The sequence below is a fragment of the Mycolicibacterium xanthum genome, from assembly GCF_019710635.1.
GTDB classification, from domain to species: Bacteria; Actinomycetota; Actinomycetes; order Mycobacteriales; family Mycobacteriaceae; genus Mycobacterium; species Mycobacterium xanthum.
This window is the reverse complement of record NZ_JAIFZS010000071.1, coordinates 1-41,204: the sequence shown is the minus strand read 5'-3', so window position 1 is coordinate 41,204 and position 41,204 is coordinate 1. Positions and strand designations below refer to the sequence as shown.

The following is a 41,204-nucleotide window of genomic DNA, read 5'->3' as shown; positions in this document are numbered from 1 at the left end:
CAGCACCGAGGACGTGAACGCCCAGTCCGAGTAGCGGGCCAGCCCGATGTCGATGGTCGTGCTCATGCGCGATCCGCTTCCTTCTCTGTCCTACCCGGCTCGGTGGCCTCTGTCCTACCCGGCTCGGTGGCCTCTGTCCTACCCGGCTCGGTGGCTTCGGTGGGCGAACCGGCGAGCAACCGCGCGGTCAGCTTCTCGAACTCGTCGCCCCATCCGGAGTTGTCGGTGCGGGCCAGCCCGCCGAGCTCGACGTTCACCGTACCCGCAGCGCCCGGCGCGAGTCGCAGCCAGACGCGTCGGCGCCGCACGATCAGCGACACCAGCAGGCCGGCCATCATCGCCATCGCGAACACCAGCACCCAGACCTGGGCCGGATCGTGGGACACCTGCAGGTTGACGAACGGGGTCGCGCCGTCGAATCGCACGACGGTGCCGTCCGGCAGCCGGGTGTCCTGGCCCGCCTTGAGGTTGACCCGGGCCACCTTGGTCAGCCGGCCCTGATCGATCATCCGCGGGTCCAGGCTGAACAGCGACTGCGGGCGCCCGCTGTCCAGGCCGGTGTCGCCCTGATAGATGTCGACGGCCACCGCCGGATCCTGCAGCGCGGGGAAGCGCGAGGACAACAGGGTGCCGTCCAGCTGCTCGGTCGGGGCGAACAGCCCCTGGATCGCGATCTGGTTCTCACGGCGCTCCCGCTCGTCGGGATAGGTCCCGCCCGGCGGGTCGAACCGCATCGCCCCCGAGGACAGGAAGGTGAACTGGTCTTCGGGACGCCACTGCACGGTCTGGGTGCGGGTCTGCCCGTCCGGGAACGTCACGGTGAACGTCGGTGCGTAGCCGTGGCCCTGCAGATAGACCCGGTCACCGCCGACGCGCAACGGCTCGTTGACCTTCAGCAGGTAGGGCTGCCAGGTGCCGGCGGCCAGATCGTCGCCCGCCTGGTAGTCGATGTCGGCCCGGAACGACACCGCCTGACCGTTCGGCAGATAGTCGGCCGCGAAGTCGTTGACCCGCACACACATCGGGTGCAGCGACGTTCCGTCGACGGTGTTGCCGGCCCGGAACGAGTCGAACGCGGCGGGCGAGGCCGAGCAGAACCCCGGCCCTCCGTCGGCGACGACGATGACGTTGCCCTCGTAGCCGAACAACTTGCCCGCGGCGATCGCGACCAGCAGGCCGAGGAGTGAGAAATGGAACACGATGTTGCCGAACTCGCGCAGATAGCCCTTCTCGGCTGAAATCTCGGCGACCTCGGCGACCTCGCCGTCCCAGCGGGTGACCCGGCGCCAGCCCCCCAACCCGGCGTCGGCGGCCGCGGCGACGGCGGGCACGTCGCCGCGGACCTCGGCGTCGGCGTGCTTGGGCAGCCGGCCCAGATTGCGCGGCGCCGGGACCGGGGTGGCGCGCAGGCTGCGGATGTGCTCGGCCAGTCGCGGGGTCAGGCAGCCCACCAGCGAGACGAACAGCAGGACGTAGATCGCGGTGAACCACACGCTGGAGAACACGTCGAAGGCCTGCAGCCGGTCCAGCCACGGCCCGATCGTCGGGTGCTCGGCGATGTACTCACCGACCTTGGCCTCGTTGAGGCTGCGCTGCGGCAGCAGGGCGCCGGGGATCGCGGCCAGCGCCAGCAGGAACAGCAGCACCAGCGCGGTGCCCATCGACGTGAGGGTGCGCCAGGTGTTGCGCACCAGCGCGAGCAGGGACGCCATCAGATCGGCAGCCTCACGTCGGAGACGAACGCGTCGCGCACCCAGGACACGAAGTCGTTCCACAGCCCGGTCACCAGCGCGGCACCCACCAGGATCAGCAGCACCCCGCCGAAGATCTGGATCGCCCGGGTGTGCCGGCGCAGCCAGCCCAGCCCGGACACCGCCCGCGCCGACCCGAACGCCAACAGCACGAACGGAATGCCCAGACCGAGGCAGTAGGCCAGCACCAGCACCACGCCGCGCGCCACATTGCCACCCTCGGTCGCCGACGCGACCGCGATGACCCCCGTCAGCGTCGGCCCCAGGCACGGCGTCCAGCCCAGCGCGAACACCGCCCCCAGCAGCGGGGCGCCGCCCAGCGTGGAGATCTGGCGCGGGGCGAACCGGGTGTCGCGCTGCAGCACGGGCACCAGCCCGATGAACACCAGCCCCATGAAGATCGTGATCACCCCGCCGACCCGCTGCAGCAGCAGCTGATTGGAGATCAGCGTCGTCGTCATGCCCAGCACCGCCACGGTGCCGAGGACGAACACCGTGGTGAAGCCGGCCACGAACAGCGCCGCCGCGCCGGCCACCCGCAGCCGGGCCCCGCGCACCGCCACCGGGCTCGGCGCCGCTCCACCGACGGGGGTGTCGACGCCGACCACCGCGGCCAGATAGGACAGGTAGCCGGGGACCAGCGGGACCACGCACGGCGACGCGAACGAGACCATCCCGGCCAGCACGCTGACCGCCGCCGCCAGCAGCAACGGGCCGCCGGTGGTCAGGTGGTCGAGCTGGTCGGGGGTCATTTCTCGGCTGCCAGCCGTTCGACGACCGGCTGCAGATCCTCGGCGAGCAGTTCCCGCAGGAACACCGCCGCCACCCGGTGCCGGCGGTCGAGCACCACGGTGGACGGGATCACGGTGGTCGGGTAGCGCCCGCCGAAGGCGATCATCGTGCGCATCGACGGGTCGTAGATCGACGGGAAGGTCACCCCGCGGTCGATGACGAAGTCGCGGGGGGCGTCGATGTTGTTGTCCCGCACATCGATTCCGAGGAACGCCACCCCCCGGTCGCGGGTGGCCTGATAGACCTGCTGCAGGCGGCCGATCTCGGTGCGGCACGGCCCGCACCACTGCCCCCAGACATTGATCACCACCACGTCGCCGGCGAAGTCGTCCAGCGAGATCGTCCGGTCGGTGTCCATCAGGTCGGGACCGGACAGCGGGCCGGGCCTGCCGCGGCTGTCGGGCGGGTCGTAGAAGATGTCGGTCTTGCCCCCGGGTGCGACGAACTCGAACGTGCCGCCCTGCGCGACGGCGTCGTCACCGGTGGCGCATCCGGCCACCAGCGCCGCCGCCATGACCGCTGACACGCACGCCGCCGACAGTGTGCGCAACCGGGCCGCCCACCGTGTCACTGCCCGGCCAACTCCGCATACCCCCAGCCCACGAACTCCTCGTCGTGGAAATAGAACGACGTCACCGACGCCAGGTTGCACATCCGCTTGGTCGGGAAGTGGTGCAGCGGCCGGTCGGTCATCGACCGGCGCAGCGTCTCGACCGGCAGCTGGTGGCTGACGCAGACCGCCTCGTGGCCGGCCCCGGCGGCGCGGGCGCGCAGCAGCGCGCGCCGCATCCGGGCCGCGACGTGCGAGTACGGCTCGCCCCACGACGGGACCCGCGGATTGCGCAGGTGCCACCAGTTGCGCGGATCGCGCAGCGCGCCGTCACCGGGTGAGACCTTCTGTCCCTGGAAGACGTTCTCCGACTCGATCAGTTCGTCGTCGGTGGCGACCGTCAGCCCGTGCCGCGCGGCGATCGGCGCCGCGGTCTCCTGGGCGCGGTCCAGCGGCGAGGCGACCACGTGGGTGATGTCGCGCGCGGCCAGCCAATCGGCCACCGCCTGCGCCTGCGCCCGGCCCCGGTCGGAGAGGTGGTAGTCGGGCAGCCGGCCGTAGAGGATCTTCTCCGGGTTGTGCACCTCACCGTGGCGCATCACGTGCACCACCGTCTTCTGGGCCTGGTCGGGAGCGCCGGTCATGCCGTGGCCACCGCGGCCGCGTGCGCCGCGCGCGGCAGGGCCGAATCGATGCGCTCGAAGGCCTCGTCGTCGAGTGCCGTCGAGACGAACCAGGCTTCGTAGGCGCTCGGCGGCGGGTACACGCCCGCGTCGAGCAGGCCGTGGAAGAACGCCGGGAACCGCCAGGTGTCCGTGGCCCGCGCCGAGGCGAAGTCGGTCACCGGATCGTCGGAGAAGAACACGCTGAACATGTTCCCGGCCCGCGAAATCTGATGTGCCACATTGGCTTTTGTCAACGCCTCACCGATCATTCCGGTCAGCCGGTCGGCGTTGGCGTCCAGGGTGGCATAGACGGAGTCGTCGGCGGCCCGCAGCGTGGCCAGCCCGGCGGCCATCGCGACCGGGTTCCCGGACAGCGTGCCGGCCTGGTACACCGGCCCGAGCGGGGCCAGCCGGCTCATCACCTCGGAGCGCCCGCCGAATGCGGCGGCCGGCAGCCCGCCGCTCATGACCTTGCCGAACGTGAACAGGTCGGCGTCGACCGGATCGAGGCCGTACCAGCCCGACCGGCTGACCCGGAAGCCCGTCATCACCTCGTCGACGATCAGCAGCGCGCCGTGCTCGGCGGTGATGCGCCGCAGCTCGGCGTTGAAACCGGGCAGCGGCGGCACCGTGCCCATGTTGCCCGGGCTGGCCTCGGTGATCACGCAGGCGATCTCGTCGCCGAGGCGGGCGAAGACGTCGGCCACGGCGGCCACGCTGTTGTAGGGCAGCACGATGGTGTCGGCGGCCGCGGCACCCGTCACACCCGGTGACGACGGCAACCCCAGGGTGGCGACACCCGATCCGGCGTCGGCCAGCAGCGCGTCGCTGTGGCCGTGGTAGCAGCCGGAGAACTTGACGATCTTCGCCCGTCCGGTGAACCCACGGGCCAGCCGGATCGCGCTCATGGTGGCCTCGGTGCCCGAGTTCACCAACCGCAGCAGTTCCACCGGGGCGACCCGGTCGACGATCTCGCGGGCCAGCTCGGACTCCGACGGGGTCGGCGCGCCGAAGGACAACCCGCCGGTCACGGCCGTCTGCACGGCGTCGACGACGGCCGGGTGGGCGTGGCCGAGGATCATCGGGCCCCAGGAACACACCAGGTCGACGTAGCGATTGTCGTCGGCGTCGGTGAGCCAGCAGCCCTTGGCCGATGTGATGAACCGGGGGGTGCCACCCACCGAGGAGAAGGCGCGCACCGGCGAGTTGACCCCGCCGGGGATGACGGCGCACGCGTCGGCGAACAGCTTCGCGGACAGGTCGGTACTGCTCATGCCGACCAGTGTCCCAGCCTCCGCCAACTGCTCCACTACAGGGTGTAGTGGGGTGCGCGGATCTCCGCCGAAATGGCATTCCGGCAGCGAAAGTTCGAGTGGCGACCTGCTGGAATGCCAGTTCGCCGCAGGGACGGGCGGATCAGGGTGCCGGGGTCAGCACGAACACCGGGTGATCCGCGTCATCGGGCAGTTGGCGCCAGTAACCGTCCACCACCCTGCCTGCCAATGGCCGGTAGACGGCCAGGATCGGCGCACGCCGCTCCACCGGGATCTCGGTGGCCAGGTAGGCGGTGTCACCGAGGGTGACGCACGGCTCGGCGCGCACGTTGCGCACCCAGTCAGACTCGCCGCGGGTGGACACCAGATAGCGCACACCCTCGACCTCGGGGACGACGACCGGGATCTGCTGCGGGCGCCCGCTGTTGCGCCGGGTGACGGTGAGCGTCTCGCCCACCCCGAACCACATGGCGACCGGGTTGAAGATGCGCGCGGTGAACCATGGGGGCTTGAGGTAGGCCACGCCTGCGAGTTTGATGGTTTCCATGCAGCTGCCGCAATGGCTGGCGCGCTTCAATCGCCACGTCACCAACCCGATTCAGCGCCTGTGGGCCGGATGGCTGCCGGCCATGGGCATCCTCGAGCACGTCGGCCGCAAGTCCGGCAAGCCCTACCGGACGCCACTGACCGTGTTCAGCACCCGCGACGGGGTGGCGATCCTACTCACCTACGGCCCGGACCGGGACTGGCTGAAGAACCTCACCGCGGCCGGGGGCGGCACCATGCGCAGGCACGGCAGGACGTTCGCGGTCACCGACCCGCAGATGATGACCCGCGACGAGGCGGCTCCGTCGGTGACCGGCGTGATGCGGCCGGTGTTCGCACGGTTGCCGTTCGACTACGCCGTGCTGTTGCAACGAACGTGACCCGCCGCCCCGTCGTCGTGATCACGCGTGCCAGCGCAGCACCTCACCGCGGCCCTCGGTCAGGACCGTGCCCGGCATCACCCGCAGTCGATAGGGCGTCAAGCGCAGCACCGCGAACGCCGCGGACGTCGGCCCGTCGCGCCACTGCGGGATGATGGCGGGGTCATAACCCACCGGCGCGGGACCGGTTTCGAACTTCTGCCACACCGCCGTGCGGGTTTCGTCGTCGGTGTACCACTCCACCAGGCAGTCCGCGGCGCAGGTGTCCTGGTTGGTGGTCCAGTAGCTCACCGATACGTCGGGGTGCACGGCCAGGTGGGCGCGTTTCAGGGGTGTCGGTGCGGTAGCGACCCAGCCCAGCAGGTCGGTGCCGTCCCACTCCCAGATGGGGTGCAGGATCCGCGAGCGAGGTTTGCCGTCGGCGTCGACGGTGGCCACCGACGCCCACACGATCGAGTGCGCCATGCCGACGAAGGCCGGCGCGATGGTGTCCAACGTCGTCGTGGTCACGCCTTCGGAGTCTAGGCGCGATCGTTGCCGTATTCGGGCTTCCCGTCGTCGCCGGGCCGATCGTCGAGCCCCGTCCCGGAGCCGGTCCCGTCACTGCCGGGGCGGTCCTCCGCTGCCCTTCGGGTCCCATGCCGCACCGCTGCCCGACAGTGTGATCCGCGAAACGCGTGCTCAGGCCGGGACGCTACGCAGCGCGGCGGGCAGGCTGGGCAGGAAATGGGTGCGGGCGAACGCCCGGATGTCGTCGGCGGTGTCCAACGGCTGGGCGCTGGGCAACAGCAGCACCATCGCGGCATAGCGCAGGATGCAGTCGGCGAGGTCGTCGACGGCCTCGGGTCCGATCCGCTCGGCGAAGCCGGGCGGGAAGATGATCCGCAGTGCCTCCGCCATCCGCCGGATCGCGGCCCGGTGGTGACGGCCCGCCAGTTCCAGGACCAGGCCCGGTTCGTCGGTGATCATCTGGTCGAGCACCCGGTGCCTGCGGAACTTCAGGATCGACAGCGTGAACGCCTCGACGTAGATGTTCGACTGCGGACCGGCGTTCTTCAGCTCGGCCGCGATGTCGGCGAACAGCCGGACGTTCTCCCGCTCGATGACCGCACCGACCAGTTCGTCCTTGTTGGCGAAGCGGCGGTAGATCGTCGTCCGGCTGACCCCGGCCCGACGCGCGACGTCGTCGAGGGCGACCCGGCGGAAGCCGTGCCGCTCGAACTCGACGACCGCGGCGTCGAGGATGCGCTCGGTCGCCGAGTCACCCGTCGTCGGCCGCATCAGCCGCGGGTGAAGCCCTGGACGGCGTAGCCGCTGTAGCGCAGCCGCAGCGGCAGGTGGTCCCAGACCCAGTTCACCGGGCGTGACCGCCAGAATGCGGCGAAGCGCTGGTAGCGGCGCTCCTGCCGGTCCGTCCAGGGCAGCCCGAGCAGGGTGCGCGCCCGGGGCGGCAGGCCGCCGGTGGTCAGGAACGCCGCGGCCGGGTTGAACACCGGCGCCACCAGTCGCCACGCCAGCGGATGCACGGCCTTCGGTTTCGGGAAGCCCTTGGTGACGTAGCCGACCCCGTACCTGGCGCTGGGATGGGCGACCAGGACGTCGTTCATCATGTGGTCCCAGTACTGCTCGAACTCGGCGTAGGTGGCGGGCATCGGGCGCTCGCTGACGCCGTAGCGGCGGTACCAGGTCTTGGACTCGAGGTAGACCTGCTCGCGCTCGGCGTCGGTCAGCCGCTTCACGAAGGTGTCCGCGAAGTAGAGGATCTGCTCGACGAACGTGGCGTGTGCCCAGAAGTAGGTGTCCGGGTCCAGCGCGTGGTAGCGACGCGGCTCTGCACCGCCGACGGCCGGCAGGTCGCCCTTCACGTGGTGGTGGAAGTCGCGCACCTGGGTTCCGGCCGCCGAACCAGAAGGGTCGTCCTCGGAGCCGTAGACCGTGTTGAAGATCGGTGGGATGGTGCGCCGGAGCCGCTCGGCGGTGTCGGCGAAGAACGTCGAGTGGTCGTAGACCCCCTGGCCGAGCTCGGCGAGCATGTTCTGCAGCACCGCGGGGCGCGGGCCGATCAGGTACATCCGGTTGTCGCCGAACCACCGCCAGACCAGCGACTGCGGCCCCAGCGGCAGGGCGTCCGGGGTGTTGTCAACCTGCTCGGGCTGCTGCACCAACTCAGTCATGGGGAACAGTGTTACAGATTTTGCACTTTGTACCAAGACGCCTGTTGAGCGAGTAGGCCGTGACGGTAGTCACCACACAGCCGCGTGCTACGAGGAATGTTCCCCCGCAAGCGGGAGGCGCCCCCGGTTCGCGTGCGGGAGGCGCCCCGCGTGCGCGACGGCGCGTCGGGAGCGGCGCAGGCCGCTGACCGCCAGCACCAGCAGCACCCCGGCGACGGTGGCCAACACCAGAGACAGCATCAGCAGCGGCGCGGAATACTGCATCGACATCGTCGACGGCTCGCCGTCCAGCACCGGTGCCACGACGACCTGCGAGCCCGCGGCCAGCCAGCTGAGCACACACCCGGCGGCGGCCAGCACCGCCGCTGCCAGCCCGACGATCGCCACCTTACGGGCCGGCCGGCTCACGGTTTCGGCTCCGGCGGGATCCGCTCCTCCAGCAGGTTGGTCAGCGCGGCGCGCAACTGCTGGTGCTTGCGCGCCCAGGCCTGCGCGGTGCGGTCGTTGGTCAGCCGCAGACCGATACCGGTGCGGCCGCGCGGCACCCCGGTCAGCTCGCCGAGTGCCCGCGCAGACTGCCACTTCGGCGCCTCCTTGCCGGTGGCCTCCGGATAGACCCGCACGATGTCGTCGGTGCTGGTGATCTCGGTGCCCTGGCGCAGCCGCTGGGTGGTCAGCTCGACCGAGGTGTGGATGCGGGCCGCCTTGACCTGGATCGCGAGGAACACCGTCACCAGCACGAAGAACACGCCCGGCACCACCCACTGGATGCCGTACCCCGCCGACACCTGGATCAGGGCCATCGCGATGCCCGACAGCGGACCTCCCGACACCCACCACCAGCTGGCGCCCTGCTCGTGGAACAGCACCTCGGCAGCCGACTCGGCGGGGTGCGCCTCGGTCATGACGCGCCCTGACCGGCGTACCAGTCCCGGGCCGCCGGCCGCATCATCAGGATCACGCCGGCCAGCATCGGCAGCAGGGACAACAGCATCACCGGGTTGGCCACCCCGACCAGCAGCGCGAGCAGCCCGATGAGCACTACGATCGCGGCCGCCAGCGCCACGGCGGCGCGCCGGAACCGGGCATCGCCGCGCCGGGCGCGCCCGGCCAGGAAGGCCAGCCCGGCCGCCGCGATCGCGGCGACGATGCCGCTGCCACGGTAGACCGTCAGGTAGCTGCGCACCTCGTCGTCGCCGACGGTGGCGGGGATCGCCGCCCGCGCGTACTCGTAGCTGGTGCTGGCCGACATCAGACCGCCGGCCATCATGATCACCGCCCCGCCGACGAAGCACCAGAAGGCGATGTTGACCACGCGGGGCCGGTCCGGCGGCGTGGACGATGAGGCGGTCATGGTCGGGTCAGCCTAGCGAATCAGCGGGTGAAGAATTCGTGGGCGTCCTTGCGGTGCAGCAGGTACACCCCGCCCGCGATGAGCACCGCCCCGACGATCACCGTCGCGGCGTAGGCCATCGCCGCCAGGTCCTGACGTTCGCCGGTGAACAGATTCATCACCGAGTACACCATCGAGGCGATCGCACCGCCGGTCAGCACGGTGCGCGTCCAGCGGTAGCCCTGGCGCATCAGGATCAGAAACGTCACCACCACCGCGACGACGATCGCGATGAACACCACCGAGACCACGAGCAGCAGGCCGGCCGGGCGCGGTTGCCCGGTCCACAGGTCGACGAGATAACCGGCCACCATCAGCGGCAGCGCCGTCACCCACAGCCAGAACCCGGTATCGACGTCGACCGGCCGGACCGGGGCCTGGTCCGGGTGGGTCACGACAGCCAGCGGGCCGCGTCGACGGCCCAGTACGTCAGCACGATGTCGGCGCCGGCACGCCGGATACCGGTCAGGGTCTCCAGCGCCACCGTGCGCAGATCGATCCAGCCGTTGGCGGCGGCTGCGCAGATCATCGCGTACTCGCCGGAGACCTGATAGGCGGCCACCGGCACCGGTGCGACGTCGGCGGCGGCGCGCACCACGTCGAGATAGGCCATCGCGGGCTTGACCATCACGATGTCGGCGCCTTCGGCGATGTCGAGCTCGATCTCGTGGACCGCCTCGCGGGCGTTGCCCGGTTCCTGCTGATAGGTGCGCCGGTCACCGTCGAGACTGGAGGCCACCGCCTCCCGGAACGGCCCGTAGAACCCCGACGCGAATTTCGCGGAGTAGGCCAGAATCGCGGTGTCGGTGAACCCCGCGGCGTCCAGACCATCCCGGATCGCGGCCACCTGGCCGTCCATCATGCCGCTCGGCCCAACCACATGCGCACCTGAACCCGCCTGTGCGACAGCGAGTTCGACGTACCGGAGGTTCGTCGCGTCGTTGTCGACACGGCCCGCCCCGTCCAGCACCCCGCAGTGGCCGTGGTCGGTGAACTCGTCCAGGCAGGTGTCGGCCATCAACACGGTGTCGTCGCCGAGGTCGGCGGCGAGATCGCACAGCGCGACGTTGAGGATGCCGTCGGGGTCGGTCCCGGCCGATCCGTGGACGTCCTTGTCCTCGTCACGTGGGACCCCGAACAGCATCAGGGCACCGACGCCGGCGGCGACCGCCTCGGCGGCGGCCCGGCGCAGCGACTCGCGGGTGTGCTGGTAGACACCGGGCATCGACGCGATCGGGCGCGGCTCCGATATCCCGTCGGCGACGAACATCGGCAACACCAGATGCCGCGCCTCGAGCGAGGTCTGGGCGACCAGCCGGCGCATCGCCGGTGTCGAGCGCAGCCGCCGCGGACGGTGGCGGGGGTAGGCCACTAGCGCACCTCTCCTTGTCCGCGAAACGGCATTCCGGCAGCAGAAGTTCGAGTGCGATCCTGCTGGAATGCCATTTCGGCGAGTTCCTCAGCGGCGGCGGCTCTTCTTCCGCGGCGGGGGTAGCGCGCCCTCGGCACGCAGCCGGGCGGCGTGCTCGGCCAGCGCCTCCACCAGCGGACCGACCGCGGCCACCTCGGGCTGCACGTCGACCCGCAGGCCGAATTCCGCTGCGGTCTCGGCGGTCTTGGGTCCGATGCACGCCACGATCGTGCGGGCGTGCGGCTTGCCCGCAATCCCGACCAGGTTGCGCACCGTCGAGCTCGACGTGAAGCACACCGCGTCGAACCCGCCGGTCTTGATCATCTCGCGGGTGGTCGCCGGCGGCGGTGCCGCACGCACCGTGCGGTAGGCCGTGACGTCCTCGATCTCCCAGCCACGTTCGCGCAGCCCCTCGGCCAGCGTCTCGGTGGCGATGTCGGCGCGCGGCAGCAGCACCCGGTTGACCGGATCGAAAACGTCGTCGTAGGGCGGGAACTCGTCGAGCAGACCCAGCGAGCTCTGCTCACCGGTCGGCACCAGCTCGGGGTTGATGCCGAACGCCCGCACCCGGTCCGCGGTGGCCTGCCCCACGCAGGCGATCTTCACACCGGAGAACGCCCGGGCGTCCAACCCGAACTCGTTGAACTTCTCCCACACCGCACGGACCGCGTTGGTGGAGGTGAACACCACCCACTGGAAGCGGCCGTCGACCAAACCCTTCACGGCCCTTTCCATCTGGGCCGGGCTGCGCGGCGGCTCGACCGCGATGGTCGGCACCTCGACGGGCAGCGCGCCGTGGCCGACCAGCCGGTCACTCATCTCGCCGGCCTGGTCCTTGGTGCGGGGCACCAGCACCGTCCAGCCGTACAGCGCGCGGCTCTCCCACCAGTTCAGCTTGGCGCGGTTGGCGACCGTCCTGCCGATCGTCACGACCAGCGGCCCGGCCACCGCGCCGGCGGCCAGTGCGTCGGCGCCCGCGCCCGCCAGGGTGGCCTTGTCCAGCAGACCGGCCAGCGTGGTCTCGATCGAACGCTGCTGACAGGTGGTGCCGTTGGCGGTCACGACGGTGGGCGTGGTGTCGGCCAGGCCGTACTCGATCAGGGTGCGGGCCGCCTCGGGCAGGTGCGACGCGGTGGCGTGCAGGATCAGCGGCCCGGGCGCGGCGGCCAGCGCGGCCCAGTCCACATCGGGATCGCGGACGTCGGCGACGGTGTGCGCCGACCCCAGCGGCAACCCGGCGTAGGTGGGCACCGCGGTGGTACCGGGCAGGCCGGGCACCACCTCGAAGGGCAACTGCGTCTTGGCCAGCGCGTTGACCTCGGTGATCACCGAGTCGACCGACAGCGGATCACCGGCGACCAGGCGCACCACGTCCGCACCGGCCTTGGCCTCGGCGGCCAGCGTCTTGGCCACCTCGGTGGGATCACCCAGTGCGGGACGCACATCGGGACCACCGGGGATGACCGGATCGGCCTGCTTCACGTCGTCGGCGTCGCCGGCCGTCTGGTCCACGGATTCAGGCGTCCGGGCCGCGACATCCGGCTTCTGGGCCGCGACATCCGGCAACGGCCCCGACGGCGGCGGCAGCTCGGACCCCACCAGGGCCAGCACCGCTTCGGGCACGTCGGGATCGGTGAACACCAGCGCGGCATTGGCCAGCACGGTGCGGGCACGTGTCGTCAGCAGGCCCGGATCCCCGGGCCCCGAGCCGACGAACGTGATGCGGCCTGGCTTGACCTTGCGCCCTCGCATGCTCATCTGGCGAGTCATCTATCTCTCCCGCGTTCGTCCAGCAGATCGCGCGCGCCCAGCTCGAACAGCTCCGCGGCCACCGAGAGCCCCAGCTCCCGTGCCCGCTCGGGTGTTCCGATACCGGACGCGCGGATCACGTCGGATCCGTCCAGCGTCGCCACGCAGCCGCGCAGCGACAGCTCCTCGAAGACGCGGCCGTCCTCATCGATCGACTCGACCACCTCGGCAATCGCGCCCACCGGTGCGGAACACCCCGCCTCCAGTTCGGCCAGCAGGGCTCGCTCGGCGATGACCGCGGCCCGGGTGTCGGCGTCGTCCAACTCCGCCAACAACTCCGCGAGCCCGGTGTCACCGGCACGGCACTCGACTGCCAACGCCCCCTGCGCCGGCGCCGGCAACATCTGTACCGGTTCCAGCGCCTCGGTGACAGCGTCGAGACGACCGATGCGGGCCAAACCCGCCCGGGCCACGACGACGGCATCGAGATCACCGCTGCTTACCCTGTTCAACCTGGTGTCTAGGTTGCCTCTTAGGGGGCGGATTTCCAAACCGAGACCCAGTGCTCTAAGCTGTGCTGCCCGCCGCGGGGAGGACGTCCCGATCACCGAACCGGCGGGCAACTCCCCGAGCACCAGTCCGTCGCGGGCCACCAGCGCGTCCCGGGGGTCCTCCCGCGCCGGGATCGCGGCGATGACGAAGCGGGGGTCGGCCGCGGTGGGCAGGTCCTTGTACGAGTGCACGGCCATGTCGACCGAGCCGTCGGCGATGGCCTCGCGCAGCGCGGCGGTGAACACGCCGACCCCGATGTCGGCGATCGGTGCCGACGAACGGTCCCCCGCGGTCGAGACGATGACCAGCTCGGCGTCCTGTCCGGCGGCGGCCAGCGCGTCCCGGATGACGCCGGACTGGGTGGTGGCCAGCAGGCTGCCCCGGGTGCCTATACGGATCACGTGCTGACTTTCGGCGTGGTGAGCGTCACTCGGTGGTATCGAGATCGGTTGCGACCAGCGGCAGTTCGCCGGCCGCGACGGCGTCCACCGCGTGCTGGTCGAGCTCGAACAGTTCCCTCAGGGCCTCGGCGTAGCTGTCGCCGCCAGGGGCGCTGGCCAGCTGCTTGACCCGCACCGTGGGCGCGTGCAGCAGCTTGTCGACCACCCGGCGCACGGTGTTGGCCACCTCGTCGCGGTGCGCGGCATCCAGTTCCGGCAGCCGGTTGTCCAGCCGCAGCAGTTCGGCCTCCACCACGTCGGCCGCGCGCCGGCGCAGCGCGGTGACGGTCGGGGTGACCTCGGCCATCCGCTGTCCGGCCAGGTATCGGGCGACCTCGGCGGCGACGATCGCACGCGCCGCGTCGGCGTCGGAGGAGGCCGCGCGCGCCGACGGCTCGCGCTGGATGCGCTCCATGTCGATGACGTGCACACCGGGCAGCCCGGCCACCGTGGAGTCGACGTCGCGCGGCATGCCGAGGTCGCAGATCACCAGGTTCTTCTCCTGGCCGTGCGCGAGCCCGCGGTGCACGTCGGCCAGCGACACCACCGGTCGCACCGCGCCGGTGCAGCTGACGACGACGTCGGCGTCGGTCAGCAGCGGCGGCAGGTGATCGAACGGGAACGCCTCGGCCGCGATGCCGTGGCCGCGGATGTTCTCGGCGAGTTGCTTGGCGCGGGGCAGGGTGCGGTTCACCACGTGGATGCGCTCGACACCGACCCGCAGCAGCTGCTTGGCGGTCAGGGCGCCCATAGAGCCGGCACCGATCACCACGGCCGACCGGCCGGCCAGCGAGCCCAGCCGGTTCTCGGCCATGTCCAGCGCCACCGACACCACCGAGGCACCCGCGCCGTCGATGCCGGTCTCGGAGTGCACCCGCTTGCCGACCGACAGCGCCCGCTGCGACAGCTCGTGCAGGATGCGCCCGACGGTGTGGTTGGCCTCCGCGGTCGCATACGCCCGGCGCACCTGCCCCAGCACCTGCTGTTCGCCGATCACCGCGGAATCCAGTCCGCTGGCGACGGCGAAGAGGTGCTCGACCGCGGCCTCGGCGTAACGCACGTAGGCGTACTTGGTGAGGTCCTGAAGCGACATGCCGGAGTGCTCGGAGAGCACCTGCCCGATAACCGAGAGCCCGCCGTGGAAGGCCTCGACGACGGCGTAGACCTCGACGCGGTTGCAGGTCGACAGCACCATGGCCTCGGTGACCAGCGAAGACTGCAAGATCTCGTCGACGATCTTGGCCTGGTCGGATTCGTCGGTGCTGAGCTGCTCGAGCACGGAAACCGGCGCGCTGCGGTGCGAAACCCCGAAAAGCAGGACGCTCATGGCTCCGTCACCACGCTCAGCACCTGCTCAACGGTAGTCGTTAACCAGCTGGGCCACCAAATTTGCTCAACCGTTCGTCGCCGCCAGGTCGGCCCGCAGCCGTGGCTCGTCGACCTCCCAGTAGCTGTGCTCGGCACCGTCCAACAACACCACCGGCAACCGGTCGCCGAACTCGGCGCGCAACGCCGGCTCACCCGCGGCGGCGAGCGCGTCGACGTCGGTCACCGACAGCTCGAAGCCCAGTTCGCGGGCCAGCTCCTCGAGCCGCCCGGCGGCGGCCTGGCACATCGGGCAACCCTGCCGGGTCAGCAACCGCACCTGTCGATCCACTCCGCCAGTATCGCCGGAAGGTGTCCTAGTGTTGTATCCGTGTCCGGTTCCGGAGGATCTGAAGTCGGGTTCGACGCGCAGCAGCTCGCCGGAGAGGTCAGCGCGGAGGTGGCCGCCGAAACCCTCGCGGAACACCCCGACCAACCGTCGGACCACCCGCTCCCGCCGCCCGACCTGACCGCGGCGGCGTTCTTCGACGTGGACAACACCCTGGTGCACGGCTCGTCGCTGGTGCACTTCGCCCGCGGGCTGGCGGCCCGCGAGTACTTCACCTACTCCGACCTGGCCCGGTTTGCGTTCGCGCAGGCCAAGTTCCAGCTCACCGGCCGGGAGAACAGCGACGACGTGGCCGCGGGCCGGCGTAAGGCACTGTCGTTCATCGAGGGCAGGTCGACCGCCGAGCTGATCGCACTCGGCGAGGAGATCTACGACGAGATCATCGCCGACAAGATCTGGCCGGGCACCCGGGAACTGGCCCAGATGCACCTCGACGCGGGCCAGCAGGTGTGGCTGGTCACCGCCACCCCGTACGAGCTGGCGGCCACGATCGCGCGGCGGCTGGGACTGACCGGTGCGCTGGGGACGGTGGCCGAGTCGGTGGACGGCGTGTTCACCGGGCGCCTGGTCGGCGACATCCTGCACGGCACGGGCAAGGCCCACGCGGTGCGCTCGCTGGCCATCCGGGAGGGGCTGAACCTGCGCCGCTGTACCGCGTACTCCGACAGCTTCAACGACGTCCCGATGCTGTCGCTGGTCGGCACCGCGGTCGCGATCAACCCGGACGCCGCGCTGCGCGATCTGGCCCGCGAACGCGGGTGGGAGATCCGCGACTTCCGCACCGCCCGCAAGGCCGCCCGCATCGGGGTCCCGTCGGCGCTGGCGCTGGGCGCGGTCGGGGGCGCGCTGGCCGCTGTGGTGTCCCGCCGCCACGAGAGCTGAACTGCGCGGTGCCGGGCCGCTGATAGGCTCGCCGCCACCCGAGGAGGAAAGACCGCCGGCATGAGCATCGCTGAAAACATCATCGGAACCCACTACCGGTATCCGGACTACTTCGAGGTCGACCGCGAGAAGATCCGCGAGTTCGCCCGCGCCGTCAAGGACGACCATCCCGCGCACTTCACCGAGGAGGCGGCCCACGAGTGCGGCTACGACGCCCTGATGGCGTCGCTGACGTTCGTCGCGGTGGCCGGCCGCCGGGTGCAGCTGGAGATCTTCAACCAGTTCGACGTGCCGATCAACCTGGAGCGGGTGCTGCACCGTGACCAGAAGCTGATCTTCCACCGCCCGATCCTGGCCGGCGACCGGCTGTACTTCGACTCGTACCTGGACTCGGTGATCGAGTCGCACGGCACCGTCATCAGTGAGGTGCGCGGTGAGGTGACCGACCAGAACGGCGAGCCCGTGCTGACCAGCATCGTGACGATGCTCGGCGAGGCGGCCCACCCGGACGAGGCCGACGAGGTGAGCGCGAAGATCGCCGCAGCGCGCGACGAAGCGCTCAAGAAGATGATTGCTGGGCAAAAGTAGGACGGCCGGGTCGGCCGCTAGCCCGCCGCTAGCCCAGGAACGTGTTCCGCCGGTTGGCCAGCAGCTGGTATAGCGTCTGCTGGATCGTCTCGCGCACCTGGTCGGTCAGCTCGAACGTGACCATCGGGTCCTCGGCGGCCGCCTCGTCGTAATCGCTCGTGTCGATGGGCTCGCCGAACTGGATGTGCCACTTCGACGGCAACGGCACCACACCCAGCGGCCCTGCCAGCGGGAACAGCGGGGTGACCGGGAAATAGGGCAGGCCGAACAGCCGCGCGAGCAGCTTCACGTCGGCGATCATCGGGTAGATCTCCTCGGAGCCGACGATCGAGCACGGCACGATGGGCGCCTTCGTGCGCAACGCGGCCGATACGAACCCACCGCGGCCGAAGCGTTGCAGCTTGTAGCGGTCCTTGAAGTGCTTGCCCAGGCCCTTGTAGCCCTCCGGGAACACCGCGGTCAGCTCGCCCGCCGCGAGCAGCCGGTGGGCGTCGTCGGTGCACGCCATCGTGTGTCCGGCCTTGCGGGCGGCCTGGCCCACCATGGGCAGGTCGAAGACGAGGTCGGCGGCCAGCAGCCGCAGATCGCGGTGGGCGGGATGCTTGTCGCGCACCGCGACCGTCGTCATCAGCCCGTCGAACGGCAGCACGCCTGCGTGATTGGCCACCACCAGCGCGGGACCGGTCTCGGGGAGGTTCTCGATACCGCTGACCTCGACCCGGAACCAGGATTTGAAGAACACTCTCAGCAAAGGCAGGAAGATTGCGTCGTTGAGATGCGAGTCGAACCCGAACTCGTCGACGACGTAGTCGCCGGTCATTCTCTTGCCGACGAAATCGGCGATCGCCGTGATGCGCTTGGCCAGTTCGTTGGGCGTGGCGTCGGCCTCCGGAGCGCCGAGCACCGAACCGCGTTTCTGGTCGATCTCGCGGACGACGGCGGCGATCTCCTCGGCTGTCGCCTGGCCACCGGAGTCGGTGAGCAGGGACGGATGGCGGCGCGACGCATCGACGCGCTGCGCCGCCGCCCGGCGCTGCGCCGCGCTGCGACCCGAATTCGAGTGCAGCGGAATGACCTTCGCTCTTGGCTCGCCCGCCACTTAAGCCGTCCTCTCCCCCTTCGCCCCCCGGCCAGGGTCTGGGTTACGAGTCTAGCGCCCCCAGCGCTGCGCCGCCGATACGGCGCGTACCTCCAACGAGCGTACCCAACGGGGATCGACGATCGGCTTGAGCGCACGCCCGCGCACGTAGTCGTCGAAGGCCTCGGCCGTCGTCCACTTCGGCGCGTAGTCCAGCTCGGTGCGCATCCTGGTGGTGTCCATCACCCGGCCGTAGCTGATGTAGTCGAGCTGTTCGCGATCGAATTCCGAGTTGCGGGCGGCTCGAAACAGCGAATCGACGGCCACCAACGCCGACCGTGGAACCGGCAGTGCCAGCCTGCCGGACCGGCGGATCGCCTGGCTCATCATGATCACGCCCGGGGCACCCACGTTGAAGGTCCCGGATCTGCCCGCCACGGTGGCCCGCTCGAGCACGCCCAGGGCGTCCTGTTCGTGCAACAGTTGCAGCCGCGAATCGTGGCCGATGACCGTCGGGACCACCGGACCGGCCAGATACCGGGACAGCGCCGTGTCCATCGCGGGGCCGATCATGTTGGCCAGCCGCAGGATGGTGACCGCGATGTCGGGCCTGCGCCTGCCCAGGCCGCGCGCATAGCCCTCGATGTCGATGCTGTCGCGCGCGAAGCCCTCGCCGGGCGGCCGGCGGCGGCTGCTGCTCTCGTCGAACAACATCGGGTCGCGGGCGCTGGACCCGTACACCTCCGAGGTCGACTTGAGGATGACCCGGCGCACCGAGGGGGCCTTCTGGCAGGCCGCGAACAGCTGGATCGCACCCATCACGTTGAGCTCTTTGAGGGTGGCCCGTCCGCCGGACCTAGGTGCATACGAAGCGGCGGCGGCGTGCACGACGGTGTCGACGTCGCCGTTGCGGATGACCTTGGCGATGAACGGGTTGCGGATGTCGGCGCGGACGAACTCCGCGCGTCCCATCCGGCGCAGCAGATCCTTGCTCGGCGCGATCGCGTCAACCGCGATCACATGGTTGATCAGCGGATTCTGCGCCAGGCGGGCCGTCAGATAGCCGCCGAGGAAACGGCAGGCGCCGGTGACCAGAATGACCTTCGGGTGGTCGGTTCCGCCCCTGGTGGCCGGGCCGTCGGGGTTACCCGCCGAGCGCCCACCGGACGACCCCTCCGAATCCATCCCGACAGCCTAGCGGCGGGCCGGCGGGGCTACTTGCCCAGTTTTCTGCGCTGAACCCGGGTGCGACGAAGCAGCTTGCGGTGCTTCTTCTTCGACATGCGCTTACGCCGCTTCTTGATGACAGAACCCATGAACTCCGCTACCTACTTGTCGTGAAAACCATCGGACGCCGTCCGTCCGGACGCCGGTTCGACCCGCCACCTTACCCGGGCGGCCGAGGTAAACGAAAAGCGGCGGCGGCGTGCACTCTCCCGCGTCGAAGACCGTGCGCTATCCCGCGTCGAAGTACGAACTCTCCAACATGTCGTGGACGGCCTTGGCGTGCACCCGGAACGAACGGCCCACCCGGACTGCGGGCAGTTCGCCGTTGTGCACCAGGCGGTACACGGTCATCTTGCTGACCCGCATCAGGCTCGCCACCTCGGCGACGGTCAGAAATTGAGCTCGCGGCTGCTGGCCGTCGGCCTGCCCGGTGTCACGCGCCGCTTTTCCGCCGGCAGAATCCCGTGCCGATGGCCCGTTCGTAGACGTCATCGCAACCCAATCCATCAGGCACAGGCAGTCCCAGCGGCTTCCCCACCGCTGGCACCGACCCGTGCTTACCATTGGGAGAATAGCGTGGCAGGTGGGGTTACTGCGACGGGTGTGGGCTAATCCGTCCGAAATTCCTGAACTACTCTGTTGTAATTCCTAGCTGCTCAGAACGGGTTTTTGCGGCCTCGACAGCGTTGGCGACGGCTGCCCGCAAACCGCCCCGCTCGAGTTCCCGCAGACCAGCGGCGGTCGTGCCGCCCGGCGAGGTAACGGTGGCGCGCAGTTGCGCCGGTGACGTGTCGATGGTCGCGCCCATCGCGGCACTGCCGGTCGTGGTGGCCTGGTCGAGCCGCTCGAGCAACATCGCAGCGGACCCGGCCATCGTCTGCACCACCAGGTCGGTGGCCACCGGGCGGGTCAGACCGGCTTCCACGCCGGCGTCCACCAGCGCCTCCACCATCAGGAAGAAGTAGGCCGGGCCCGAGCCCGACACCGCGGTCACGGCGTCGATCTGGGCCTCGGCGACCGTCAGGACGCCGCCGACGGCGTCGAACAGCGCCGACACCTCCTTGACGTGCTCGGGGGTGGCGAACCGGCCCGGCGCCACCGCGCTGACGCCACCGCCGACCAGCATCGGGGCGTTCGGCATGACCCGCACGACAGGTGAACCGGCCGGCAGCTTGTTCTCGTAGTAGGCGGTGGTGACGCCCGCGGCGACCGTCACGAAGACCTGCTCGGCCGAATCGGTCTCGGCGTTGGCAGCGGTCGCGGCGATGTCGTCGATGACGTTTTCGACGTCGGCGGGCTTGACCGCCACGACCACGTAGGTGGCCGAGTCGACCGCGTCGGACACCGTCGTCACCAACACCGAGTACGCCTCGGAGAGGAACTTTGCGCGGGTTGGATTCTTCTCGGCCACCACCAGGTCCTTGACCTGCCGACCGGCCCGCAGCAGCCCCGCCAACAGCGCCTCGCCGATGCTCCCGCCGCCGATGATCGCGATTCTGGCCATGCCGCACAGCATCGCACGGTGACCGGACCCGACGCCCGTCGGCGTCGGCTCAGCCGACCCCGCCCAATCGTCGGCTCAGCCTACGGGCACCAGCGCCAGCTGACGGGTCTGCACGATGATGCGTCCCTCGCAGTCCACGACGACGTGGTCCTCGTCGAACCAGTCCTGGCCGATCTGGGTGGTCGTGCACATCACCCGCAGCCAGCCGTCGGCGGGCAGGGCCCGTAGATATGCCGTCAGCTGGACCGTGGGCGCCCAGCCGTACCGGTTCACGCCGTAGGTCACCGGGGCCGACACGTCGCCGCACAGCAGCGCGAACAGCGCGTCGGGGGCCACCCCCCTGGGTCGCACCCAGTACTCGATGAGGGGCGGCCCGCCGTCGGAGCGCGGGGCGAACGTGGTCAGCGACGGGCGGATGTCGCAACCGTGCGCCAGGTGGACGATGTCGGCCATCTGATGGCCCGGCCCGATCGGCTCCAGGCCCGGCGGCGGTTCCGGTGTCATCAGCGGTATCACCGGGTTGACCGACAGCAGCGGCGGAACGTGGTGTTCGGGCACCCCGAGGGTGATCGCCGCGCGCAGGGCGGTGCGCTCGCCCTGGTTGAGTTCCACGTCGATCAGGCTGATCCTCCGGCCGCGCTTGCGCACCGTCGTGACGACCTGCATCAGGCCCGGGTCGGGTGCCCACAGGAAGCTCCCGGACACCGCGATGGGTTCCACCGCGGAGTCGGCGTCGCCGAACTCGGTGCGGGCCGCGTTGGCACACAGCGCCAGCATCGCGCCGCCGTGCACCTTGGGTCCGATGGTCCAGTGCTCGTTCAGCACCCCGTGGTAGACGCCGTCGCCGACCGGGGTCAGCGCCATGGCGTCGGTGAACAGCGTCGAGCCGGTCATCGCGACATCTTCAGCATCCTGGGCATCCTCGTCGTCCCTGGTGTCAGCGCAGCAGGTGGGCCCGGGCGAACTGCAGCGACTCCTTCAGCAGCACCTCACGCTCTGCGGCATTGCGCGCCGCCGAGGTCGTCACCTCGAGGATGACATGGCCGGTGAAGTCCCCCGCGGCCAGCATCTCGCACACCTCCACGGTGGGCTGGGTGCCCCGGCCCGGCACCAAGTGCTCGTCGGTCGAGGCCCCGCTGCCGTCGCACAGGTGCAGGTGCACCAGCCCGTCACCCATCCGGCGGGCCATCTCCACCGCGTCGGTCCCCGCCGTCGCGGTGTGCGACAGGTCCAGCGTGTAGTGCGCGTGGCCGCCGTCGAGGGGGTCGTAGGACGGCGCGAACGCCGAGATCCCCGGCCCGGGAGTGCCACCGCGCTTACGCATCCGGTCGATCGACGTCTGGCCCGCACCGAAGAACCGGTCGGCGCGGAACGGAAACATGTTCTCCACCGCGACCAGCACATCGCTGCCCGCCTCCAGTTCGGCCACCTGCGCGCTGAACCCCTCGGCGTAGCGGCGCTGCCAGCGAAACGGGGGGTGCACGACGACGGTCTGCGCGCCGAGCTGCTCGGCGGCACGGACGCTGCGGTCGAGTTTGGGGATCGGGTTGGCGCCCCACACCCGCTGCGAGATCAGCAGGCACGGCGCGTGCACGGACAGCACCGGCATCTGGTAGCGGGCCGACATCGCGGCGACGGCGTCGATGTCCTGGCTGACCGATTCGGCCCACACCATCAGCTCGACGCCGTCGTAGCCCAGCTTGGCGGCGTACTCGAACGCGGCCTCGGTCTTCAGCGGATAGACCGAGGCCGTCGACAGACCGACCTTGATGGCGGGGCGCACGTTGCTGTGTCCGGCGTGGTTCTGGCTCGTCAGCCCGATTGCAGCAGGGCCAGCGGGCCGAGCGTGACCAACGCCCCCACCGCGACCGCGATCAGCGTGCTGCCGATGTCCTCGGTCTTGCGCACCACCCGCACGCCGACGACCAGGCCGAGGATCACCAGCACCGACAGCACCAGCGCGACGATGTTGTTCCACTTCCAGAGCTGGTCGAAGGCGATGAACAGGCCCGCACCGAACACCACCGCGACGATGCTCTGCCCGATGATCCACAGACCGTGCACGAACGTCGACATCCGGCGCGGCTCGCCGAACTCGTCCTCGTCCAGATCCTTCTCGCCGGTAACGCTGTCGAGGTCGCTGTCGACGTCCAGGTCGCTGTTCAGGTCGCTGTCCGCCGGCGACGAACCCGGCCGAAGCGCGAGGTCGTCGGCCACGGTGTCGCCGCCGAACAACGGGTCGGGCGACGCGCTCAGGTAGGAGGGCAGTTGGTCGCCGGACTCCTCGACCGCGACGCTCTGCCCGTCGCCGTCGGGGAGCTCGTCGGGGTCCGCGAGCGACTCGAGCAGATCGGTGGTCTCGCCGCCGTCGTCGACGGGATCCGGGCTCATCTGCTCGGCGTCGACCGCCGCCCTCTCGCGCGACCGGCCGAAGCCGAAGCGCCGACGGGGACGGAATTCCACCGGCTCCGGCTCGGCTTCCCGCTTTTCGAGGTGGGCCGCGTAGTCGGCGACCGCGTCCGCGTAATCGTCGTCGACTTCGGTGTCCTCGGCGACTTCGGCGTCGTCGGCGACTTCGGTGTCGTCGTCGACTTCGGTGTCCCCGGCGACTTCGGTGTCCTCGGCGACGCTGGTCTGCTCCTCCGCCTCCACGACATCGGCGGTGTCCCCGGTCTCGGCCTCGGCCTCGGTCTCAGCTTCGGCCTTGGTCTCGACCTCAGCTTCGGCCTTGGTCTCGACCTCAGCTTCGACCTCGGCTTCGGGAGCGGCGGCTTCGTCCGGCTCGGCCGGCACTTCGGCGACGGGCTCCGCGTCGACGTGGTCTACCGCACCATTCGAGGACGGGACCTCCGTGGCATCCGCCTCGGCCGGCGTCTCCGGCTCGGGTTCGGCGGCCTCGGGAGGCTTGACGGGTTCGTCGGGCCGGATGATCGGGATCTCACCGGTCAGCTCGGCGACCGTGACCGCGTCGGCGTTGCCGCGGCGACGGCGACGGCGCCCGCCGACCGGGGGTGCGCCGATCGTGCCGTTCTTCGCCAGCAGCTCGGCGACCGAGATCGGCCGGGTGCTGCTGTGGTCATCTGATCCAGTCATCGCCTGTTGCCTTCGAGTTTTGCCGCTTCACCGTCCAGGATTACGCACGGACATCGGCCCTGCGGCAGATTCTCCCGCACCGGCGCCTTTGCCCGATTTGTCCACGCCGCCCCCGTTGGTCGGGCGGTCGGCGCCGCCGACCAGCGCGGTGCCGTCGGCTTCGCTGTCGAGTTTCCGCAGAATGATGCCTTCCCGCAACGCCCATGGACAGATGTCCACGCTGTCGATGTTCAGCGCCTTCATGCTCGCCTCCGCCACCAGGGCCCCGGCCACGATCTGCGGCGCCCGGTCGGCGCTCACCCCTTCCAGCTCGGCACGGTCGGACGCGGTCATCCTAGAGATGAACGCTATGAGCTGGCGCAGACCCGCAGCGGTCAGGGTTCGCTTGACCCGGGGACCCGCGCCAGAGGGCGCCGCGCCGGTGAGCCGGGCCAGCGACCGGAACGTCTTCGACGTCGCCACCGCGAGGTCCGGGCTGCCCGCCTCCGCGATCGCGGCCCCGGCCTCCGACATTTCATTGGCCAGCCAGTCGCGCAGCACCGCCACCCGGCGACGCCCCGGCGGATCATCCGGCAGCCACTCCCGGGTCATCCGGCCCGCGCCCAGCGGCAGCGACAACGCGACATCGGGCTCCTCGTCGACGCCGCTGGACAGCTCCAGCGACCCGCCGCCGATGTCGATGTTGATGATCCGGCCTGCGCTCCACCCATACCAGCGGCGCACCGCCAGAAACGTCAGCCGGGATTCGTCGACACCGCTGAGCACCTGCAACGACACCCCGGTCTCGGCCTTGACCCGGGCGAGCACCTCCTCGGAGTTCTTCGCGTCGCGCACCGCCGAGGTGGCGAACGCCATCAGCTCCGCGCATCCCGAGCTGGTCGCGATCTTGGCGAACTCGTCGAGGGTTCCGACCAGCTTGTCGGCACCCCGCCGGGTCAGCTTGCCGGAGCCGTCGATCGCCTCCGCCAGCCGCAGCGAGGCCTTGGTGGAGCTCATCGGAGTCGGGTGGCCGCCACGCCGGGCATCCACCACCAACAGATGCACGGTGTTGCTGCCCACGTCGAGCACGCCTAATCGCACCCCTCCAACTTAATGGGTCTAGCGTGAGACACCGTGACCGGATCGCGCCCTCGTGAGGTCGAACTGGATTTCGCCCGGGAATGGGTCGAGTTCTATGACCCCGACAACCCCGAACACCTGATCGCCGCGGACATGACCTGGCTGTTGTCGCGCTGGACGTGCGTGTTCGGCACGCCCGCCTGCCAGGGCACCGTCGAGGGCCGGCCCGACGACGGCTGCTGCTCGCACGGCGCGTTCCTGTCCGACGACGACGATCGCGCCAAGCTCGACGACGCGGTCAAGCAGCTGACCGCCGCGGACTGGCAGTTCCGCGACAAGGGGCTGGGCAAAAAGGGCTATCTCGAGATGGACGAGTACGACGACAAACCCAACCTGCGCACCCGGAAGTACAAGGGCGCCTGCATCTTTCTGAACCGTCCCGGGTGGCCCGGCGGAATCGGCTGCGCGCTGCACAGCAAGGCGCTGGCGATCGGGGTGGAGCCGCTGACCCTCAAGCCCGAGGTGTGCTGGCAGCTGCCGATCCGGCGCACCCAGGAATGGGTGACCCGACCCGACGGCTCGGAGATCCTCAAGACCGTGATCACCGAATACGACCGCCGCGGCTGGGGTGAAGGCGGCGCCGATCTGCACTGGTACTGCACCGGCGACCCGGCCACCCACGTCGGCGAGAAGCAGGTGTGGCAGTCCTACGCGGCCGAGTTGACCGAACTGATCGGCGACAAGGCCTACGCCGAGCTGGCGGCGATGTGCAAGCGGCGTGCCGGTCTCGGGCTGATCGCGGTCCACCCCGCCACGCGCGCCGCCGAGTGAGCCGATCCTTGTTTCTGCTCAGGCTGGTCCCACCGCGCGCCGATTTCGCGCAGGCCGATGACCGCGGCCGAGCAGCAGGCGATGGCCGGTACTGGCAGTAGCCGCCACGTCGTGGTCTACGGCCCGGCTGAGGGCTGCTGACAGGCAGGCGTGGAGATTACCCCGCGAGGGCCGGCACGTGCCGATTCCAGGTGGGGAATGCGCGCCGCAGCCGAACGGGGCCGGTGAGCTTCACATCGCCGGAGCGCAGCACGGACTGCCAGGTGCGCTCGCCGCGGTGCCAGTCGACAAACGGCAGCGACCGCGCCTCCACGATGAGATCGGCCTCACCGCCGGGGTCGGAGTAGCAGACCTCGGCGTCGTGGTGCTCGACCAGTAGCCAGTAGCGTCGGTTGCCGGGACGCTCGTCGGGGAAGGTGAACGCCACGACCACACGCCCGTCGGGCAGCGCCGAACGGTCGAGCTGCACCTGACACCAGGCCCACAGCGCGAAGCCGGGGTCGGAGCGTTCAGTGGTGACCTCCAGCCAGCGCTCGCCCCAGGTCGCGAGCCCGTTGATCACGTCGGCCAGGTCGGCGCCGGCCTCGGTGAGCCGGTAGAGGTGTCCGCGCCCGTGTGGCTTGAGCTGGGTCTCAATGACACCGGCCCGGGTGAGTTCGTCGAGCCGCTTGAGCAGCATGGAGCGTGACATCGTGGGCACGCCGCGGGCAATGGCCGAAAATGTGTCGGCACCGAACATCAGGTTGCGCACGATCAGCGGGTTCCACCGCTCCGCGAGGATCTCGGATGCCCGGGCGATCGGGCAGTACTGGCGGTAGGTGCCCATATCGCGATCATGCCACCGAGGCCGGGGCGCTCGAGTTCGAAATCCGAACTATCCCGGCCGCGGAACGGAGCCGATGATCGTGGTATGCACGCAGAACCAATCGATCGTCCAGCCGCCGCCACCGGGCAGGTGGGGACAGACGCCGCACAGACATACGAACAGTTCTTCGTTCCGGCGCTGTTCGGACAGTGGGTCGAACCGATGCTCGACGCGGTGAACCCTGCTCGGGGAGAACGCCTGCTCGACATCGGTACCGGTACGGGCGCGGTGGCCCGTGCGGCGCTGGCGCGGGTGGGAGCGGCCGGCTCGGTCATCGCTGTCGACCCGAACGACGGGATGCTCGCGATTGCCGCGCGCCTGGCTCCGAGCCTTGACGTCCGGCGGGGTGTCGCAGAGCAGCTACCGCTCGCAGACAACGAGGTCGACTGCGCCACTTGTCAATTCGCGCTGATGTTCTTCGAGGATCCCGCACTGGCGCTCGCGGAGATGGCCCGTGTCATCCGCCCCGCCGGCCGGCTGGCGGTGGCAACCTGGGTGGCAGTCGAGGAGTCACCCGGGTACGCGGCGATGGTCGACCTGCTCGGCGAGGTGCTCGGCGACTGGGCCGCCGAGGCATTGCGCGCCCCGTTCCGCATCGGCACTGCCGAACAGTTGGGCGATCTGATGCGGCCGTCGTTCCCCGACGTCGTCGTCCGGCGCCACCAGGGTCGCGCACGTTTCGCCTCGCTCGACACGTGGCTACACACCGACATTCGCGGCTGGACCCTGGCCGAACACGTCGACGACGAGCAGTTCAGCCGCTTGCGGGATCGCGCCCGGGTGAGGCTGAACCGCTTCGTCGACCACAACGGCCAGGTGAGCTTCCCGACCCCGGCACTGATCGCCACTGCGCGCGCGGCTTGAGCACCACGTCGATCGCACCCGCCTTCGGAGAGGCACGCACGTGACACCTCTCTGGCCCGGCCACGCGACGAACCGAACCGAATCAGCCCTCCAGCTTGTAGCCGAGGCCCCGCACGGTGACCAGATGCACCGGGTTGGCCGGGTCCGCCTCGATCTTGCTGCGCAACCGCTTGACGTGCACATCGAGGGTCTTGGTGTCCCCGACGTAGTCGGCGCCCCACACCCGGTCGATGAGCTGGCCGCGGGTGAGCACCCGGCCGCTGTTGCGCATCAGATACTCGAGCAGGTCGAACTCCTTGAGCGGCAGGGTGATCGGTTTACCGTTCACGCTGACCACGTGGCGCTCCACGTCCATGCGCACCGGCCCGGCCTCCAGCACGCCGTCGGCAATGGTGCCGTCGTCGTTCTCCGTGCCACGGCGCAGCACGGCCCGAATCCGGGCGATCAGCTCACGCGCGGAGTACGGCTTGGTGACGTAGTCATCCGCGCCGAGTTCGAGGCCGACGACCTTGTCGATCTCCGAGTCGCGCGCGGTCACCATGATCACCGGGACGCTGGAACGTGACCGCAGCTGTTTGCAGACGTCGGTTCCGCTCATCCCGGGCAGCATGAGATCCAGCAGCACGATGTCGGCGCCCGCGCGCTCGAACTCGGCCAGCGCCGAGGGCCCGTCGGCCACCACGGTGGCCTCGAAACCCTCCTTGCGCAGGAGAAACGCCAGGGGATCGGCCAAGGACTCCTCGTCCTCCACGATCAGCACACTGGTCATCGATGCTCTAGTCCTCTCGTTCGTCGTGTTCGTCGGGGTCATCGCTGCGGAGGTACGCAGGAATCGACAGAGTGAAGGTCGAACCCGTCCCCGGCTGGCTCCACAGCCGGATCGAGCCGTTGTGGTTGGCGGCGACGTGCTTGACGATCGCCAGCCCGAGGCCGGTTCCCCCGGTGGCCCGGGACCGGGCCTTGTCGACCCGGAAGAATCGTTCGAACACCCGTTCCTGGTCGGCCGGGGCGATGCCGATGCCGCGGTCGGTGACCGCGATCTCGATGTTGTCGCCCCGCCTGCGGCGGCTGATCGACACCGACGATCCGTTGGGCGAATATGCGATCGCATTGGAGACGAGGTTGGCCAGGGCGGTGACCAGCAGGGTCTGATCGCCGAACACCCGGAATCCGGTCGGCGCGTCGGTGGTGATCGATATGTCGGCGTTGTCGGCGGACACCTTGTGCCGAGACAGCGCCTCGGCGACGACGGTGTCGACGTCGACGGCCTCCAGGTCGGGCAGCCGCTCGGCGCCCTGCAGCCGGGACAGCTCGATCAGCTCGCCCACCATGTTCGCCAGCCGGTTGGATTCGGTGACCATCTTCTCGGCGAAGTGCCGCACCGTCTCGGGATCATCGGACGAGGCCAGCACCGCCTCGGCCAGCACCCCCAACGCTCCCACCGGCGTCTTGAGCTCGTGGCTGACGTTGGCCACGAAGTCGCGGCGGGTCGCTTCCATCCGGGCGTGTTCGGACTGGTCGTCGACGTAGACGACGGCGAAGCGGCGGTCCTCCTCGGTCAGCAGCCGCACCTGGCCGCGCACCGAAAGGCCGGACCTGCCGTGCCGGTTGCGCTTGCGCGCCGACAGGTCGAATTCGCAGTCCTCGCCGGTGGCCAGGGTGCGCTGGGCAGCCACCCAGGCGCGGTCGTCGAGCAGACGGTCGCGCACCAGGCCCAGTTCGGTGGCGCGACCATTGGTGTAGACGACGTCACGGTAGGTGTCGACCACCACGATCCCGACCGGGGATTGAGCCACGATGTGCACGAGCATCTGGGAGACCGTGATGCCCGACTGTTCGGCCAGGCGCCGCTGACGTCGTTCGCGGACCCGGGGCACGATCACCAGCCCGACGGTCAGACCGATCGACAACGCGAGCAGTCCCACGATCGCCGCGAGCAGCAGCGCCGATACGACACTCACACGAAAATCGTACAAACTCGGTGAACGTCATCCCAGCAGCGTGCGGCCATTTCGGGACAAGTCACAGACCCAAACACGGATGTTCTAGTCGGTGTTCTCCACTGTTCACTCGTTGTTCGCCCGGCGCGGGCACGGGGCTACTTCGGGCACGGGGCTACTTGGCGCCCTGGGCGGCGACCGCCGCAGCACCTGCGGCCGCGGCCTCCGGATCGAGGTAGGTGCCGCCCGGCACCGTCGGCTTGAGGTCGGCGTCCAGGTCGTAGCGCAGCGGAATCCCGGTCGGGATGTTCAGCCCGACCACGTCCTCGTCGGACATCCCGTCGAGGTACTTGACCAGCGCACGCAGCGAATTGCCGTGCGCGGCGATGATCACCGTCTTGCCCGCCTTGAGGTCGGGAACGATCGCCTCGGTGAAGTACGGCACGAACCGGGCCACGACGTCCTTGAGGCACTCCGTCAGCGGGGCGCCGCCGGCGATGTCGGCGTAGCGAGGATCGGCGTCCTGACTGAACTCGCTGCCCGGTTCGATCGGTGGCGGCGGGGTGTCGTAGCTGCGCCGCCACGCCATGAACTGCTCGTCGCCGTACTTGGCCTTGGTCTCGGCCTTGTCCAGGCCCTGCAGCGCGCCGTAGTGGCGCTCGTTGAGCCGCCAGTCCCGGTGCACCGGAATCCAGTGCCGGTCGGCCGTGTCCAGCGCGATGTTGGCGGTGTTGATGGCCCGCCGCAGCAGCGACGTGTACAGCACGTCGGGAAGGCGGTCCTGTTCCTTGATCAGCTCACCGGCGCGGGCGGCCTCGGCACGGCCCTTGTCGGTGAGGTCGACGTCGACCCAGCCGGTGAACAGGTTCAGCGCGTTCCACTCGCTCTCGCCGTGGCGGAGCAGGATCAGCGTCGCGGTATCTGCCATGTCGGCAATCCTCTCACGGGCAGGGTCAGTCGTCGTCCCGGTCGTCGCCGCGCTCGTCGGTGATCAGGTGCTCGAAGGCGCGCAGGTTCTTCAGCGACTCGCCACGGGAGATACGCCACTCCCATTCCTTCTGGATGGACGAACGAAAGCCCAACTCCAGCAACGTGTTGAAATCCGAGTCGACCGCCTCGAGCACCTGGCCGAGGATCCGGTCCACCTCATCGGCGGTGACCGATGCCAGCGCCATCCGGCCGACGAGGTAGATGTCGCCGACGTTGTCGAGCGTGTAGGCCACCCCGTAGAGCCTGCGGTTGCGTTTGAGCAGGAACCGGTAGACCCCTTCGTGGTTCTCGTCGGGTTTGCGGCAGACGAAGGCCTCCACCCGCACCGAGTGCTCGCCGATGCTCAGGATCGTGTTGGTGGTGAGCCGGCGCTCGCCGGGCAGTTCGACCACCAGACCGGGCAACCCGCCACGCGCCCCCTGATGCCGGGTGTAGGTGAGCTCGTGCTCGTCGAGGGTCTTCTCGATGACGGCCCGGACCTGCTCCGGATCGGTCACGCCCGGACTCCCCGGCGCATCGAGAACCTCCGGCCGCTACGCCGGGCGCCGGGCTGGCGCTGGCGACTGGCACGGTGCCCGGCGATCGCCCGCCCGTAGCCGGCCAGCAGCTCATCCACGGTGTGCCCCCAGGAGAAACCGGCCGCGTGCTCGGCGGCGGCGCGGGTCATGGTCGCCGGGCCGCGGCTGAACAACTCACCGATGGTGCGGGCCCAATCGGCCGGGTCATGGCCGTCGACCAGTGCGCCGCTGATCCCGTCCCGCACCGCCACGGGCAGGCCGCCCACCGCGGCCGCCACCACCGGCGTCCCGCAGGCCTGCGCCTCGACGGCGACCAGCCCGAACGACTCGGAGTAGCTCGGCACCGCGACGATGTCGGCGGCCCGGTACACCCGGACCAGGTCGTCACGGGACTGCGGGGGCAGGAACGTCACCCGGTCGGTGATACCCAGTTCGGCCGCGAGGTGAACCAGGCCGTCCGGGGTCGCCAGACCCGAGCCCGACGGGCCGCCGGCGATCACCACGTGCACGTCCGGCAACAGCGCGGTCGCGCGCAGCAGCACATCGGGTGCCTTCAGCGGTTGGATGCGCCCGACGAACGCGACGATCGACGCGGCCGGGTCGAGTCCGAGCGCGGCCCGTGCCGCCGCCTTGTCACCGGGGGTGAAGATCTGCAGATCCACCCCCGGGTGCACCACGTCGATACTCTCGGCGTCCGCCTGGTGCAGCGAAACCAGTTGCCGGGCTTCGTGTTCGGTGTTGACGATCAGGCGGTCGGCCTCGTCGACGACCTGCTGCTCGCCGATCGAGCGCATCGGCGGCTCGGGGGTGTCCCCCTCGGCCAGCGACGCGTTCTTCACCGCCGCCAGGGTGTGGGCGGTGTGCACGAGCGGCACCGCCCAGCGGTCGGCGGCCAGCCAGCCCACCTGCCCGGACAGCCAGTAGTGCGAGTGCACGATGTCGTAGTAACCCGGCTCGTGGGTCGCCTCGGCGCGCAGCACGCCGGCGGTGAACGCGCACAACTGGGTCGGCAGGTCGTTCTTGTCCAGGCCCTCGAACGGACCGGCGACCACGTTGCGGACCAGGACGCCGGGCGCCACCCGGACCACCGGTTGATCGGCCGACGAGGTGGCCCTGGTGAAGATCTCCACGTCGACACCGCGGCTCGCCAGCTCGAGAGCGGTCTGCAGCACGTAGACGTTCATGCCGCCGGCGTCCCCGGTACCCGGTTGCGCCAGCGGCGACGTGTGCACGGAGAGCACCGCAACCCGGCGCGGGAGCGGCAGGCCGGGGTGATCGGAGGCTGGAGGCACATTGTCATGTCTACACTGCGGCGTCGTCATGTCTACACTGCGGCGTCATGTCTACACCGCGGGGTCGGGGTGCCCACCGCGCGGCTCATCCAGCCGTCGACCCGTCCGGGTGGAGGCGGATGGCTCGGCCCGGACGTTAGGGTGACGTACATGACGACGCCAACAGCTGGCCGCCGCGTCGCGGTGGTCACCGGGGCCAGCGCCGGGATCGGCGAGGCGACTGCGAGAACCCTTGCCGCACAGGGCTTCCATGTGGTCTGCGTGGCGCGCCGGGAGGCTCCCATCGCGGCGCTGGCGACCGAGATCGACGGGACGGCGATCGTGGCCGACGTCACCGACAGCGCCGCGGTCGCCGCCCTGGCCGGTCGCCTGGACCGGGTCGACGTGCTGGTCAACAACGCCGGCGGCGCCCGCGGCCTGGAGTCGGTGGCCGAGGCCGACGTGGAGCACTGGCGGTGGATGTGGGAGGCCAACGTGCTGGGCACGCTGCACGTGACCCGCGCACTGCTGCCCAAGCTGATCGCCTCCGGGGACGGGCTGATCGTCACGGTCACCTCGATCGCCGCGGTGGAGATCTACGACAACGGCGCCGGCTACACCTCGGCCAAGCACGCGCAGGGGGTGCTGCACCGCACGTTGCGCAGCGAACTGCTCGGGCAGCCGGTTCGGCTCACCGAGGTGGCGCCGGGCATGGTGAAGACCGACTTCTCGCTGAACCGCTTCGACGGCGACACCGAACGCGCCGAGAAGGTCTATGCCGGCGTCACGCCCCTGGTCGCCGAGGACATCGCCGAGGTGATCGGGTTCGTCGCAAGCCGGCCCGCGCACGTGGACCTCGATCTGATCGTGGTCCGGCCGCGCGACCAGGTCAGCGGCGCCGCCGGATCGCGGTTCAACCGGCGCTAGCCGGCGGTTGACCTCCGTTGAAACTGCGCTGGCGGTGGGCGCCACTCACACTTCTGCGCCCTCAACGCAGTATCAACGGGCAGGCCGGTGCCGGCTACGGCTAGCGCCCGGGGCGACCGCTGACCGGCTGCGGCGCGTCGGTGGGCGTCGCGGGTGCAGTGCTCGGGATCCGGCCGGGAGCGGGGGGAGCCGACAGCGCCGACATCGACACCCACTCGTCCCAGGGCACCGCCCAGTCCCAGATGTCACCGTCGGCGTAGGACAACTCGATCCGGGTGCCGGTCACCTCGACCGGGTCGCCGTACATCGCACTGTGGAAGTACTGCTCGGAGTTCTCCAGGTTCAGGTTGATGCAGCCGTTGGTGACGTTGGTGTTGCCCTGAGAACCGATGCTGTTCGGGTTGCAGTGAATGAACTCACCGTTGTTGGAGATCCGCACGGCGAACCGCTCGTGCACGTTGGCGTAGCCGGCCGCGGGGTTGGTCATGTAGAAGTCTTCGTACTTCTCGGTGACGACGTGGACGCCGCTTCGGGTGACGTTGCGGTCCAGGTCGCCCTCGCCGTAGCTGCACGGGAAGTCCATGATCACGCCCTCGTCGGTGATCACCTGGATGCGGTGGCTGGAGGCCTCGGCCTTGACCACCTGGCGTCGGCCGATGCCGAAGTCCAGCGTGGAGTCCGTCGCGCCGTAAGCACCCGGGCCGAACGACACCCCATAGAGATTGGCGTCGACGTGCACCGTCGTGCCCGCCGGGAGGTACTCGCGGCTGCGCCAGTGCACGCGGGAGCCGCCGACCTCGTCGGGCAGCCACGCCCAGCCGCCCTCCACCTCGGGGGTGGTGGTCACCTTCAGTGCCTTCTCCACCCCGGCGCGGTCTTCCTCGGCGATCGCGGCGTCGAACTGCAGGATGATCGGTGCGGCGACACCGACGGTCTGCCCGTCGGCCAGCTGGAACTGGCCGTTGACCTGGGTGGCCGGGTTGACGGTGGTGAACGACCCCGCGACGGGCACGGCCTTGCCGTCGTGGCCGACCACGGTGCCGGCCCAGGTGTAGGACACGCCGTAGCCGAGCGGCTCGGAGACGGTGAAGGCTGTGCGGTCCCGGTTCAGGCTGCCCGCCACGACCGTGCCCGCCGGGTTGGTCAGCTTCACCTTCTGGAACCAGCCGTCGGTGACATCGACCCCGATCCGGCTGGTCGGCAGGACGTCGACGGCGTCATCGGCGGGCTGGAAGCGCAGTTCGGGGGGCTTGGGCGCCTCTGCGGCGTCCTCGCTCGGCGAGCTGCCGGTGGATTTCGAGCAGGCCGCCAGTGCGCCCGGTGCGACGACGCCCATCGCCAGGGCGGCCAGCACACGCCGCCTGTTCGGGAACGGCACCGGATCTGCAGGGCTCACGTGGATCCAGGGTACCTAGAGAACGCACCCGACCAGTACCGGCTCGGGTGTGAGTTCGATCCCGAACGCGGCGACGACGCCGTCGCGGACCTCCCTGGCCAGGGCGAGGACATCGGCGGTGGTGGCGGCGCCACGGTTGGTCAGGGCCAGCGCATGCTTGGTGGACAACCGCACCGGCGCGGCCACACCCGGATACCCCTTGCCGAAACCGGCCCGCTCGACGAGCCAACCGGCGGCCAGCTTCACCCCGCCGTCGGCGGGATAGTTCGGCACCGGTCCGTCGACGGCGGCGGCGAGGCGCTCGAACCGAGCCGCCGTGACCACCGGGTTGGTGAAGAACGAGCCGACGCTCCAGGTGTCATGGTCGGCCGGATCGATCACCATCCCCTTTCCCGCCCGCAACCCCAGCACCGCCGCGCGCACCCGCGCCGGGTCGACCCGCTGACCCGGCTCGGCGCCCACCGCCGCGCACAGCTCGCCGTACCGCATCGGGGCGCTCCGCCCGGCCGGGTCGAGCGCGAACTCCACCTCCAACACCACCGATGCCGAAGAGTTCTTCAAAGTGCTTGTGCGGTAACCGAACTGAAGTTCCCGCGGGGACACCCAGCGATCGTCACCGCTGCGCCGGTCCAGCAGCCTGACCCGCGCGATGGTGTCGGCCACCTCAGCGCCGTAGGCTCCGACGTTCTGCACCGGCGTCGCACCGGCCGAGCCGGGGATCCCGGACAGACACTCCAGGCCACCCAGGCCGTGGGCCAGCGACGCGGCGACGACCTCGTCCCACACGGCCCCGGCCTCGGCGCGCACGACGGCACCGTCCACGACGATCCCGGTGTTCGCGAGCCGCACCACCGTCAAACCCTCGAGGTCGTCGGCGAGCACCACGTTGGAGCCACCGGCAAGCACCAGCACCTCCGGTCCGGCGGCGGACACGGCGGCGATCACCTGCTCAGTGGTCACGCACGTGACCAGCCTTCGGGCCACCGGGCCGACACGCAGCGTGGTCAATGGCGCCAGCGGAACGTTTTCCGCGACCGCCGCGCCGCCAAGTGCCGAATCGACCACGGGCGGTAACGGTAGCGTGGTTTGCTATGCCACGTTCATTCGACATGGCCGCCGAGTACCCGAGCAGCGTCGAGCAGGTCCACAAGGCCTTCAGCGACGAAGAGTACTGGCTGGTACGACTGGGCGATTCCGGGGTTGATCACGCCACACTCGACGAGATGACCATCCACCCGGACGGCGGCATCCGGGTCAAGACCACCCAGACCGTGCGCGCACACCGGCTGCCGGGGGTCGTGACCCAGTTCCACCGCGGGGACCTGAGCTTCGTCCGGCAGGAGACCTGGACCCCGATCGCCGACGGCCGGGCCACCGCGCTGATCGTCGGCACCATTCCGGGGACCCCGGCGGGACTGACCGGCGACGCGGTGCTGACGTCGGAGCTGACCGGCGGCTCCCGACTCGCGTTCACCGCCGCCGTCGAGGTCAGGATCCCGCTCGTGGGCGGCAAGATCGAGAGCTTCATCGGCAACCAACTGGTCGGCCTGTTGATCGCCGAGCAACGCTTCACCACGGTGTGGATCACGGAAAACGGCTGATCCGGCAATAGAATCGACCACATGTCTCAGGAGCAGTTTCGCTCCTCACGTGCGCAGGAGCCCATTCGCTCCTCACGTGTGCGGCTCCAGCCACTCGGCGCGATCACCCGCGGCACCACCGGCCACAACCGGCTGCGCCGCAGCGACCGCTGGCTGACCCACTCCCCCCGGGTCCGCGCCGCACTGCAGGCGGCCACCGACCCGCTCGTCGTCGACCTCGGCTACGGCGCGCTGCCGGTCACCACGCTGGAGCTGGCCAACCGGCTGCGCCAGGTACGCCCCGACGTGCGGGTCGTCGGGTTGGAGATCGATCCCGATCGGGTGCGCAACGGACAGGCGGCAGCCACCCCGGGCGTCGAGTTCGCGCTCGGCGGCTTCGAGCTGGCCGACCACCGGCCTGTGCTGGTGCGGGCGTTCAACGTGCTGCGCCAGTATCCCGTCGAGGAGGTGCCCGCGGCCTGGGCCGCGATGCAACAGGGCTTGGCCCCCGGCGGGCTGATCGTCGACGGCACCTGCGACGAACTGGGCCGGCTGTGCTGCTGGATCCTGCTCGACCGGGCGGCCCCGCTGAGCCTCACGCTGGCATGCGACCCGTTCGCCATCGAGACGCCCTCCGACTTGGCCGTGCGGCTGCCCAAGGTGCTCATCCACCGAAACGTCGACGGCGAGCCGGTGCACCGTCTGCTGTCCGCCGCCGACCGGGCCTGGGCCCGCGCCGCCGGTCACGGCGTGTTCGGCCCCCGGGTGCGCTGGCGTGCGATGCTGGAACTGCTTGCCGCCGAGGGATTTCCGGTGACACCCCCGCGTCGCAGCCTGCGCGACGGGGTGCTCACCGTGCCCTGGTCCGTCGTCGCACCCGGCGACTGATCAGGATCACCGTCCAGGTCGCGCCGGCCACGATCACCGCCGCCACCGCGCCCAGCGCCGGCAGCGTCAGGTTCCGGTATTCGTAGTCGTAGACCACGGCCTGGAACGGATCGTCGTCCGGCGCCGGGCCGAACAGGAAATCGGACGTGATGTGTTCGGGGTCGACGATCGAGGTGGTCGTCTTGGTGAGGTAATCGCCGGAGTCGGACAGCCCCAGCAGCGTGGTGTCACCGGTGCGCCCGGCCAGCGGACCGGCGTAGTCGAGGTTCACGTACTGGTCGGCGGCGTCCCGGTCGATGCGCCGGGTCTTGTGCTCACCGAGCGTGTAGACCACCACGGTCTGCGGAGTCGACGCCTCCGCCGACATCCGCATCGGGTACATCAACTCGTCGGAGGCGAACCGCAGGGTGACCGGTGCCAGCGGCCCGTCCAGCGGCTCACCGTCGGTGGTGAGCCGCATCGCCACCACCGACCAACCCGCGCGCAGGTACGGATCCAGCCCGGCCGAGATCTCCGGACGCAGGTCATACCCGTTGCCCGACAACCACTCCCGGACACCGGCCAGGTCGCCTCCGGACAACGTGGTGGCCTCCAGCGGCCCCAGCTGAACCTGGCTCAGCACCGTCGGCGCACCCGGCACGGCGCCGATCATCACCCCCTCGCCGGACGGCGCCTCCGCGTTGGCCCACCCCCATGTCCAGCGGCGCAGTTTCTCCACCCGGGGCGCCGACAGCGCGGCGAGCTCGTCGAAGACGTCGGGGTCGGCGCCGGTGACGGTGGCAGGCGCCGGGGTCGGCACCACCAGTGCGGCGTTGTCGGCAGACGTGTCCAGGTTCAGCCGCATCACCACGGTCTCGGTGGTGCCGTCACCGGCCACCAACGCCATCTCGTCGGCGACCCGCAACGACGGGTCCGGGCTGATCAGTCCCCCGCAGGCGCACGCCGTCGCGACACCGGGTGCCACCAGCGGGGCGGCCGCCAACGCGAACACACATGCGAGCGACCACCAGCGCCTCATGCGCCGAGGTTACGTGGCCTCAGCCTCCGGCCTGGCCGGGTCGGCGGCCCCCTTACCAGCGGGCACCAACTCGGGCTCGCCCTCGAACCGGTCCGGGTCGTCGAGCGCGTCGTCGATGTCCTGGGCGACCTGGATGTCCAGGCCCTTCATGTGGGCCGACTTGGTCACCAGCGCCACCACGACATAGGCCACCAGCGATGCGGCGAACCCGATCATGGTGGGCCAGCCGTCGAACGCGGCGTCGAAGATCGAGTTCTCGAAGTACAGGATCGTGTTGTCGACGCCGAACATCGTCGGTGTCATCGCGAACAGCACCAGCCGCACCACCAGGCCGACGACGATCGCCGCCATCGCGGCCTTTCCGGTGCCGCGGCGCCACACCAGGCCGAGCACGAACGGCACGATCAGGCAGGCCAGCAGCAGGTCGAACGCCAGCGTCAACAGGATGCCGGTCTGCTGGACGTAGATCGCGAACACGATGGCGATCACCGTGACCGGGGCCATCGCGATCCGGGTGGCCTTCAGCAGCGGGTCGGCCTCACCCTCCACGTGCACGCGCCGGACCCCACCCAGGTTGCGCACCGACACCGACGCGGTGGCCAGGATCGCGCCGTTGGCGGTGCTCATCGAAGCGCCCACGATGCCGCACAGCACGACGATGGTCAGGATCAGCGGGGCATACCGGTCGAGCAACACGAACAGCACCGGTCCGTCGATCTCGCCCTCGGACAGGATCGCCTTGGAGGCCAACGCGATGAGCGCGAACGGGATACCGATCGCCGCCGCGCCGGCGGCCCCGACGAAGCACGCCCGCCGGGCGGTCTCCGGGCTCTTGGCCGCGAACACGCGCTGCATGAAGTCGATCGCGACGATGTCGCCGATACCGAGCGCGATCAGCGTCGCCCAGTTGATCGTGGCGCCCTGCGCCGGATCGGTCAGCTGACCGAAGTCGAACGGCCCCATGCCCTCGGGGATGGTGATGCCGTAGGCGACCGCCACCCAGATCAGCGTGGCGACGCCGCCGACCAGGATCATCGTCATCTGGATGATCGCCGTGTAGGCGTCGGCGATCATGCCGCCGGCACCGGTGTAGGCGACCACGATCAGGGCGATCGCGACGACACCCACCTCGTACGGGATTCCGGTGAAGTAATTGAATAGGTAGCCGCCGGCCACCAGGTTGCCGGCCACCAAGATGCAGAACGCGACGATCACCAGCACCGACGACGCGATCTCGGTGGACCGCCCGAACCGCAGCCGGTAGTAGTCGGCCAACGTGGTCAGGCCCATCCGGTTCATCGGCTTGGCGAAGAAAACGCCGGTGAACACCAGGCACAGGGCGAGACCCAGCGGCAGCGTGGCGCCCGCCCAGAAGCCGAATTCGGCGGAGAGGTCGGTATTGCCGAGCGTGGCGTTGGTATCCACCGCCTGGCCCATGAGTGCCGCGCCGACCAGCGGCAACGGGAGCATGCGACCTGCGACCAGGAAGTTGGAACTGTCCCCGCCGACCCTGCGGGCGACGAGAAAGCCGACGAACACGACGACAGCGATGCTGATGCCTACGCCGAGAAGAATCATCTGAGGAGCCTCCTGTTGGTGCGCTGGAGTCTCCCGGGCTTTTGTCCCGCCGTGGAACGGCCCGACACCAACGCCGGTCGCCTGCATCTCTCGGACCAGACCCGGCCCAGAACAGCGAGCCGGCGGAACCCTAGACGCGCCCCACATCTCGTTTATGTGGGTCCCAGACAGAAAAGACCCAGCTCGTTACGGGTCGTCGCGTGCGGTGTTAACGCGACGTTTCCTTTACCGGTGGACAGGAATTCACACCTCTACCAACAATTACCCCTCAGGAGCCGCGGCGCGGTTCCCCGGACGAGGTGCGTCGTACCCGGTCAGCGACAAGACGGCGCGTGAGGAGCACCATGCCCGAGAATCCGGATCGCCCCGACCCCGCGCTGCCCAACGCCGAGGGCGCCTGGGCCCAGCAGGCCGAGGCCCGGCTCGGTGACCGAAGGTTGCGCGAGGAGATTGACCGCGGGCTGAGCTACGGGCTGGAGGCGGCGCCCACGATCAACGACCGGAGCATCTCGACGTTCGTGCGGGGCGAGAAGCCGCATTTCGCCGGTGAGCGCGGCACCTTCCTGAAGTGCCCGTTCATCGAGGACGTCAACGAGGTCGACGACGCCGAGGTCGCGATCTTCGGCGTGCCGCTCGACGCCGGCGCCACCTACCGGCCCGGTACCCGGTTCGGCCCGCAGGGAATCCGGCGCTCCACCAACCTGTTCGGCACCTACAACTACGAGTCCGGCGTGGATCTGCGCGAGCAGCTCAACATGGTCGACATCGGCGACGTGTTCACCATCCCGGGCAACCTGGAGAAGTCGTTCGACCAGATCAGCCAGGCGATGGCACACGTCGTGCAGAAGGGCGTCATGCCCATCGTGCTCGGCGGCGACCACTCGATCGGCTTTCCCACCATCCGCGGGATGGCGCCCTACATGGACGGCAACATCGGCATCATCCACTTCGACCGCCACGTCGACACCCAGGAGACCGACCTCGACGAGCGGATGCACACCACCCCGTGGTTCCACGCCACCAACATCAAGAACGCCCCGGCGACCAATCTGGTGCAGATCGGCATCGGCGGCTGGCAGAGCCCACGCGAGGGCGTCAAGGTGGGCCGCGAGCGCAAGTCGACGGTGATCACCGTCGGCGACGTCGAGCGGGTCGGCGTGGAGAAGATCGCCGAGATCGCGCTCGAAACCGCCTGGAAGGGCGCCAAGGCGGTGTACCTGTCGTTCGACATCGACGTGATCGACGCCGGTTTCGTCCCGGGCACGGGCTGGCCGGAGCCGGGCGGGTTGCTGCCGCGCGAGGCGCTGAACCTGGTCAAGATGATCTCCGAGCCCGGCCTGGCCGGTATCGAGGTCGTCGAGTGCTCACCGCCGTACGACTGGGCCGAGCAGACCGCGCTGATGAGCTCGCGGGTCATCCTCGACAGCCTCGCGGCACAGGTCCGCGTCGGGAAGCTGGGCAACAAGGCCGCCGCCAAGAACCGGCCCGCCTGGGGTCCGTAACCGCTCCTGGATTTGTCGTACCCGGGATCTATACTCGAACATGTGTTCGATGGTTCACTTCCGGGTCCGACCGAGTTGGCCGCTGCGTCCGACGCCGAGCTGATCGACGCACTCACCGGCTGGGCCCGGGCCGCGGCCGCCGCCGAGGCCCGCAAACTGGCCGCCGCCGCCGAACTGCTCCACCGCCGCCAGGCCGAAGAAGACAACCCGCGGC

General features: G+C 69.8%; 46 protein-coding genes and 2 riboswitches. Of the genes, 9 read left to right on the top strand and 37 right to left on the bottom strand.

All coding sequences use genetic code 11. From position 1 onward, the window contains the following. Positions 1–62 precede the first annotated feature (62 nt). The 6 genes from JDV09_RS23535 to JDV09_RS23510 all read right to left on the bottom strand — a co-directional run bounded on the left by JDV09_RS23535 (position 63) and on the right by JDV09_RS23510 (position 5,555). Positions 63–1,712, bottom strand: coding sequence for a cytochrome c biogenesis protein ResB (locus JDV09_RS23535; RefSeq protein WP_221371555.1), 1,650 nt, complete (start codon positions 1,710–1,712; stop codon positions 63–65). Further along, positions 1,712–2,503 carry a cytochrome c biogenesis CcdA family protein gene (locus tag JDV09_RS23530; protein ID WP_221371554.1) on the bottom strand — a complete coding sequence of 264 codons (792 nt, stop codon included), beginning with the start codon at positions 2,501–2,503 and terminating at the stop codon, positions 1,712–1,714. Before JDV09_RS23530 ends, JDV09_RS23535 begins: the two co-directional genes overlap by 1 nt. Continuing rightward, positions 2,500–3,057, bottom strand: coding sequence for a TlpA disulfide reductase family protein (locus tag JDV09_RS23525; RefSeq protein ID WP_221371561.1), 558 nt, complete (start codon positions 3,055–3,057; stop codon positions 2,500–2,502). The genes JDV09_RS23530 and JDV09_RS23525 overlap by 4 nt, the downstream gene beginning before the upstream one ends. A gap of 53 nt (positions 3,058–3,110) precedes the next feature. Continuing rightward, complete coding sequence (locus tag JDV09_RS23520; protein ID WP_221371553.1) at positions 3,111–3,737, bottom strand: histidine phosphatase family protein; 627 nt, start codon at positions 3,735–3,737, stop codon at positions 3,111–3,113. Further along, positions 3,734–5,032, bottom strand: a complete 1,299-nt coding sequence (gene hemL / locus JDV09_RS23515; protein WP_221371552.1) for a glutamate-1-semialdehyde 2,1-aminomutase — start codon at positions 5,030–5,032, stop codon at positions 3,734–3,736. The genes JDV09_RS23520 and hemL overlap by 4 nt, the downstream gene beginning before the upstream one ends. A 142-nt stretch (positions 5,033–5,174) precedes the next feature. Then, the gene (locus tag JDV09_RS23510; RefSeq protein ID WP_221371560.1) at positions 5,175–5,555 is read right to left on the bottom strand and encodes a nitroreductase/quinone reductase family protein; all 381 of its coding nucleotides are present in this window, start codon (positions 5,553–5,555) and stop codon (positions 5,175–5,177) included. A 22-nt stretch (positions 5,556–5,577) separates the two neighbouring features. On the opposite strand from JDV09_RS23510, the gene JDV09_RS23505 reads away from it, so the two are divergent. Then, the gene (locus JDV09_RS23505; protein WP_221371551.1) at positions 5,578–5,958 is read left to right on the top strand and encodes a nitroreductase family deazaflavin-dependent oxidoreductase; all 381 of its coding nucleotides are present in this window, start codon (positions 5,578–5,580) and stop codon (positions 5,956–5,958) included. A gap of 21 nt (positions 5,959–5,979) precedes the next feature. Here the strand turns inward: JDV09_RS23505 and JDV09_RS23500 are convergent, their stop codons facing one another. The 12 genes from JDV09_RS23500 to JDV09_RS23445 form a co-directional block, all read right to left on the bottom strand. Continuing rightward, positions 5,980–6,423 (bottom strand): pyridoxamine 5'-phosphate oxidase family protein, encoded by a 444-nt coding sequence (locus JDV09_RS23500; protein ID WP_221371559.1) that lies wholly within the window; start codon positions 6,421–6,423, stop codon positions 5,980–5,982. 216 nt (positions 6,424–6,639) lie between these two features. Further along, entirely contained in the window at positions 6,640–7,239 is a 600-nt protein-coding gene (locus JDV09_RS23495) for a TetR/AcrR family transcriptional regulator (protein WP_221371550.1), read from the bottom strand. Next, positions 7,239–8,132: an oxygenase MpaB family protein gene (locus JDV09_RS23490; protein ID WP_221371549.1), complete on the bottom strand. Its 894-nt coding sequence runs from the start codon at positions 8,130–8,132 to the stop codon at positions 7,239–7,241. The genes JDV09_RS23495 and JDV09_RS23490 overlap by 1 nt, the downstream gene beginning before the upstream one ends. Before the next feature lie 87 nt (positions 8,133–8,219). After that, a complete protein-coding gene (locus JDV09_RS23485) occupies positions 8,220–8,540 on the bottom strand; it encodes a hypothetical protein (RefSeq protein ID WP_372453019.1) in 321 nt (106 codons plus the stop codon). Beyond that, positions 8,537–9,037, bottom strand: a complete 501-nt coding sequence (gene mce1N, locus JDV09_RS23480; RefSeq protein WP_221371548.1) for a transport-regulating membrane protein Mce1N — start codon at positions 9,035–9,037, stop codon at positions 8,537–8,539. The genes JDV09_RS23485 and mce1N overlap by 4 nt, the downstream gene beginning before the upstream one ends. Beyond that, the gene (locus JDV09_RS23475; RefSeq protein ID WP_221371547.1) at positions 9,034–9,486 is read right to left on the bottom strand and encodes a hypothetical protein; all 453 of its coding nucleotides are present in this window, start codon (positions 9,484–9,486) and stop codon (positions 9,034–9,036) included. Before JDV09_RS23475 ends, mce1N begins: the two co-directional genes overlap by 4 nt. A gap of 20 nt (positions 9,487–9,506) precedes the next feature. Next, positions 9,507–9,920 carry a hypothetical protein gene (locus tag JDV09_RS23470; RefSeq protein WP_221371546.1) on the bottom strand — a complete coding sequence of 138 codons (414 nt, stop codon included), beginning with the start codon at positions 9,918–9,920 and terminating at the stop codon, positions 9,507–9,509. Beyond that, positions 9,917–10,897, bottom strand: coding sequence for a porphobilinogen synthase (gene hemB, locus JDV09_RS23465; protein WP_221371545.1), 981 nt, complete (start codon positions 10,895–10,897; stop codon positions 9,917–9,919). The genes JDV09_RS23470 and hemB overlap by 4 nt, the downstream gene beginning before the upstream one ends. Before the next feature lie 87 nt (positions 10,898–10,984). After that, positions 10,985–12,706 (bottom strand): bifunctional uroporphyrinogen-III C-methyltransferase/uroporphyrinogen-III synthase, encoded by a 1,722-nt coding sequence (locus tag JDV09_RS23460; RefSeq protein WP_304620686.1) that lies wholly within the window; start codon positions 12,704–12,706, stop codon positions 10,985–10,987. Next, positions 12,703–13,638, bottom strand: a complete 936-nt coding sequence (gene hemC / locus JDV09_RS23455; protein ID WP_221371543.1) for a hydroxymethylbilane synthase — start codon at positions 13,636–13,638, stop codon at positions 12,703–12,705. Before hemC ends, JDV09_RS23460 begins: the two co-directional genes overlap by 4 nt. 25 nt (positions 13,639–13,663) lie before the next feature. Further along, the gene (locus tag JDV09_RS23450; protein WP_221371542.1) at positions 13,664–15,004 is read right to left on the bottom strand and encodes a glutamyl-tRNA reductase; all 1,341 of its coding nucleotides are present in this window, start codon (positions 15,002–15,004) and stop codon (positions 13,664–13,666) included. Positions 15,005–15,070: 66 nt separating this feature from the next. Further along, positions 15,071–15,334 (bottom strand): glutaredoxin family protein, encoded by a 264-nt coding sequence (locus tag JDV09_RS23445; RefSeq protein WP_221371541.1) that lies wholly within the window; start codon positions 15,332–15,334, stop codon positions 15,071–15,073. 39 nt (positions 15,335–15,373) lie between these two features. Here JDV09_RS23445 and JDV09_RS23440 point away from each other — a divergent pair, with 39 nt between their 5' ends. Together JDV09_RS23440 and JDV09_RS23435 are read left to right on the top strand one after the other, a co-directional pair. Then, the gene (locus JDV09_RS23440; protein WP_221371540.1) at positions 15,374–16,273 is read left to right on the top strand and encodes an HAD family hydrolase; all 900 of its coding nucleotides are present in this window, start codon (positions 15,374–15,376) and stop codon (positions 16,271–16,273) included. A gap of 60 nt (positions 16,274–16,333) precedes the next feature. Then, positions 16,334–16,861: an FAS1-like dehydratase domain-containing protein gene (locus JDV09_RS23435; RefSeq protein WP_221371539.1), complete on the top strand. Its 528-nt coding sequence runs from the start codon at positions 16,334–16,336 to the stop codon at positions 16,859–16,861. Between the two features lie 28 nt (positions 16,862–16,889). On the opposite strand, the gene JDV09_RS23430 is transcribed toward JDV09_RS23435, so the two are convergent. From JDV09_RS23430 to JDV09_RS23390, 9 genes are all read right to left on the bottom strand, one after another. Continuing rightward, positions 16,890–17,960, bottom strand: coding sequence for a lysophospholipid acyltransferase family protein (locus tag JDV09_RS23430; RefSeq protein WP_221371538.1), 1,071 nt, complete (start codon positions 17,958–17,960; stop codon positions 16,890–16,892). A 51-nt stretch (positions 17,961–18,011) separates the two neighbouring features. Continuing rightward, entirely contained in the window at positions 18,012–19,124 is a 1,113-nt protein-coding gene (locus JDV09_RS23425; protein ID WP_221371537.1) for an SDR family oxidoreductase, read from the bottom strand. A gap of 29 nt (positions 19,125–19,153) precedes the next feature. Beyond that, the gene (locus tag JDV09_RS23420; RefSeq protein ID WP_003402602.1) at positions 19,154–19,255 is read right to left on the bottom strand and encodes a 30S ribosomal protein bS22; all 102 of its coding nucleotides are present in this window, start codon (positions 19,253–19,255) and stop codon (positions 19,154–19,156) included. A 139-nt stretch (positions 19,256–19,394) separates the two neighbouring features. After that, positions 19,395–19,658 carry a helix-turn-helix domain-containing protein gene (locus tag JDV09_RS23415; RefSeq protein ID WP_221371536.1) on the bottom strand — a complete coding sequence of 88 codons (264 nt, stop codon included), beginning with the start codon at positions 19,656–19,658 and terminating at the stop codon, positions 19,395–19,397. Between the two features lie 139 nt (positions 19,659–19,797). Then, positions 19,798–20,670, bottom strand: a complete 873-nt coding sequence (gene proC / locus JDV09_RS23410) for a pyrroline-5-carboxylate reductase (protein WP_221371535.1) — start codon at positions 20,668–20,670, stop codon at positions 19,798–19,800. 75 nt (positions 20,671–20,745) lie between these two features. Continuing rightward, positions 20,746–21,564 (bottom strand): thioesterase family protein, encoded by an 819-nt coding sequence (locus tag JDV09_RS23405; RefSeq protein WP_221371534.1) that lies wholly within the window; start codon positions 21,562–21,564, stop codon positions 20,746–20,748. 43 nt (positions 21,565–21,607) lie between these two features. Beyond that, positions 21,608–22,453 carry a sugar phosphate isomerase/epimerase family protein gene (locus JDV09_RS23400; protein ID WP_221371533.1) on the bottom strand — a complete coding sequence of 282 codons (846 nt, stop codon included), beginning with the start codon at positions 22,451–22,453 and terminating at the stop codon, positions 21,608–21,610. 29 nt (positions 22,454–22,482) lie between these two features. Then, complete coding sequence (locus tag JDV09_RS23395; protein ID WP_221371532.1) at positions 22,483–23,763, bottom strand: Rv0497 family membrane protein; 1,281 nt, start codon at positions 23,761–23,763, stop codon at positions 22,483–22,485. A 27-nt stretch (positions 23,764–23,790) separates the two neighbouring features. Beyond that, positions 23,791–24,843 (bottom strand): Ppx/GppA family phosphatase, encoded by a 1,053-nt coding sequence (locus JDV09_RS23390; protein ID WP_221371531.1) that lies wholly within the window; start codon positions 24,841–24,843, stop codon positions 23,791–23,793. A 33-nt stretch (positions 24,844–24,876) separates the two neighbouring features. Between JDV09_RS23390 and JDV09_RS23385 the strand changes: the two genes are divergently transcribed. After that, positions 24,877–25,653 carry a DUF3109 family protein gene (locus JDV09_RS23385; protein ID WP_221371530.1) on the top strand — a complete coding sequence of 259 codons (777 nt, stop codon included), beginning with the start codon at positions 24,877–24,879 and terminating at the stop codon, positions 25,651–25,653. Positions 25,654–25,810: 157 nt separating this feature from the next. Here JDV09_RS23385 and JDV09_RS23380 read toward each other — a convergent pair whose 3' ends face one another. Further along, positions 25,811–26,479 carry a winged helix-turn-helix transcriptional regulator gene (locus JDV09_RS23380; RefSeq protein ID WP_221371529.1) on the bottom strand — a complete coding sequence of 223 codons (669 nt, stop codon included), beginning with the start codon at positions 26,477–26,479 and terminating at the stop codon, positions 25,811–25,813. An 84-nt stretch (positions 26,480–26,563) separates the two neighbouring features. Between JDV09_RS23380 and JDV09_RS23375 the strand changes: the two genes are divergently transcribed. After that, a complete protein-coding gene (locus JDV09_RS23375) occupies positions 26,564–27,382 on the top strand; it encodes a class I SAM-dependent methyltransferase (protein ID WP_221371528.1) in 819 nt (272 codons plus the stop codon). Between the two features lie 82 nt (positions 27,383–27,464). On the opposite strand, the gene regX is transcribed toward JDV09_RS23375, so the two are convergent. The 5 genes from regX to mshA form a co-directional block, all read right to left on the bottom strand. After that, positions 27,465–28,151 carry a two-component sensory transduction protein RegX gene (regX, locus tag JDV09_RS23370; RefSeq protein WP_221371527.1) on the bottom strand — a complete coding sequence of 229 codons (687 nt, stop codon included), beginning with the start codon at positions 28,149–28,151 and terminating at the stop codon, positions 27,465–27,467. A gap of 7 nt (positions 28,152–28,158) precedes the next feature. After that, positions 28,159–29,343 (bottom strand): sensor histidine kinase, encoded by a 1,185-nt coding sequence (locus JDV09_RS23365; RefSeq protein WP_221371526.1) that lies wholly within the window; start codon positions 29,341–29,343, stop codon positions 28,159–28,161. Between the two features lie 154 nt (positions 29,344–29,497). After that, the gene (locus JDV09_RS23360) at positions 29,498–30,250 is read right to left on the bottom strand and encodes a phosphoglyceromutase (RefSeq protein ID WP_221371525.1); all 753 of its coding nucleotides are present in this window, start codon (positions 30,248–30,250) and stop codon (positions 29,498–29,500) included. Positions 30,251–30,275: 25 nt separating this feature from the next. Further along, positions 30,276–30,809: a type III secretion system chaperone family protein gene (locus JDV09_RS23355; RefSeq protein ID WP_221371524.1), complete on the bottom strand. Its 534-nt coding sequence runs from the start codon at positions 30,807–30,809 to the stop codon at positions 30,276–30,278. Beyond that, on the bottom strand, positions 30,806–32,152 hold the full coding sequence (gene mshA / locus JDV09_RS23350) for a D-inositol-3-phosphate glycosyltransferase (protein ID WP_255605905.1): 1,347 nt from the start codon (positions 32,150–32,152) through the stop codon (positions 30,806–30,808). Before mshA ends, JDV09_RS23355 begins: the two co-directional genes overlap by 4 nt. A gap of 120 nt (positions 32,153–32,272) precedes the next feature. Here mshA and JDV09_RS23345 point away from each other — a divergent pair, with 120 nt between their 5' ends. Beyond that, positions 32,273–33,028, top strand: coding sequence for an SDR family oxidoreductase (locus JDV09_RS23345; protein ID WP_221371522.1), 756 nt, complete (start codon positions 32,273–32,275; stop codon positions 33,026–33,028). A 100-nt stretch (positions 33,029–33,128) separates the two neighbouring features. On the opposite strand, the gene JDV09_RS23340 is transcribed toward JDV09_RS23345, so the two are convergent. Further along, entirely contained in the window at positions 33,129–34,424 is a 1,296-nt protein-coding gene (locus JDV09_RS23340) for a L,D-transpeptidase (RefSeq protein ID WP_308124217.1), read from the bottom strand. Between the two features lie 15 nt (positions 34,425–34,439). After that, on the bottom strand, positions 34,440–35,489 hold the full coding sequence (locus tag JDV09_RS23335) for a UDP-N-acetylmuramate dehydrogenase (RefSeq protein WP_221371521.1): 1,050 nt from the start codon (positions 35,487–35,489) through the stop codon (positions 34,440–34,442). Between the two features lie 26 nt (positions 35,490–35,515). Here JDV09_RS23335 and JDV09_RS23330 point away from each other — a divergent pair, with 26 nt between their 5' ends. After that, positions 35,516–36,025, top strand: a complete 510-nt coding sequence (locus JDV09_RS23330) for a DUF2505 domain-containing protein (RefSeq protein ID WP_221371520.1) — start codon at positions 35,516–35,518, stop codon at positions 36,023–36,025. Between the two features lie 21 nt (positions 36,026–36,046). Beyond that, complete coding sequence (locus JDV09_RS23325) at positions 36,047–36,892, top strand: class I SAM-dependent methyltransferase (protein WP_255605904.1); 846 nt, start codon at positions 36,047–36,049, stop codon at positions 36,890–36,892. Here JDV09_RS23325 and JDV09_RS23320 read toward each other — a convergent pair. Further along, a complete protein-coding gene (locus JDV09_RS23320) occupies positions 36,855–37,910 on the bottom strand; it encodes a DUF2330 domain-containing protein (protein WP_221371519.1) in 1,056 nt (351 codons plus the stop codon). The two genes, JDV09_RS23325 and JDV09_RS23320, sit on opposite strands and share 38 nt — an antisense overlap. Positions 37,911–37,919: 9 nt before the next feature. Further along, positions 37,920–39,488 (bottom strand): high affinity choline transporter 1, encoded by a 1,569-nt coding sequence (locus JDV09_RS23315; protein WP_221371518.1) that lies wholly within the window; start codon positions 39,486–39,488, stop codon positions 37,920–37,922. Positions 39,489–39,516: 28 nt separating this feature from the next. Next, positions 39,517–39,633: riboswitch (guanidine-I (ykkC/yxkD leader) on the bottom strand. A gap of 123 nt (positions 39,634–39,756) precedes the next feature. After that, positions 39,757–39,823, top strand: a riboswitch (guanidine-III (ykkC-III) riboswitch). 9 nt (positions 39,824–39,832) lie between these two features. Here JDV09_RS23315 and JDV09_RS23310 point away from each other — a divergent pair. Next, positions 39,833–40,990: an agmatinase family protein gene (locus JDV09_RS23310; protein WP_221371517.1), complete on the top strand. Its 1,158-nt coding sequence runs from the start codon at positions 39,833–39,835 to the stop codon at positions 40,988–40,990. The last annotated feature ends 214 nt before the right edge of the window (positions 40,991–41,204 follow it).

What these genes read in the sequence shown, in the direction of transcription:
- JDV09_RS23325 (WP_255605904.1), top strand. Translation starts at nt 36,047, where the DNA reads ATGTCTCAGGAGCAGTTTCGCTCCTCACGTGCGCAGGAGCCCATTCGC.
- JDV09_RS23315 (WP_221371518.1), bottom strand. Translation starts at nt 39,488, where the DNA reads ATGATTCTTCTCGGCGTAGGCATCAGCATCGCTGTCGTCGTGTTCGTC.
- JDV09_RS23380 (WP_221371529.1), bottom strand. Translation starts at nt 26,479, where the DNA reads ATGGGCACCTACCGCCAGTACTGCCCGATCGCCCGGGCATCCGAGATC.
- JDV09_RS23525 (WP_221371561.1), bottom strand. Translation starts at nt 3,057, where the DNA reads ATGGCGGCGGCGCTGGTGGCCGGATGCGCCACCGGTGACGACGCCGTC.
- JDV09_RS23460 (WP_304620686.1), bottom strand. Translation starts at nt 12,706, where the DNA reads ATGACTCGCCAGATGAGCATGCGAGGGCGCAAGGTCAAGCCAGGCCGC.
- JDV09_RS23405 (WP_221371534.1), bottom strand. Translation starts at nt 21,564, where the DNA reads ATGACCGGCTCGACGCTGTTCACCGACGCCATGGCGCTGACCCCGGTC.
- mce1N (WP_221371548.1), bottom strand. Translation starts at nt 9,037, where the DNA reads ATGACCGAGGCGCACCCCGCCGAGTCGGCTGCCGAGGTGCTGTTCCAC.
- JDV09_RS23360 (WP_221371525.1), bottom strand. Translation starts at nt 30,250, where the DNA reads ATGGCAGATACCGCGACGCTGATCCTGCTCCGCCACGGCGAGAGCGAG.
- JDV09_RS23435 (WP_221371539.1), top strand. Translation starts at nt 16,334, where the DNA reads ATGAGCATCGCTGAAAACATCATCGGAACCCACTACCGGTATCCGGAC.
- JDV09_RS23450 (WP_221371542.1), bottom strand. Translation starts at nt 15,004, where the DNA reads ATGAGCGTCCTGCTTTTCGGGGTTTCGCACCGCAGCGCGCCGGTTTCC.
- JDV09_RS23520 (WP_221371553.1), bottom strand. Translation starts at nt 3,737, where the DNA reads ATGACCGGCGCTCCCGACCAGGCCCAGAAGACGGTGGTGCACGTGATG.
- JDV09_RS23375 (WP_221371528.1), top strand. Translation starts at nt 26,564, where the DNA reads ATGCACGCAGAACCAATCGATCGTCCAGCCGCCGCCACCGGGCAGGTG.
- regX (WP_221371527.1), bottom strand. Translation starts at nt 28,151, where the DNA reads ATGACCAGTGTGCTGATCGTGGAGGACGAGGAGTCCTTGGCCGATCCC.
- proC (WP_221371535.1), bottom strand. Translation starts at nt 20,670, where the DNA reads ATGGCCAGAATCGCGATCATCGGCGGCGGGAGCATCGGCGAGGCGCTG.
- JDV09_RS23490 (WP_221371549.1), bottom strand. Translation starts at nt 8,132, where the DNA reads ATGACTGAGTTGGTGCAGCAGCCCGAGCAGGTTGACAACACCCCGGAC.
- JDV09_RS23505 (WP_221371551.1), top strand. Translation starts at nt 5,578, where the DNA reads ATGCAGCTGCCGCAATGGCTGGCGCGCTTCAATCGCCACGTCACCAAC.
- JDV09_RS23420 (WP_003402602.1), bottom strand. Translation starts at nt 19,255, where the DNA reads ATGGGTTCTGTCATCAAGAAGCGGCGTAAGCGCATGTCGAAGAAGAAG.
- mshA (WP_255605905.1), bottom strand. Translation starts at nt 32,152, where the DNA reads ATGACGACGCCGCAGTGTAGACATGACAATGTGCCTCCAGCCTCCGAT.
- JDV09_RS23530 (WP_221371554.1), bottom strand. Translation starts at nt 2,503, where the DNA reads ATGACCCCCGACCAGCTCGACCACCTGACCACCGGCGGCCCGTTGCTG.
- JDV09_RS23320 (WP_221371519.1), bottom strand. Translation starts at nt 37,910, where the DNA reads ATGAGGCGCTGGTGGTCGCTCGCATGTGTGTTCGCGTTGGCGGCCGCC.
- JDV09_RS23415 (WP_221371536.1), bottom strand. Translation starts at nt 19,658, where the DNA reads ATGACGTCTACGAACGGGCCATCGGCACGGGATTCTGCCGGCGGAAAA.
- JDV09_RS23475 (WP_221371547.1), bottom strand. Translation starts at nt 9,486, where the DNA reads ATGACCGCCTCATCGTCCACGCCGCCGGACCGGCCCCGCGTGGTCAAC.
- JDV09_RS23395 (WP_221371532.1), bottom strand. Translation starts at nt 23,763, where the DNA reads ATGACTGGATCAGATGACCACAGCAGCACCCGGCCGATCTCGGTCGCC.
- JDV09_RS23425 (WP_221371537.1), bottom strand. Translation starts at nt 19,124, where the DNA reads ATGGATTCGGAGGGGTCGTCCGGTGGGCGCTCGGCGGGTAACCCCGAC.
- hemL (WP_221371552.1), bottom strand. Translation starts at nt 5,032, where the DNA reads ATGAGCAGTACCGACCTGTCCGCGAAGCTGTTCGCCGACGCGTGCGCC.
- JDV09_RS23495 (WP_221371550.1), bottom strand. Translation starts at nt 7,239, where the DNA reads ATGCGGCCGACGACGGGTGACTCGGCGACCGAGCGCATCCTCGACGCC.
- JDV09_RS23330 (WP_221371520.1), top strand. Translation starts at nt 35,516, where the DNA reads ATGCCACGTTCATTCGACATGGCCGCCGAGTACCCGAGCAGCGTCGAG.
- JDV09_RS23535 (WP_221371555.1), bottom strand. Translation starts at nt 1,712, where the DNA reads ATGGCGTCCCTGCTCGCGCTGGTGCGCAACACCTGGCGCACCCTCACG.
- JDV09_RS23500 (WP_221371559.1), bottom strand. Translation starts at nt 6,423, where the DNA reads ATGGCGCACTCGATCGTGTGGGCGTCGGTGGCCACCGTCGACGCCGAC.
- JDV09_RS23310 (WP_221371517.1), top strand. Translation starts at nt 39,833, where the DNA reads ATGCCCGAGAATCCGGATCGCCCCGACCCCGCGCTGCCCAACGCCGAG.
- JDV09_RS23345 (WP_221371522.1), top strand. Translation starts at nt 32,273, where the DNA reads ATGACGACGCCAACAGCTGGCCGCCGCGTCGCGGTGGTCACCGGGGCC.